The sequence below is a fragment of the Pseudoalteromonas sp. SCSIO_11900 genome (assembly GCF_000576475.1).
GTDB classification, from domain to species: Bacteria; Pseudomonadota; Gammaproteobacteria; order Enterobacterales; family Alteromonadaceae; genus Pseudoalteromonas; species Pseudoalteromonas tetraodonis.
In genome coordinates, this window is the sequence record NZ_KK070023.1 from 2,346,813 (window position 1) to 2,404,483 (window position 57,671).

52 protein-coding genes (2 of these 52 cut by a window edge) are annotated in these 57,671 nt (G+C 40.2%); 37 read left to right on the forward strand and 15 right to left on the reverse strand.

The features are described 5' to 3' along the window. The 4 genes in view from rlmKL to BG00_RS10935 are tightly spaced (at most 15 nt apart) and all read left to right on the forward strand, a layout consistent with a single transcriptional unit that may run on beyond the window. On the forward strand, positions 1-1,989 hold the 3' portion of the coding sequence (rlmKL, locus tag BG00_RS10920) for a bifunctional 23S rRNA (guanine(2069)-N(7))-methyltransferase RlmK/23S rRNA (guanine(2445)-N(2))-methyltransferase RlmL (RefSeq protein WP_036982576.1). Its footprint begins 129 nt before the window's first position; only the last 1,989 of its 2,118 coding nucleotides appear in the window; its start codon lies off the left edge, out of view; its stop codon occupies positions 1,987-1,989. After that, positions 1,982-2,221: a glutaredoxin family protein gene (locus tag BG00_RS10925; protein ID WP_016900376.1), complete on the forward strand. Its 240-nt coding sequence runs from the start codon at positions 1,982-1,984 to the stop codon at positions 2,219-2,221. The genes rlmKL and BG00_RS10925 overlap by 8 nt, the downstream gene beginning before the upstream one ends. Before the next feature lie 15 nt (positions 2,222-2,236). Beyond that, on the forward strand, positions 2,237-4,150 hold the full coding sequence (gene uup / locus BG00_RS10930) for an ATP-binding cassette ATPase Uup (protein WP_036982578.1): 1,914 nt from the start codon (positions 2,237-2,239) through the stop codon (positions 4,148-4,150). A gap of 11 nt (positions 4,151-4,161) precedes the next feature. Then, on the forward strand, positions 4,162-5,901 hold the full coding sequence (locus BG00_RS10935) for a DUF3466 family protein (RefSeq protein WP_036982579.1): 1,740 nt from the start codon (positions 4,162-4,164) through the stop codon (positions 5,899-5,901). Positions 5,902-5,998: 97 nt separating this feature from the next. On the opposite strand, the gene BG00_RS10940 is transcribed toward BG00_RS10935, so the two are convergent. Continuing rightward, the gene (locus tag BG00_RS10940) at positions 5,999-6,505 is read right to left on the reverse strand and encodes a DUF2062 domain-containing protein (protein WP_013465022.1); all 507 of its coding nucleotides are present in this window, start codon (positions 6,503-6,505) and stop codon (positions 5,999-6,001) included. Between BG00_RS10940 and BG00_RS10945 the strand changes: the two genes are divergently transcribed. The 7 genes from BG00_RS10945 to tcdA are packed head-to-tail and all read left to right on the forward strand — an operon-like array spanning position 6,485 to position 13,945. After that, positions 6,485-8,752 (forward strand): DNA internalization-related competence protein ComEC/Rec2, encoded by a 2,268-nt coding sequence (locus BG00_RS10945; protein WP_036982580.1) that lies wholly within the window; start codon positions 6,485-6,487, stop codon positions 8,750-8,752. The two genes, BG00_RS10940 and BG00_RS10945, sit on opposite strands and share 21 nt — an antisense overlap. A gap of 60 nt (positions 8,753-8,812) precedes the next feature. Further along, positions 8,813-10,558, forward strand: coding sequence for a lipid A export permease/ATP-binding protein MsbA (msbA, locus tag BG00_RS10950; protein ID WP_036982581.1), 1,746 nt, complete (start codon positions 8,813-8,815; stop codon positions 10,556-10,558). After that, the gene (gene lpxK / locus BG00_RS10955; protein ID WP_036982582.1) at positions 10,555-11,535 is read left to right on the forward strand and encodes a tetraacyldisaccharide 4'-kinase; all 981 of its coding nucleotides are present in this window, start codon (positions 10,555-10,557) and stop codon (positions 11,533-11,535) included. Before msbA ends, lpxK begins: the two co-directional genes overlap by 4 nt. Continuing rightward, positions 11,525-11,722, forward strand: a complete 198-nt coding sequence (locus tag BG00_RS10960; protein ID WP_008112074.1) for a Trm112 family protein — start codon at positions 11,525-11,527, stop codon at positions 11,720-11,722. Before lpxK ends, BG00_RS10960 begins: the two co-directional genes overlap by 11 nt. After that, a complete protein-coding gene (kdsB, locus tag BG00_RS10965; protein WP_036982583.1) occupies positions 11,710-12,474 on the forward strand; it encodes a 3-deoxy-manno-octulosonate cytidylyltransferase in 765 nt (254 codons plus the stop codon). The genes BG00_RS10960 and kdsB overlap by 13 nt, the downstream gene beginning before the upstream one ends. Continuing rightward, positions 12,467-13,147 carry a TIGR01621 family pseudouridine synthase gene (locus BG00_RS10970; protein WP_036982585.1) on the forward strand — a complete coding sequence of 227 codons (681 nt, stop codon included), beginning with the start codon at positions 12,467-12,469 and terminating at the stop codon, positions 13,145-13,147. Before kdsB ends, BG00_RS10970 begins: the two co-directional genes overlap by 8 nt. Beyond that, positions 13,148-13,945: a tRNA cyclic N6-threonylcarbamoyladenosine(37) synthase TcdA gene (gene tcdA / locus BG00_RS10975; RefSeq protein ID WP_036982587.1), complete on the forward strand. Its 798-nt coding sequence runs from the start codon at positions 13,148-13,150 to the stop codon at positions 13,943-13,945. A gap of 36 nt (positions 13,946-13,981) precedes the next feature. Here tcdA and BG00_RS10980 read toward each other — a convergent pair whose 3' ends face one another. The 3 genes from BG00_RS10980 to BG00_RS10990 form a co-directional block, all read right to left on the reverse strand. Beyond that, positions 13,982-14,398 (reverse strand): SufE family protein, encoded by a 417-nt coding sequence (locus BG00_RS10980; protein ID WP_036982589.1) that lies wholly within the window; start codon positions 14,396-14,398, stop codon positions 13,982-13,984. Between the two features lie 12 nt (positions 14,399-14,410). Then, entirely contained in the window at positions 14,411-15,637 is a 1,227-nt protein-coding gene (locus BG00_RS10985; protein WP_036982591.1) for an aminotransferase class V-fold PLP-dependent enzyme, read from the reverse strand. 111 nt (positions 15,638-15,748) lie between these two features. Next, positions 15,749-17,035: a citrate synthase gene (locus tag BG00_RS10990; protein ID WP_036982594.1), complete on the reverse strand. Its 1,287-nt coding sequence runs from the start codon at positions 17,033-17,035 to the stop codon at positions 15,749-15,751. A gap of 406 nt (positions 17,036-17,441) precedes the next feature. On the opposite strand from BG00_RS10990, the gene sdhC reads away from it, so the two are divergent. From sdhC to sucD, 8 genes are all read left to right on the forward strand, one after another. Next, a complete protein-coding gene (gene sdhC / locus BG00_RS10995) occupies positions 17,442-17,819 on the forward strand; it encodes a succinate dehydrogenase, cytochrome b556 subunit (protein ID WP_076916082.1) in 378 nt (125 codons plus the stop codon). Then, positions 17,810-18,157 carry a succinate dehydrogenase, hydrophobic membrane anchor protein gene (gene sdhD / locus BG00_RS11000; protein WP_013465012.1) on the forward strand — a complete coding sequence of 116 codons (348 nt, stop codon included), beginning with the start codon at positions 17,810-17,812 and terminating at the stop codon, positions 18,155-18,157. Before sdhC ends, sdhD begins: the two co-directional genes overlap by 10 nt. Then, positions 18,158-19,930, forward strand: coding sequence for a succinate dehydrogenase flavoprotein subunit (gene sdhA, locus BG00_RS11005; protein WP_036982597.1), 1,773 nt, complete (start codon positions 18,158-18,160; stop codon positions 19,928-19,930). A gap of 10 nt (positions 19,931-19,940) precedes the next feature. After that, entirely contained in the window at positions 19,941-20,657 is a 717-nt protein-coding gene (locus tag BG00_RS11010) for a succinate dehydrogenase iron-sulfur subunit (protein WP_008112091.1), read from the forward strand. 87 nt (positions 20,658-20,744) lie between these two features. Beyond that, positions 20,745-23,564 (forward strand): 2-oxoglutarate dehydrogenase E1 component, encoded by a 2,820-nt coding sequence (sucA, locus tag BG00_RS11015; RefSeq protein ID WP_036982600.1) that lies wholly within the window; start codon positions 20,745-20,747, stop codon positions 23,562-23,564. A gap of 3 nt (positions 23,565-23,567) precedes the next feature. Beyond that, entirely contained in the window at positions 23,568-25,085 is a 1,518-nt protein-coding gene (gene odhB / locus BG00_RS11020) for a 2-oxoglutarate dehydrogenase complex dihydrolipoyllysine-residue succinyltransferase (RefSeq protein WP_036982603.1), read from the forward strand. Between the two features lie 176 nt (positions 25,086-25,261). Beyond that, a complete protein-coding gene (gene sucC, locus BG00_RS11025; RefSeq protein WP_008464053.1) occupies positions 25,262-26,428 on the forward strand; it encodes an ADP-forming succinate--CoA ligase subunit beta in 1,167 nt (388 codons plus the stop codon). Then, a complete protein-coding gene (gene sucD / locus BG00_RS11030) occupies positions 26,428-27,300 on the forward strand; it encodes a succinate--CoA ligase subunit alpha (protein ID WP_024603036.1) in 873 nt (290 codons plus the stop codon). Before sucC ends, sucD begins: the two co-directional genes overlap by 1 nt. Before the next feature lie 78 nt (positions 27,301-27,378). Here sucD and BG00_RS11035 read toward each other — a convergent pair whose 3' ends face one another. After that, positions 27,379-28,449 (reverse strand): DUF3083 family protein, encoded by a 1,071-nt coding sequence (locus BG00_RS11035; protein ID WP_036982605.1) that lies wholly within the window; start codon positions 28,447-28,449, stop codon positions 27,379-27,381. 214 nt (positions 28,450-28,663) lie between these two features. Here BG00_RS11035 and glnS point away from each other — a divergent pair, with 214 nt between their 5' ends. Next, on the forward strand, positions 28,664-30,328 hold the full coding sequence (gene glnS / locus BG00_RS11040; protein WP_036982606.1) for a glutamine--tRNA ligase: 1,665 nt from the start codon (positions 28,664-28,666) through the stop codon (positions 30,326-30,328). Positions 30,329-30,399: 71 nt separating this feature from the next. On the opposite strand, the gene fur is transcribed toward glnS, so the two are convergent. The 5 genes from fur to BG00_RS11065 all read right to left on the reverse strand — a co-directional run bounded on the left by fur (position 30,400) and on the right by BG00_RS11065 (position 32,932). Next, positions 30,400-30,843 carry a ferric iron uptake transcriptional regulator gene (fur, locus tag BG00_RS11045; protein WP_036982608.1) on the reverse strand — a complete coding sequence of 148 codons (444 nt, stop codon included), beginning with the start codon at positions 30,841-30,843 and terminating at the stop codon, positions 30,400-30,402. 182 nt (positions 30,844-31,025) lie between these two features. Beyond that, the gene (gene fldA, locus BG00_RS11050) at positions 31,026-31,553 is read right to left on the reverse strand and encodes a flavodoxin FldA (protein WP_036982610.1); all 528 of its coding nucleotides are present in this window, start codon (positions 31,551-31,553) and stop codon (positions 31,026-31,028) included. Positions 31,554-31,566: 13 nt separating this feature from the next. Beyond that, entirely contained in the window at positions 31,567-31,845 is a 279-nt protein-coding gene (ybfE, locus tag BG00_RS11055) for a LexA regulated protein (protein WP_008113775.1), read from the reverse strand. Positions 31,846-31,847: 2 nt separating this feature from the next. Further along, positions 31,848-32,069: a DUF2788 domain-containing protein gene (locus tag BG00_RS11060; RefSeq protein ID WP_008113777.1), complete on the reverse strand. Its 222-nt coding sequence runs from the start codon at positions 32,067-32,069 to the stop codon at positions 31,848-31,850. A gap of 95 nt (positions 32,070-32,164) precedes the next feature. Continuing rightward, positions 32,165-32,932, reverse strand: a complete 768-nt coding sequence (locus BG00_RS11065) for an alpha/beta fold hydrolase (RefSeq protein ID WP_036982613.1) — start codon at positions 32,930-32,932, stop codon at positions 32,165-32,167. Positions 32,933-33,246: 314 nt separating this feature from the next. On the opposite strand from BG00_RS11065, the gene seqA reads away from it, so the two are divergent. The 6 genes from seqA to BG00_RS11095 all read left to right on the forward strand — a co-directional run bounded on the left by seqA (position 33,247) and on the right by BG00_RS11095 (position 40,646). Continuing rightward, a complete protein-coding gene (seqA, locus tag BG00_RS11070; protein ID WP_036982615.1) occupies positions 33,247-33,831 on the forward strand; it encodes a replication initiation negative regulator SeqA in 585 nt (194 codons plus the stop codon). Between the two features lie 9 nt (positions 33,832-33,840). Further along, on the forward strand, positions 33,841-35,478 hold the full coding sequence (gene pgm, locus BG00_RS11075) for a phosphoglucomutase (alpha-D-glucose-1,6-bisphosphate-dependent) (protein WP_036982616.1): 1,638 nt from the start codon (positions 33,841-33,843) through the stop codon (positions 35,476-35,478). An 81-nt stretch (positions 35,479-35,559) separates the two neighbouring features. Then, positions 35,560-36,612 (forward strand): succinylglutamate desuccinylase, encoded by a 1,053-nt coding sequence (gene astE / locus BG00_RS11080; protein ID WP_036982618.1) that lies wholly within the window; start codon positions 35,560-35,562, stop codon positions 36,610-36,612. A 265-nt stretch (positions 36,613-36,877) separates the two neighbouring features. Continuing rightward, positions 36,878-38,092, forward strand: coding sequence for a thiamine pyrophosphate-dependent dehydrogenase E1 component subunit alpha (locus tag BG00_RS11085; RefSeq protein WP_013465000.1), 1,215 nt, complete (start codon positions 36,878-36,880; stop codon positions 38,090-38,092). After that, on the forward strand, positions 38,092-39,069 hold the full coding sequence (locus BG00_RS11090) for an alpha-ketoacid dehydrogenase subunit beta (RefSeq protein WP_013464999.1): 978 nt from the start codon (positions 38,092-38,094) through the stop codon (positions 39,067-39,069). The genes BG00_RS11085 and BG00_RS11090 overlap by 1 nt, the downstream gene beginning before the upstream one ends. An 8-nt stretch (positions 39,070-39,077) precedes the next feature. Then, positions 39,078-40,646 carry a dihydrolipoyllysine-residue acetyltransferase gene (locus tag BG00_RS11095; RefSeq protein ID WP_036982620.1) on the forward strand — a complete coding sequence of 523 codons (1,569 nt, stop codon included), beginning with the start codon at positions 39,078-39,080 and terminating at the stop codon, positions 40,644-40,646. Between the two features lie 80 nt (positions 40,647-40,726). Here the strand turns inward: BG00_RS11095 and BG00_RS11100 are convergent, their stop codons facing one another. Together BG00_RS11100 and BG00_RS11105 are read right to left on the reverse strand one after the other, a co-directional pair. Continuing rightward, positions 40,727-41,896, reverse strand: a complete 1,170-nt coding sequence (locus BG00_RS11100; protein WP_036982623.1) for a putative manganese transporter — start codon at positions 41,894-41,896, stop codon at positions 40,727-40,729. An 85-nt stretch (positions 41,897-41,981) separates the two neighbouring features. Further along, on the reverse strand, positions 41,982-43,610 hold the full coding sequence (locus BG00_RS11105; protein WP_036982626.1) for a M28 family metallopeptidase: 1,629 nt from the start codon (positions 43,608-43,610) through the stop codon (positions 41,982-41,984). A gap of 107 nt (positions 43,611-43,717) precedes the next feature. Between BG00_RS11105 and BG00_RS11110 the strand changes: the two genes are divergently transcribed. The 5 genes from BG00_RS11110 to BG00_RS11135 all read left to right on the forward strand — a co-directional run bounded on the left by BG00_RS11110 (position 43,718) and on the right by BG00_RS11135 (position 47,830). Then, positions 43,718-44,530, forward strand: coding sequence for a DUF3025 domain-containing protein (locus BG00_RS11110; RefSeq protein WP_036982628.1), 813 nt, complete (start codon positions 43,718-43,720; stop codon positions 44,528-44,530). Next, entirely contained in the window at positions 44,527-45,315 is a 789-nt protein-coding gene (locus BG00_RS11115) for an ABC transporter ATP-binding protein (protein WP_036982630.1), read from the forward strand. The genes BG00_RS11110 and BG00_RS11115 overlap by 4 nt, the downstream gene beginning before the upstream one ends. After that, the gene (locus BG00_RS11120) at positions 45,308-46,516 is read left to right on the forward strand and encodes an ABC transporter permease (RefSeq protein WP_036982632.1); all 1,209 of its coding nucleotides are present in this window, start codon (positions 45,308-45,310) and stop codon (positions 46,514-46,516) included. Before BG00_RS11115 ends, BG00_RS11120 begins: the two co-directional genes overlap by 8 nt. Positions 46,517-46,689: 173 nt before the next feature. Next, the gene (locus BG00_RS11125; protein ID WP_036982635.1) at positions 46,690-46,905 is read left to right on the forward strand and encodes a hypothetical protein; all 216 of its coding nucleotides are present in this window, start codon (positions 46,690-46,692) and stop codon (positions 46,903-46,905) included. A 712-nt stretch (positions 46,906-47,617) separates the two neighbouring features. Next, positions 47,618-47,830, forward strand: coding sequence for a DUF3955 domain-containing protein (locus BG00_RS11135; protein WP_036982639.1), 213 nt, complete (start codon positions 47,618-47,620; stop codon positions 47,828-47,830). 9 nt (positions 47,831-47,839) lie between these two features. Here BG00_RS11135 and BG00_RS11140 read toward each other — a convergent pair whose 3' ends face one another. Continuing rightward, on the reverse strand, positions 47,840-48,472 hold the full coding sequence (locus BG00_RS11140) for a trimeric intracellular cation channel family protein (protein WP_036982642.1): 633 nt from the start codon (positions 48,470-48,472) through the stop codon (positions 47,840-47,842). 278 nt (positions 48,473-48,750) lie between these two features. Then, entirely contained in the window at positions 48,751-49,767 is a 1,017-nt protein-coding gene (locus BG00_RS11145) for a LacI family DNA-binding transcriptional regulator (RefSeq protein WP_036982644.1), read from the reverse strand. A gap of 290 nt (positions 49,768-50,057) precedes the next feature. On the opposite strand from BG00_RS11145, the gene glk reads away from it, so the two are divergent. The 6 genes from glk (at position 50,058) to BG00_RS11175 (ending at position 57,213) form a co-directional block, all read left to right on the forward strand. Further along, positions 50,058-51,056 carry a glucokinase gene (glk, locus tag BG00_RS11150; RefSeq protein ID WP_036982646.1) on the forward strand — a complete coding sequence of 333 codons (999 nt, stop codon included), beginning with the start codon at positions 50,058-50,060 and terminating at the stop codon, positions 51,054-51,056. Between the two features lie 29 nt (positions 51,057-51,085). After that, positions 51,086-52,099 carry a LacI family DNA-binding transcriptional regulator gene (locus BG00_RS11155; protein ID WP_036982647.1) on the forward strand — a complete coding sequence of 338 codons (1,014 nt, stop codon included), beginning with the start codon at positions 51,086-51,088 and terminating at the stop codon, positions 52,097-52,099. Between the two features lie 336 nt (positions 52,100-52,435). Next, positions 52,436-54,286, forward strand: coding sequence for a phosphogluconate dehydratase (gene edd / locus BG00_RS11160; protein WP_036983445.1), 1,851 nt, complete (start codon positions 52,436-52,438; stop codon positions 54,284-54,286). 33 nt (positions 54,287-54,319) lie between these two features. Continuing rightward, positions 54,320-54,952 (forward strand): bifunctional 4-hydroxy-2-oxoglutarate aldolase/2-dehydro-3-deoxy-phosphogluconate aldolase, encoded by a 633-nt coding sequence (gene eda, locus BG00_RS11165; protein ID WP_036982648.1) that lies wholly within the window; start codon positions 54,320-54,322, stop codon positions 54,950-54,952. Continuing rightward, positions 54,949-55,953, forward strand: a complete 1,005-nt coding sequence (gene gap / locus BG00_RS11170; protein WP_036982650.1) for a type I glyceraldehyde-3-phosphate dehydrogenase — start codon at positions 54,949-54,951, stop codon at positions 55,951-55,953. The genes eda and gap overlap by 4 nt, the downstream gene beginning before the upstream one ends. Before the next feature lie 135 nt (positions 55,954-56,088). Further along, complete coding sequence (locus tag BG00_RS11175) at positions 56,089-57,213, forward strand: sterol desaturase family protein (RefSeq protein WP_036982652.1); 1,125 nt, start codon at positions 56,089-56,091, stop codon at positions 57,211-57,213. A 46-nt stretch (positions 57,214-57,259) separates the two neighbouring features. Here BG00_RS11175 and BG00_RS11180 read toward each other — a convergent pair whose 3' ends face one another. Then, positions 57,260-57,671, reverse strand: the 3' end of a protein-coding gene (locus BG00_RS11180) for a protein kinase (protein WP_036982654.1). Its footprint extends 866 nt past the window's final position; the window shows 412 of its 1,278 coding nt (coding positions 867-1,278); its start codon lies off the right edge, out of view; it ends in the stop codon at positions 57,260-57,262.

Here is a 57,671-nt window from a genome sequence, read left to right on the forward strand (position 1 = left end):
CAAAAGGTGTGTTTATCAACACGCTTTGCTACGCGTGTACTTATGCTTATTGAAGAAAAAGAAGGCGTAAATGACAAAGACAGCTTGTATAAATTTGCACGCTTACAACCTTGGCAAGAGTGGTTTGGGCCTACGCAAACCTTTGCAGTTGACTTTAATGGCACAAACGATTCGCTTAAAAATACACAGTTTTCAGGCTTAGTGATTAAAGATGCGATTGTTGATTATTTTAATGATCTGTATGAACAGCGCCCAAATGTTGATAAGCAAGATGCGAATGTACGAGTGGTTGCACGTTTAAATCGCCATGGTGTTTCACTTTATATTGATTACTCTGGCCCGCGTTTATCAGAGCGTGGTTACCGTCAAGGTCAAGGTAAAGCACCAATTAAAGAACATTTAGCTGCAGCAATTATTAAGCGTAGTGGCTGGCTTGAAAATGTTAATCAGCCTTTATTTGATCCCTGTTGTGGTGCGGGTACTATATTAATTGAAGCCGCTGGAATGGCGCGTAATGAAGCGCCAGGTCTATTTCGTGAAGGATTTGCGTTTGAGCGTTTACCTAGCTTTAGAGTGGCAAAATTCAAAGAACTTAAAGAGCAGCTTTTAGCAAATATTACCGACCCTAAATTGTGGTTGATTGGCCATGATTACGATGCAAATGTCCTTGATAAAGCCATTGCAAATGCGCAGCGCGCAGAACTTGATACGGTAATTAAGTTTAAACAAAGCGATGCAACTAAATTGACTGCGGTTGCTAAATTGCCGGGTGTTGTTATTTCTAATTTACCTTACGGTGAGCGAATTGGCTCTATGGCTGAGCTGGTTAACTTACATCGCAGTTTAGGTGTTGGCTTTAAAAAACACTTCAACCACTGGAAACTAGCTTTATTAGGCATGGATGAAAGCTTGTTTAAACTGCTTAAATTGGTGAAGCAAAAACGTTATAAATTTAAAAATGGCCCACTTGATGTTGAATTAAACTTGTATCAACTTGATGACAAGCAAGTGAGTCTTACCACGGATGACAAACCGGCTTTAAACTTTGAAGGTTCAATGGCCTTTGCTAATCGCTTGAAAAAGAATAAGCAAGGCTTAAAAAATTGGCTTAAGCAAAATCAAGTACATGCCTATCGCGTGTATGATGCAGATATTCCTGAATATAACGTTGCGGTTGATATTTATGGAGATTCAGCGGTTATTTTTGAATACGCAGCACCAAAAGAAATTGATGAAAAGACCTCAGAGAAACGCTTGCAAGATGTTATTAGCTTAACAGCGCAACAATTGGATATTTCACCTGAAAACATTGCGGTAAAAGTACGTAAAAAGCAAAAAGGTGAAGAACAATATACCCCCATGGCTAAGCAAAACAGAACCATGGTGGTAGAGGAGTTTGGTGCTAAGTTTAAAGTTAACTTATTTGATTACCTAGACACCGGACTATTTTTAGATCACCGTCTTGCACGTCGTTACATTCAAGAAAATGCAAAAGATAAGCGCTTTTTAAATCTGTTTGCCTACACGGGAACAGCGTCGGTTCATGCTGCATTAGGCGGTGCAAAAGCGATTACTACCGTTGATTTATCTAAAACCTACCTAAAATGGGGGCAAGATAACTTTGCACTTAACGATATTAGCAATACGCGTTATCGGTTTGAGCAAGCCGACTGTTTAAAATGGCTAGAGCATGCACAAGGCCAATACGACTTGATCTTTTTAGACCCTCCAACATTCTCTAACTCTAAGCGAATGAAAGATGCGTTTGATGTACAAAATGATCACATTAAGCTGTTAACTTGGGTTAAAAAAATATTGAGCCCATCAGGTACGCTTATATTTTCTAACAATAAACGCGGCTTTGTGATGGACGAAGTAGGGTTAATGGGCTTAGGCTTAAAAGCGGAAAATATTTCAGAAAAAACCTTATCTCCCGATTTTAAACGTAATAAAAAAATTCATAATAGCTGGTTAATTAAACATGGCTAAGTGGGTTTTATATCACACAGACGGTTGCCACTTGTGTGAGCAAGCAGAGCAACTGTTAAAACCGTTACTTTCATCAGCTGATGAATTACAACTTATTGATATTATGAGCGATGACTCCTTAATTTTAGAGTATCAAATCAGTATTCCGGTTTTAAAAAATCAACAAGGCCAGCAATTGTTTTGGCCGTTTACTGCACCACAGGCGCAGCAGTTTTTAGCGCAAGCAGAATAAGAGTAAAGATTAATTATGGATTTAATTAGAATTTCAAAAGCACAATTAGCCTACGGTACGCACCCACTATTAGATAATGCCGATGCGGTTATAGAAAGCGGTGAACGTGTGTGTATTGTAGGGCGTAACGGTGCAGGAAAATCAACGCTTCTAAAAGTCTTAGATGGCCAAGTAATACTCGATGACGGCGAAATAAACCAAGTCGGTAGTTTAAAAATATCGCGTTTAGAACAAGATCCGCCTAAAGGCGCAAGCGGCACTGTATTTGATTATGTTGCCCAAGGTATGCCGGAAATTGCTAACTTACTGATTGATTTTCATCATGTAAGTACACAATTGCAATCAGATTGTACTGATCAGTTACTCAATAAATTAGAGCGCTTATCAAATAAGTTAGAAGCAGCTGATGGCTGGCGTTTTGATAGTCGTATTCAACTGGTTTTAACCCAACTAGAATTAACCCCCGATGCAAAACTAGAATCACTTTCTGGTGGTTGGTTACGTAAAGTTGCACTTGCGCGTGCGCTAGTGAGCGAGCCTGATTTATTATTACTCGATGAGCCTACCAACCACTTAGATATGACAAGTGTAATGTGGTTAGAGCAATTTTTAAAAGAGTTTAAAGGCGGGATTGTATTTATATCGCATGACCGTGCTTTTATTCGCGCCGTTGCAACACGTATTTTAGATTTAGATCGCGGTAAACTAATTTCTTATCCAGGTGATTATGCCACTTACTTAGAACAAAAAGCGCATGATTTAAAAGTGGAAGAAACGCAAAATGCATTGTTCGATAAGCGTTTAGCAGAAGAAGAAGCGTGGATCCGCCAAGGTGTTAAAGCGCGCCGTACGCGTAACGAAGGGCGAGTTCGTGAGCTTAAACAATTACGTAATGAGCGTAAAAAACGCGTTGATCAAGTAGGCAAAACCGATTTCAATATTGAAACGGCTGATCGTTCAGGTAAATTAGTGTTTGAAGCAAAACACTTAAACCATGCATTTAAAGATAAAATCATTGCTGATGACTTCTCTACTTTGGTTATGCGTGGTGATCGTATTGGATTAGTCGGCCCTAACGGCATTGGTAAAACAACACTATTAAAATTATTATTTGGTGATTTAAAAGCAGACAGTGGCGAAATAAAGCAAGGTGTTAACTTAGAGTTTGCTTATTTTGATCAGTATCGTGAAAAGCTTGATGAAGAAGCGACTGTTCAGGACAACGTAGCTGAGGGTAAGCAAGAAGTGATGATGGGTGGACGTTCTCGTCATGTATTAGGTTATTTACAAGACTTTTTGTTTCCGCCAGCACGTGCTCGTACCCCCGTAAAAGCGCTCTCAGGTGGTGAAAAAAATAGATTACTTCTGGCTAAGTTATTCTTAAAGCCATCAAATATATTGGTTCTTGATGAGCCTACCAATGACTTAGATATAGAAACGTTAGAGTTACTAGAAGACATCATCAATCAATACCAAGGTACTGTGCTGATAGTTAGCCATGACCGTGAGTTTATTGATAATACTTGCTCAAGTGTATGGGCCTTTGAAGGTAATGGTAAGGTAACAGATATCGTTGGCGGTTACAGCGATTATGAAGCCTATACCAACTATTTAGCACAGCAGCAAAAGCAGCAGCAACAGCAGCCAGTTAAAAAGGTTGAAAAACCAGAGCCTGCACCCGTTAAAAACAATAACAAAGCAAATAAACTCTCTTACAAATTAAAACTTGAACTAGAGCAACTACCTAATAAAATGGAACAACTTGAAGCTGAGCTTGAAAAACAACAAGAACGAGTAAGTCACGAAGACTTTTTCAAGCAAGACAGTGATGTAACAGCTAAGGAATTGAACCATTTAGCCCAACTCGAGTCTGACCTTGAAGCCGCTTTTGAGCGTTGGGAAGAACTTGAAGAATTAAAGAATCAGTAGTAAGGAATAAAATGAAATATAAATTACTCGCGGCCAGTGTTTTAGCAACACTGAGTACATCGGCATTAAGTGCTACCTATGCGTTAACGGAGTTAGGTAACTTTGAAAACGCAAAACATACTTATGTTACCGATGTGAGTGAAAACGGCCATATTATAGGTCAAGCTAACGGATTGTTTAACCTACCTATTGATATTAGTTATATCGACTTTACAGATAATATAATAAAGAGCGCATACGACACCGAAGTTAAAAGGTTTGAAAACATTGATAAAGAAATAACCTTTACCCTCGATGATATAGAAAATAATGATGCTGTTTACACTAATGCTGACGCACATACTTTTATGGTTGGCTTTCTATCTTCTCGGTCTGAAGATTTTGAATATCAAAAAATCAGTTCGCTTATTGCTACAAGCTATAATAACGGTTTAATAACTGAGCAGTCTCTTTTCGATGAATCTTCACTTGATTATGATGGGCTAACTCGATCAGTAAGTAACTTTTATACAGGTGTAGCGCAAGACGGTACTACGGTTGGTTGGGGAAGTGCAGCATTTGATAAAGTGAGCTTTACACCAGATGGCGAAACTGATGAAGAAACGTGGTTTACTCGTGAGTTTATAGAGCGCGGAATTTTAATCTCTGCTGGTGGTGTTGAAGTGCCGCTTTTACCAGAATTTACTGAACACGGTGGGACTAGTAAAGCATCTGATATTGTTGCCACTGACACTGGTTACATTGTTGTTGGTAATGTATCGGTCAGTATTCCTGCTGAGAGACAAACCACAATTACAGACAATTGTGATGGTCTTGATGAGCCAGTTATGGCTTGTATCGAGTTAATTAATTCTCGAAATACGCGAGGTGTGTTTAATAAAACAGCGGTTAAATGGACTCTAGACAGCACTTATATTGTGACTTCAACAGAGTTGCTAGGTTTAGCGCTTACTCCGGAAGAAGATGAAGACAGAACTCCATTTAATAGTATTGCATTAGCTGTGAATAGTAATGGTATTGCTGTAGGGTCTTCAGATACCCGAGATATTGACAACGATAATAGAATCTACAGTATGCCAACTTATTTTAAAGACGGTGAGGTAGTTGACTTTATAAACCAGCAAGATGATTGGGAAGGAGGTAAAGCATTTGCAATCAATGATAATGACATTATTGCAGGTTATGCTACTAAACGCATTGAAGGCTCTTTAAGAAACAAACTCTTTTACCACGATATAAATACAAACACGACCGTGTTTCCTGAAGATTATTTTATTAGCTCAAGCTCATATGCTAATGACATTAATAATCAAGGTTACATTGTTGGTGAGGGTGAAATTGGCGAATCAGATAATTCACGTCGTTCAGAAGCCTTTATTTATAAAATTGGCGATGACAAGATCACTAATCTAAATAAACTGCTGCCTTGTTATGACAGTGATGGTGAAACCAGCTTTAGCTATAAAATGGTAGAAGCTAAATCGATTAATGAAAACAACGAAGTATTTGGTGTTGCGACTAAAACAGTTGAAAAACGAAATTCATTGGGCGGAGTTGTTACCGATGTAAATGGTAATATTGAATATGAAAGTGTAGCCGTTGCGGTAAAACTTTCGCCTATCCCTAATGGTGAAGTTGAGAATTGTAAAGCCCCAGATGCTGAATTTTACGAACGCAGTTCAGCGAGTTTTTCTTGGTTTGGTTTATTATTACTACCACTTGTTGGTTTAAGACGTGTATTTAGATTTTAAATGAGCTTAAATCGTTAAAAAGAAGGACTAAAAAACCCAACTTGTTAAGTTGGGTTTTTTTTGTCTATAGTAATGTAAGCATTTAAGGGAAGAGAGGCTAATTATTTCTCATTCCCCATGCCCGCCTTACAGAGCGGCGCCAAATTAGATCTATTCCAAAGTAGCCAATAACACTGGCGATAGAGGCGCATACCAAAGAACCGACTAAGAATGCAGGGCCAATTGTCGTTAAGCTTTCTATAAACCATGCCCAACTGGCTTCGAACGCAAAGTGTTGTTCAGGTTGATTAAGTACTAATGTACCAACAAGGTAGGAGCCGTAAAAAATTGGCGGCATAGTCAGTGGATTAGTGATCCATACTAGCGCAACAGAAATGGGTAAATTAACTCTCAAAATTATCGCTGCGGCAGCCGCGAGCACCATTTGAAAAGGAACAGGGATGAAAGCAAAAAAGAGCCCAACAGCAAAAGCACCTCGTGCCGAACGTCTATTTAAATGCCAAAGGTTAGCATCATGTAAAAGACGGCCAAATATTCTTAGCGATTTGTGATGTCTAATTTTATTTGGATCGGGTAAAAACCGTTGGATCGTTTTTTTAGCCATTTAAAGCAACCATTTACTTCTGTGTGGATGAGTCTTGGGTTTGTTATCGGAGTTGTTGTTACCGTATTTTATTACCAAACCCTTGAATTTACAGTTATCACAATTTCAATCCTCATTGTGAGCACGTATTTTAAGCCGTTTTTAACTGTATTGTTAGGCTTTATTTGCGGTATTTGCTGTGTAGCAGCACATTTTATCTTGTTTTATTCATTTGAATTACCTGATCAGCACGAAAAATATGCTTATTCAGTCAATGCTGTTGTCGAAGAGGTTATTTCTTCAACACCTCCACAATACGTAAAAGTAAAAATAACCCGTTTGGAAGATAGCGAATATAGTCAGTTTAGAGCACCTAAAGCCTTATTAAGTATTAATTCAACACAACCTATTCAGCCAGGTGATGCTTTTACTGCTCAAGTTAGGTTAAAAAATTTTAGGGGGATTAAAAATTTTACTGTGTTCGACAGTCAACTCTATGCCTTTACACAAAAAATAGCGTTTAAAGGCACAGTATTAAATAAGCAGTTAGCGATTTACAACCGCCAACAAAATAATCATATCGCGGCTTATCGGACTTATGTCAAAAAGCTCGTAAGTAGTGCTGAACTTAATTGGTTATATTACGTGCTCTTAACCGGAGACAAGTCGTTAATGACCTTTGAGCATAAACAATTAATGCAAAGTCTTGGGTTAAGTCATTTACTGGCTATTTCTGGATTGCATATCTCTTTGGTTTTCGGCTTTTGTTATTTTGCAGTGCGCTGTTTTCTTAAGTTGATTAAGCCTGAACTAAATCAATCATTAAATATTGCTATGTTTTATAGCGCTGCTGGCTTTGTTGCCGCTTTTATTTATGTTTACTTGAGTGATTTTATTATTTCGGCAACCCGCGCCTTAATTATGTTGGGTTGTTATTTGTTGCTTTATTATTTAGCGAAGCAATCGCTTAGATGGCGAAGTATTTTATATGCGTTGGTTATTATTCTAGCAGTTAATCCATTTAGTTTGCTTAATCCTGGCCTGTATTTTTCTTTTTTAGCGGTATGTATTATTTTTATGGTTTTAAAACAGTTTCCGCTGCTAGGTCATTCATTGTTAGCCAATATTCGCACTCTTTTTGTTATTCAACTGGGATTATTTATTGGCTTATTACCGCTGTCATTATATTTTTTTAATGGCGTGAGTTTAGCAGGTTTAGTTTTAAATCTTGTCGCTATTCCCATTTTATCTTTTGTATTAATGCCTGCTTTATTTTTAAGTGTGTTGCTAGGGTTATTAACCGACTGGCATGCGTTTATTGTGTTATATGATTTTCCACTGACCTATATTTATCAAATGTTGCTGGCAATACCGCAGCACATACGTTGGCTTAATGTTGGTCAGGTAAGTATAACCACTGTGGTGCTGCTTTATAGTGTCGTTCCTTTACTTTATTTTATTAAGCTTCGCGTACTGGCGTGTATTCCGCTTTTGACTTTACTGTCTAATTATTATTTTACGCAATCTAGCCTTTGGCAGTTGAACGTATTTGATGTAGGCCATGGCCTAATGGTGTTGATAAAAAAAGACAAACATGCGTTTATTTATGATTTTGGCCCGAGTTACTTTAATCGCTTTAGTCGTGTGCCTAGTGTATTGCTACCCTATATTGACGCCCATAATTTAACGGTAAGTACCGCGATTGTTAGTCATCAAGATAACGATCATGCCGGAGGTGTTGCGCATTTTAAAGCGGCCGGTTATGCATGGAGTTTTGATTATTTTCATCCAAATGGTGTATATAACGACTGTGTAGCAACAACACTCGATTTTAATGGGTTGAGTATTCAAACCTTTGCTAAAGAGGAATTTAATAATAGTAATGATAATTCCTGTATCGTTAAAATCTCAGCGGCAAACTATAGTGTGCTACTTAGCGGTGACATATCAAAAACGCGAGAGTCGCAATTAATTAAAAAGAAAGATGATTTACAAAGTACCGTTTTGATAAGCCCACACCACGGCAGTGACAGCTCCTCGAGTGACGAGTTTATTAAGGCAGTAAACCCAACGATTGTGATTCATTCAAGTGCCTATCAAGGTCAGTGGCAATTTCCAAGTAAAGCGGTAGTTGAGCGTTACAATAAAATAAACGCCAAACAATATAGCACCGGTGATGTAGGACAAGTTAGGGTTGATTTTTATGCTAAGCACCTTGAGCTTACTACAGCGAGGGCGCAGGAAAGTTATTGGTTTATCAAAGATTGACGTTTTGTTTTGCTGTTGCTAAGGATACAATAGAGGCTGTCAGTGGTTTTAGAGAGTGTTATGGATCAAAGTACTACACAAATTTATAAACGGCTTGTTTCTTACGTTGGTGCTTATAAGTCGGTTGCCATCGTCGCAATTATTGGAATGATAGGTTATTCAGGTATGGATGCATTATTCATCCAACTGATGAAGCCGTTTATTGATGAAGGTTTAAATGAGCGTAATAGTCAGGTACTTACTTATGCGCCATTTGTGGTTATTGCGTTGGTGATTGGGCGTGGCGTATTTAATTTTATGTCATCGTACTGTTTAAGCTATGTTGGTTCGCAGGTAGTGCGTGCGCTTCGCCAAGAACTATTTGAGCATATATTACATTTGCCGGTATCGTTTCATGATAAAAACTCAAGTGGCGACCTTATTTCAAAAATTACCTTTGATACAGAGCAAGTACAACAAGCGATTACCAAAGCACTGCTTATTGTAGTTCGTGAAGGCGCTTTTGTGGTGTTTTTACTTGCAGTTATGTTTTATACCAGCTGGCAATTATCGTTAATCTTTTTAGTTATTATTCCATTAGTGGCTATTATAGTGGCGGTGGTATCTAAACGTTTTCGTCATATATCTAAAAATATTCAGTCTGCGATGGGGCAAGTTACCCGCAGCTCAGAGCAAATGCTCAGTGGTCACAAAGTGATCCATGGCTTTGGTGGTCAAACTCAAGAAATCGATCAATTTTCTAAAATTAATAATCATAATCGCCAGCAACGTATCAAAATGGATGCGACTAAGGCGTTAAGTGTCTCTATCATTCAAATTTTAGCCGCCAGTGCAATGGCCGTTATTTTATGGGTGGTGTCTATGCCCTCAATGATAGACAGTATTAGCTCTGGGGATTTTGTAGTGCTCATTTCTTCGATGATGATGTTACTACGCCCGTTAAAACAGCTTGCCAATGTGAACAGCGATTTACAACGCGGTATTTCAGCTGCGCAGAGTGTATTTTTAGTGCTAGATGAAGAAATAGAAAAAGACACGGGCACCTTATCGGTTGATAAAGTTAAAGGTCATATTGAGGTAAAAAATGTCACCTTTAAATACCCAACCAAAGACGAGCCGGTATTAAATAATTTGTCTATGACCATTAAAGCGGGCGAGAGCATTGCGCTTGTTGGCCGCTCAGGCTCGGGTAAATCCACCATATCAAACTTATTACCTCGCTATTATGATTTAGAAACGCCCAGTGAAATATTACTGGATGGTATTGCTTTAAATGAATATAAGCTCACCGATTTACGTCGTCAATTTGCTTTAGTATCGCAGCAAGTAGTGCTTTTTAATGACACGATTGCAAATAATATTTGTTATGGCCTCCAACGCGATGTATCGATGGAAGAGCTTCATACTGTGGCTAAACAAGCTCATGTGTGGGAGTTTGTTAAAGATTTACCGGAGCAACTTAACACTATGGTTGGTGAAAATGGGGTGATGCTTTCAGGTGGTCAACGTCAACGTATCGCGATTGCTCGCGCAATATTAAAAGATGCACCAATTTTAATTTTAGATGAAGCGACCTCGGCGCTCGATACTGAATCAGAAAAACTTATTCAACATGCCCTCGATACATTAATGAAAGACAAAACGTCTATTGTAATTGCGCATAGGTTATCGACTATAGAAAATAGTGACCGCATTTATGTAATAGACAGCGGTCAAGTTATTGAAAGTGGTACCCATACAGACTTACTTGCTAACGATGGCACTTATTCTGCGTTATGCAAAATGCAGTTTGGTGAGCAAGGGTGAGTAAAATAGAGCAAAGCTGGTATAAACCTTTTAGCTTAATTACGTTATTGCTATTACCACTGTCCGCTATTTTTGGCTGTATTTCTTTGCTGCGTAGATATTGCTATAAGTTCGGCATTTTTAAATCGTTTATCAGCAAAACACCGGTTATTGTGGTTGGTAATATAAGCGTTGGCGGTAATGGTAAAACCCCATTTGTATTATGGCTGCATGATCACTTAATCGCCCAAGGTTTATCCGTTGGTTTAATTAGTCGCGGCTATGGTGGGAAAGCAGCTCATTACCCATTATTAGTGACTGCTAATACGACTACTTTAGAGGCTGGTGATGAGCCGGTGCTTTTATTTAACCGTTTACAGTGCCCATTAGTGGTTGGCCCTAATAGGCAACACAATATAGAAAAGCTCAACGCAAACTTTAAGCTTGATGTGATCATTTCTGATGATGGCATGCAGCATTACAAAATGGCACGCAGCATAGAATGTTGTATTGTTGATAGCGAAAGAAAATTTGGTAATGGTTTGCTAATGCCCGCAGGGCCACTGCGCGAAACCGTCTCTCGATTAAAGAGCGTAGACCTAGTAATTGAAAATGGCTCTGAGGATGAGTTTAGTTATCGCTTGCAGCCATCGGTTATTAAACGCGTTGCCGATAACACGGATATAGCGACGCCTTTAAAGGCTGCGCATGCGGTGAGTGCTATTGGTAACCCAGGTCGTTTTGAGGCTTCACTGCAAGCACAAGGTATTAAATTACTGTCTACACATCATTTTCGCGATCATTATGCTTATAGCGCTGATGATTTCGCTCAATTTGGCGATGACTGTGTATTAATGACAGAAAAAGATGCGGTTAAATGCCGTGATTTTGCAAAGCCTAATTGGTATTACCTGCCTGTTGATGCTCAACCAACAGCGGCGGTAATAAACACATTAAATTTACTATTAAAAGAAAAAGGGATCCATCATGGCCTTTGATACGAAGTTACTCGAAATTATTGCTTGCCCCGTGTGTAAAGGTAAGTTGCGCTTTGATAAAGAAAACCAAGAGCTGATCAGTACAGCTGCAAAGCTTGCTTACCCGGTACGCGATGATATTCCGGTATTACTTGAAAATGAAGCCCGAGAATTGTCTCTTGAAGAGGTAGAAAAGTGGAATTCGTAGTTGTTATTCCTGCGCGTTACGCTTCTACTCGTTTGCCAGGTAAACCACTTGCTGATATTTGTGGCAAGCCAATGATCCAACATGTCTATGAAAAAGCGTGTTTGTCGGGAGCGAGTAAAGTGGTTATAGCCACCGATCATCAAAAAGTATTTGATGCGGCTAAACACTTTACCAATGATGTATTGATGACTCGAGAAGATCATCAATCAGGGACTGAACGGTTAGCAGAAGTCGTTGATTTACTTGATTTATCAGATGATACTATCGTGGTTAATGTGCAGGGCGATGAACCGTTATTATCCCCTGATAACGTGTCACAAGTGGCTATATTATTAGCGCAATCAACCGCGCCAATGGCAACCCTCAGTGTTGCCATTGAAGAGCGTGATGAGGTGTTTAACCCTAATGCGGTTAAAGTGGTCAGCGATATCAATAAAAATGCCTTATATTTTTCAAGAGCCAGCATTCCATTTGATAGAAGCGCCATGATGGCAGAGCAGCAACCACTTAACTTAGCGCCTTTTCAACGCCATGTGGGTATTTACGCGTATCGCGCTGGCTTTATAAAGCAATATATTCAATTATCGGTATCACCATTAGAAGTCTTAGAATCACTAGAGCAGCTAAGGGTGCTTTACCATGGCTATGCGATTAAAATAGAGCAAGCGGTGGTGACCCCTCATGCTGGGGTTGATACACCAGAGGATTTAGCTAAAGTCGTTGCGCATATTCAAAGTAAAGCGCGTGAATAAAGCAGATACGCCTGTGTTAGAGGTGCAATACACACACGATGATTTTTATATTATAACTAAACCTGCAGGGCTTAATTTTCATTCAGAAGAAAGCCCTGGTTTTGTGTTTCTTGCTGAGCAACAACTAAACGAAAAATTGTTTGCGGTTCACCGTCTAGACAAAGTGACTTCAGGGCTGATCATATTAGCGCGGCATAAAGACGCTGCGGCAAAGTTTACCCAGATGTTTACTGAGCATACTATTAATAAATTTTATTTAGCTGTAAGTGATTCTAAGCCTAAAAAAAAGCAAGGTTGGGTTAAAGGAGACATGGCGAAGTCACGTCGGGGTACTTTTAAACTATTAAACTCGCAAATAAATCCCGCAATTACGCGGTTTTATTCATTTAGTTTTAAAAGTGGTTTTAGAGCTTACCTATTAAAACCCTATTCGGGTAAAACCCATCAGCTCAGAGTTGCTTTAAAGAGTTTGGGAGCCCCCATAATGGGTGATGCGAGTTATGCAGGCAGCCCTGCAGAGCGTACCTATTTACATGCATTTGCGCTGGATTTTTTATGGAAAGGGCAAAAAATACAACATACCCTGTTGCCAGAATCTGGTGAAGAGTATGCGCAATTGATAAAACATCAAGATTTTAATTCTTGGCAAACGCCGTGGAAACTGGATTGGTAAATGAGTGAACAAGTAACTGATATCCGCTTTGGTGGTATTAAACGACTGTATGGTCAACAGCAATTTGAGTGGTTACAGCAAGCACATTTTTGTGTTGTGGGTATTGGTGGTGTAGGCAGTTGGACTGCTGAAGCACTAGCGCGTACCGGCGTAGGTAAAATCACCTTAATTGATTTAGATGATATTTGTGCAACTAATGTAAATCGTCAAATTCATGCCTTAACAGGCACAATAGGGGAAGCTAAAGTTGATGCGATGAAAACTCGCTGCAAGCTTATAAACCCAGAGTGTGTGGTGAATGTGATTGATGACTTTATTAGCCTTGATAATATTCAAGAACATATTCAAGGTTTTGATTATGTAATAGATTGTATTGATGCGGTTAAAGAAAAAGCGGCGTTAATAGCTCACTGTAAACGTAATAAAATGCCTATAATTACAACTGGCGGTGCAGGTGGTCAAACCGATCCGAGTCAAATTACCTTTGGCGATGTGGCAAAAACCACTCAAGATCCATTACTTGCAAAAGTGCGTTACATTTTGCGTAAACAATATAATTTTAGTTCAAACCCAAAACGTAAATTTAATATTGACTGTGTATATTCCACTGAACAGCTTGTTTACCCAGGTAGTGACGGCAATGTGTGTCATGCGAAGCAAAATGCTGATGGCAGTATGAACATGGATTGTAATAATGGTTTTGGCTCAGTGACGATGATCACCGGTAGTTTTGGTTTTTTTGTTGCCGCTAAAGCGGTTCAAAAATACTTAGACAAGCGTGCGCGTCTAAATACTTAGATAAAGTGTTTTGGTTTAATAGTATTTAAAAAGCGCTTAAAGCGCTTTTTGTTTGGCCATGGTTTGTATTGTTTCAACCATGGCTTTTACTCCATTGCCCCTTGACGCACTCAAATGACTGATTAAGCCAAGTTTTTCAAATTCATCATAAGCATTTACTGCTAACACTTCTTCGGGTGTTAAACCGTTATACAGGGCTAAAATTAACGCCAATAAGCCTTTTACTATGCGAGTATCAGAGTCTCCAATTACAACCAGTGCATTCTCGGTTAGGTCAAACTCGACAAACATCCATACTTTACTCTCACAGCCTGGCACTAACGCATCATCTGTTTTTAATATATCGGCTAAAGGTGGCAGCGTTTTACCGAGTAACATAATTTCACGGTACTTTTGTTGCCAGTTACTACTGCTTTGAATACTTTTAGTTACGAGTTGATATGTGTGTGTCATTATTTATCCAAATTAGTCTAATAAAGCAATGCATTCTTTGAGTGCGGCAATAAATTGGTCTACATCTTTAGTCGTATTATAAAAAGCAAAACTCGCTCTCAATGAGCCATTTAGGTTTAAATGACTCATTAAAGGTTGGGTACAATGATGACCATTTCGTACAGCAACACCATAGCCGTCAAGTAAAGTTGACAGATCATAAGGATGTTCATTTTTATAATTAAAGCAAAGTGTACCAATATTCGATTTGAGGTCGCTGTAGATAATAATACCGTCTATTTTGCTCAATGCGTTCGCTGCATAAATAAACAACTGCTGTTCATAGTGCTGTAATGTTTGCAGATCAAGCGCCATTAAATACTCAAGTGCAGCGCCAAAACCTAAAACACCGGCTATATTTGGCGTTCCTGCTTCAAATTTAGCCGGTGCATTACGATAAGTACTGTGCGTTAAGGTTACTTTTTCAATCATTTCACCGCCTGTTTGATAAGGCGATAGTGCATTAAGGGCTGTATAACGGCCATATAAACCGCCTAGCCCTGTTGGCCCCACCATTTTATGAGCAGAAAACACGTAAAAATCACAATCGAGCTTTTTTAAATTCGGTCTTAAATGCAGCGCCCCTTGTGCGCCATCGACTAAGGTTAGCGCGCCTACCGCCTTCGCTGAGGCTATTAAGGGGACTAAATCAGTAATATTGCCTAGCGCATTAGAAGCGTGAGTAATAGCCAGTAGTGCAGGGTCGGTGCGCTTAATCACTTCACAACACTGTGCTATATCAAACGTAGCATCTGCGTTAAGTGGTAAAGTTTTTAATGTTGCCCCGGTTTGCGCTGCCAGTTCTTGCCACGGCACGATATTAGCGTGGTGTTCGATTGGGCTAATTAAAATAGTGTCAGCAGCTGTTAATGTATTTCTTAAGCCATGAGCAACTAAGTTAATCGCTTCAGTGGCACCTTTGGTCCAGACAATTTCGCTACTGGTTACCTGAAAATAATCGGCAACGCGTTGACGTACTTGCTCATAAGCCGCTGTAGCTTGCTCACTCAGCGTATGACGTCCACGGTGAACATTTGCATTCTGTGAGGTGTAAAACTGTGACGTAGCGTCAATCACGCATTGTGGTTTTTGTGTTGTTGCAGCTGAGTCTAAATAAACAAGAGGGTAGCCATTAATTGTCTGATTTAGGGTAGGGAAATCATTACGGATTGTTTTAGGATCAAACGAGGACACAGACATAGGCTCATAAAGTTAATCAAGTGGGCAGGAATTGTAATCTGTTTAAGATAATTCTCAAGTAGCAGTTAATAAAAAAGGCCGCAGAGGCGGCCTTTTAAACTAACTTAATGCTTAGCGCTTGTCAGTTGCTTTATAATCACGGTGTGTTTTACCTGTGTAAAGCTGACGTGGACGGCTGATCTTGTGGCCAGGTTGAGAAAGCATCTCGTCCCAGTGTGAGATCCAACCTACAGTACGTGCCATTGCAAAGATTACAGTGAACATGCTGGTAGGGATGCCGATTGCTTTTAAGATAATACCTGAGTAGAAATCTACGTTAGGGTAAAGTTTCTTCTCAACAAAGTACGGGTCTTCAAGTGCAATTTGCTCTAGTTTCATTGCGATATCAAGCAATGGATCTTGAATGTTTAGCTCTGCTAACACTTCATGACATGTTTGACGCATTACTGTTGCACGAGGATCGAAGTTTTTGTAAACACGGTGTCCAAAGCCCATAAGACGGAACGGGTCCGCTTTATCTTTAGCTTTTGCTACGTATTCGTCAATGCGATCAACTGAGCCAATTTCTTCTAACATGTTTAAACATGCTTCGTTAGCACCGCCGTGAGCAGGGCCCCAAAGTGATGCAATACCCGCAGCAATACATGCATAAGGGTTAGCACCAGAAGAACCTGCTAAACGTACTGTAGAGGTTGATGCGTTTTGCTCATGGTCCGCATGAAGCATGAAGATTTTATCCATTGCTTTAGCTGTGACAGGGTTTACTTTGTATTCTTCAGCAGGCACAGAGAACATCATGTGTAAGAAGTTTTCTGCATAGCTTAAGTCATTGCGTGGGTATACAAATGGTTGACCGATGTTTGTTTTGTACGCCATTGCTGCAATTGTTGGTAACTTAGCAACTAATTTAATAGCGCTTGTTTTACGTTGAACTGCATCAGTGATATCCAGATCTTCATGGTAGAAAGAAGATAAAGCACCAACCACACCACATAGCATCGCCATAGGGTGAGCGTCAAAACGGAAACCTTGGAAGAAGTTTGCGATTTTTTCATCTAGCATAGTGCTACGAGTGATTTTTGTAGCGAAATCATCGTATTGCTCTTTAGTTGGTAACTCACCATTTAATAGCAAGTAGCATAACTCAACGTAGTTAGAGCTTTCTGCTAACTGTTCGATTGGGTAACCACGGTGTAATAAAACACCCTTGCCACCATCGATGTAAGTGATGGTAGATTCACAAGAACCAGTCGACATGAAACCTGGGTCATAAGTAAAGTGACCATGTGAGCCGAGTGTACGTACGTCAATTACATCTTGGCCAGCAGTACCTTGATAAATTGGAAGTTCGATTGGATCTAGCCCATCAATATGGACCGTGGCTTTCTTATCTGCCATCTATGTATCTCCTATTAAGATAACTATTCTGATTTTTATATTCTAAAATCTATTCTAAGCACATCCCTACATTTTAACGTGAAAGAGGGGTATAAAGTCAATTTTTATAAGTATTATGCACATATGTATAATAAATATTCGGTATAGATTGAATATTATACCATTGGCTAATTCGCAAACGATTCAAAGTAAACAAGAATTGTAAAAGAGTCTCCGGCTATATATACTAATGGAGGTTTTTAACCAATTTGTATTTGGGTAAACTTTTTTTTACATAATAATTTTCATAAAAAGTGAACTTTATTAGTATCAATACGTTTATTTTGATAGTTCCACCAGAAACATTTGGTGGGTTTTAGAAAAACAAGTAGATGAGCCCCACTGTGGGCAAGATGGGCAAGTAACTGTGAAAAAGCAAAGACCTGTAAATCTAGATCTAACAACTATATCTATGCCGGCAACGGCTAAAGCTTCAATTTTTCACCGCGTCACCGGTGTTGCATTATTTTTTGCTTTAACGTTTGTCATTTGGGCTTGGTCAGAGTCTCTTTCTTCAGCTGAAGGTTTTGAATTCGTCAAGAGTCTGTTTAACGGATTCATTGCCAAATTTATAGCTTGGGGCACCCTTTCTGTATTGGGTTATCATCTTATCGGTGGTATCCGTCACATTATTATGGATATGGGGCATTGGGAAGAACTTGAATCAGGCAATACTAGCGCTAAAATTGCGATGGCACTTGGCGTTGTGTTTGCTGTATTGGCAGGGGTGTGGATATGGTCTTAAATCAAGCAACTCTTAAACGTGATGGCGTACAAGATTTTGTATCTCTACGCACAACGGCATTAATAATCAGCGCGTATGCAATCTTTATTATTGGCTATTTTTTAGCAATGCCAGAAGTCACATATGAAGCCTGGACAGGCCTATTCTCAAACCTAGCAATGAAAGGGGCAACGTTAATCACCCTAGTTTGCATTATGGTTCATACCCGTATCGGCCTTTGGCAGGTTCTTACCGACTATGTAAAGAACGCTAAATTGCGTGCTTTTTTAGGCTTTGTACTAAACCTAATGGCTGTTGCTTACGTAGCTGTGGGTTTAATCGTTTTATGGGGTGTTTAAGTGAAATATTCTGTTCGTGAATTTGACGCCGTAGTAATTGGTGCCGGTGGTGCAGGTATGCGCGCTGCTCTTGCTATTACTGAATCTGGCAAAACATGTGCGCTAATCTCTAAAGTTTTCCCGACACGCTCACACACTGTATCTGCTCAAGGCGGTATTACAGTCGCGTTAGGTAACTCGCATGAAGATAACTGGGAATGGCATATGTATGATACCGTTAAAGGTTCCGATTTTATCGGTGACCAAGACGCTATCGAATACATGTGTCAAACTGGCCCAGAAGCTATTACTGAATTAGAAAACATGGGCTTACCATTTTCGCGTTTTGAAAATGGCCGTGTTTACCAACGTCCTTTCGGTGGTCAATCGAAAAACTTTGGTGGTGAACAGGCTGCGCGTACTGCAGCAGCAGCTGACCGTACGGGTCATGCATTATTACACCTTCTTTATCAACAAAACGTTAAAAACAAAACCAATGTATTCTCAGAATGGTATGCACTTGATTTAGTTAAAAACGATAATGGCGATGTAGTAGGCTGTACAGCGATTGAAATTGAAACAGGTGAAATCACCTTCTTCAAATCAAAAGCAGTTGTGTTAGCGACAGGTGGTGCAGGTCGTATTTTCGCATCAACAACCAATGCTCACATTAATACCGGCGACGGTGTTGGTATGGCTGCACGTGCTGGTATTTCTATGCAAGACATGGAAATGTGGCAGTTCCACCCGACAGGTATAGCTGGCGCTGGTACGCTAGTAACTGAAGGTTGTCGTGGTGAAGGTGGTTATCTTTTAAATAAAGATGGCGAACGCTTCATGGAACGTTACGCACCAAATGCTAAAGATTTAGCGTCTCGTGACGTTGTTGCTCGTTCAATGATGACAGAAATTCGTGAAGGTCGTGGTTGTGATGGTCCTTGGGGTCCTCACCTCAAGTTGAAACTTGACCACTTAGGTGAAGAAACGCTTAACTTACGTCTTCCAGGTGTATGTGATCTTGCTAAAACATTTGCTCACGTTGACCCTGCAAAAGAACCGATTCCAGTTATCCCAACATGTCACTACATGATGGGTGGTGTGCCAACAAACGTAAATGGTCAAGTACTTAACATCGATGCTGCTGGCAACGAAAAAGTAGTACAAGGTTTATTTGCTGTTGGTGAGATCGCCTGTGTATCTGTACATGGTGCTAACCGCTTAGGTGGTAACTCATTACTTGATTTAGTTGTATTTGGCCGTGCAGCAGGTAACTTCTTAGGTGAATACCTAAATGACGTTGAAATTTCTAAAGCGGCTTCAGAGTCTGACCTAGAAGCGTCTCTTGCGCGCTTTAACCGTTGGGAAAACTCAACAACTGGTCAAGGCGAAGACCCAGTTCAAATCAAGAAAGACCTACAACAATGTATGCAGCTTAACTTCTCGGTATTCCGTGAAGGTGATTCAATGGCTACAGGTCTTACTGAACTTAAAGAAATCCGTGAACGTTTACAGCACGCGCGTCTTGATGACAAATCATCAGATTTTAACACCATGCGTATTGAATGTTTAGAACTAGACAACTTAATGGAAACAGCTTACTCAACTGCAGTAGCTGCAAACTTCCGTACTGAAAGCCGTGGCGCACACTCTCGCTTTGACTTCCCAGATCGTGATGACGAAAACTGGTTATGTCACTCAATATTTAATCCGGTAACGGATGAAATGAGCAAGCGTAAAGTAAACTACGAGCCTAAAACACGTGAAGCTTTCCCACCTAAAGCACGTACCTACTAGGAGCGAGACGATGGCACAAGTACAATTTTCAGTTTATCGTTACAATCCGGATGTTGATAATGCACCTCGTATGCAAGATTATACTTTGCAAACTGAGGAAGGCCAAGACATGATGGTATTGGATGCACTTTTACTATTAAAAGAGCAAGATCCTACACTATCGTTTCGTCGTTCATGCCGTGAAGGCGTGTGTGGTTCAGACGGCGTAAACATGAATGGTAAGAACGGTTTAGCATGTATTACTCCTTTATCTACGCTGCAAAAAAATGGCAAAGGTAAAATCGTAGTGCGTCCATTACCTGGACTTCCTGTTGTTCGTGACCTTGTTATTGACATGAGTCAGTTCTACACTCAATACGAAAAAGTAAAACCGTATCTAATTAATGATGAGCCTGCTGCAGGTGAACGTCTTCAATCTATCGAAGAACGTGATAAATTAGATGGGCTTTACGAGTGTATTTTATGTGCATGTTGTTCTACATCGTGTCCTTCTTTCTGGTGGAATCCAGATAAGTTTATAGGTCCAGCAGGCCTTCTTCATGCTTACCGTTTCTTAGCTGATAGCCGAGACACAGCAACAGAAGAGCGTTTAGCTGACTTAGACGATGCATTCAGTGTGTTCCGTTGCCACAGTATCATGAACTGTGTTAGCGTTTGTCCTAAGGGTCTTAATCCGACCAAAGCAATTGGACAAATAAAATCTATGTTATTAAACCGCTCGGTTTAATTTCTAGTAGACGAAAGATGGCTAATAATTTATTAGCCATCTTGTTATATAACTATTAATTTCTGCGCTAAAAAAAAGGGCTTATAAATGCACGAAGGTGTGATGAAGGCATGGCTAGAATCTTCACATTTAAACGGCGGTAACGTTGCTTATGTTGAAGAGCTTTATGAAGCGTATTTAGACGATGCGACTTCTGTGCCAGAAGAATGGCGAGAAGTGTTCGAACAGTTACCAAAAGTAGATGGTGTGGATGTTGAAGTAAAACATTCAGAAGTTCGTTCACAATTTGCGGCGCTTGCTAAAAACAAGCATAGAGAAGTAGTGGTAGCAGAGGGCAGTGGTGGCGACCTTAAACAGGTTAAAGTACTGCAACTTATTAATGCTTTCCGTTTTCGGGGACACCAAAATGCAAACCTAGATCCACTAGGTATTTGGCAACGAGAACGTGTACGAGATTTAGAGCTAGAGTACCACGACTTATCGGATGCTGACTTTGACCGCGAATTTAACGTAGGATCGTTTGCCGTTGGCCGCGATACTATGCCTTTAGGTGAGTTATACCAAGCACTAAAAACCACTTATTGTGGTTCTATTGGCGCCGAGTATATGCACATCACATCAACAGAAGAAAAGCGTTGGTTACAACAGCGTTTAGAGTCTGTTCAGTCTAGGCCAAAATTTGATAAAAATGAAAAGCTACGAATCCTCAAGGGATTAACAGCGGCTGATGGTCTTGAAAAATATTTAGGGGCTAAGTTCCCGGGTGCTAAGCGTTTCTCACTTGAAGGTGGCGATGCGTTAGTGCCTATGTTAAAAGAGCTTATTCACCGTGCCGGTGAAAGTGGCCAAAAAGAAGCCGTTATTGGTATGGCTCACCGCGGTCGCTTAAATGTTCTTGTTAATGTGCTAGGCAAAAATCCATCAGAACTTTTTGATGAGTTTGCTGGCAAGCACAAAGAAACGTTAGGCTCAGGTGATGTTAAATACCACATGGGTTATTCATCAGATTTTGCGACTAAAGGTGGCAACGTGCACATGGCACTTGCGTTTAACCCGTCGCATTTAGAAATCGTAAACCCGGTGGTTATGGGCTCTGTGCGTGCACGTCTTGATCGTCTTAATGACAAAACAGGTAGCAAAGCACTTCCAATCACTATCCACGGCGACTCAGCAATTGCAGGTCAAGGTGTTGTTCAAGAAACGTTTAACTTATCGCAAACTAATGCATTTAGTTGTGGCGGTAGTATCCGTATTGTTGTTAATAACCAAGTTGGTTTTACAACAAGCAAAAAAGACGACGTACGCTCAACTGATTACTGTACTGATATCGCGAAAATGGTTCAATCACCAATTTTCCACGTAAACTCTGACGATCCTGAAGCGGTTGCTTTTGTAACGCAACTAGCGCTTGATTTTAGAAATCAGTTTAAACGTGACGTTGTGATTGACCTTGTTTGTTACCGTCGCCATGGTCATAACGAAGCTGATGAGCCTAACGCTACACAGCCAATTATGTACCAAAAAATTAAAAAACACCCAGTACCTCGCTTAATCTACGCGGATCAGCTGATTTCTGAAGGTTCTTTCACAGAAGATGAAGTGAAAGCGCTTGCAGATGATTACCGTAATGGTTTAGACGATGGCAACTGTGTTGTTGAAGAAATACAGCCAGAAACATCACACTCTTCAGATTGGGCTAAGTATGTAGGCCATGAATGGAGTGTTGATTACGATGCTAGCGTGCCAGTTGAAAAACTGAAAGAGCTTGGTAACATAGTTGCAAGTTACCCAGAAGAGTACAAAGCACAATCTCGTGTTAAAAAAATATACGATGATCGTAAAGCAATGGCTGCTGGCGAAAAACCACTTGATTGGGGTATGGCAGAAACTTTAGCGTATGCAACTATTGCAGCTGAAGGCACTGATATTCGTCTAACTGGACAAGATTCAGGCCGTGGTACCTTCTTCCACCGTCATGCGGTTGTTCATAGTCAAAAAGATGGTGCAACGTATTTACCATTACAGAACCTTAATGAAGACCAAGGTACGTTTGAAGTTTTTGATTCGGTACTGTCTGAAGAAGCGGTATTAGCATTTGAATATGGTTATGCAACTGCAGAGCCGACTTCATTAGTATTGTGGGAAGCACAATTTGGTGATTTCGCTAATGGTGCACAGGTGGTATTTGACCAGTTCTTAAGTTCAGGTGAGCAAAAGTGGGGTCGCTTATGTGGCTTAACCTGTTTGTTACCTCATGGCTATGAAGGTCAGGGTCCAGAGCACAGCTCGGCTCGTCTAGAACGCTTTTTACAGCTTTGTGCTGATCACAACATGCAAGTATGTGTGCCATCAACACCGGCGCAAGTGTACGCAATGTTACGTCGTCAATCAGTTAGACCACTGCGTCGTCCACTGATTGTAATGACACCGAAATCGTTATTACGTCATCCATTAGCAACATCGACACTTGAAGAGTTATCTCAAGGTGTGTTCCACAATATCATTGATGAAATTGATGAGATTGATGCTAAGAAAGTAGAACGTGTTGTATTTTGTAGCGGCAAAGTTTATTACGAACTATTACAAGAGCGTCGTAAACTTGAGCAAGACAATATTGCAATTGTTCGTGTTGAACAGCTTTATCCGTTCCCACATGACGAAATGAAAGCAATTATTGAACGTTACCAGCACGTTACTGATTTTGTGTGGTGTCAGGAAGAGCCGCAAAACCAAGGCGCTTGGTACTGCTCACAACATCACTTTGTTGATGCAATTCCTCAAGGTGCAAAATTGAAATATGCAGGTCGTAAGGCGTCAGCATCTCCTGCATGTGGATATATGTCAGTACATACTAAAGAACAACAAGCGCTCGTTGCCGACGCGCTTACTATAGAAAAGAAAGGATAAGCAATGAGCACAGAAATTAAAGTTCCTGTTCTTCCTGAGTCGGTTGCAGATGCTTCCGTTGCTACATGGCATGTAAGTGTTGGCGACAAAGTAAGCCGTGACCAAAACTTAGTAGATATTGAAACAGACAAAGTGGTTTTAGAAGTGGTTGCACAAAATGACGGTGTGATCACTGAAATTTCACAAGAAGAAGGTGCTACGGTACTTGGTGACCAAGTGATCGGTTTAATTGGTGATGCGCAAGAAGCATCACCTAATAAAGAGCCAAAAGAAGATAGCTCAGCATCAGAAAAATCAGAAGACGCGCCGGCGGCGCAATCAGCACCAGCATCAGAAGGTAAAGAAGTGGATATTAAAGTACCTGTACTTCCAGAATCAGTTGCAGACGCAACAATTGCTACTTGGCATGTTCAACCAGGTGACGCGGTAACACGCGATCAAAACTTGGTAGATATCGAAACAGACAAAGTTGTACTTGAAGTGGTTGCCCAAGAAGACGGTGTTATGGGTGAAATCATTCATGACGAAGGCGACACTGTTCTTGGTGAGCAAGTAATTGGTAAAGTAAAAGCTGGCGCTGCACCCGCTAAATCTGACGTTAAAGCAGATGCTAAAGCTGCCAAAGAAGAAAGCTCAAGCGACAGTTCAGATGTGTTAACGCCATCTGTTCGTCGTTTAATTGCTGAGAAAGGCCTTGATGCATCAAAAATCAAAGGTTCAGGCAAAAATGGTCGTGTGACTAAAGAAGATGTTGATCAATTCTTAAAATCACCTGCGCCAGCAGCAAAAGCTGAAGCCGCGCCAGCAGCACCTATGGGTGACCGTACGCAAAAACGTGTGCCTATGACACGTTTACGTAAAACCATTGCGAATCGCCTTCTTGAAGCGAAAAACTCTACTGCAATGTTAACTACATTTAACGAAGTTAACATGAAGCCAATCATGGATCTTCGTAAGCAGTACCAAGAAGTATTTGAAAAGCGCCACGGTATCCGTTTAGGTTTCATGTCTTTCTACGTGAAAGCAGTGACTGAAGCGTTAAAGCGTTTCCCAGATGTAAATGCATCAATTGATGGCGATGATATTGTTTACCACAACTATTTTGACATCAGCATTGCTGTTTCTACACCTCGTGGCTTAGTAACACCTGTACTTAAAGACTGTGACAAGCTATCTGTTGCAGAAATCGAAAAGGGGATTCGTGAGCTAGCGCTTAAAGGCCGTGATGGTAAGCTAACGCTTGACGATATGACCGGCGGTAACTTCACTATTACTAACGGTGGTGTATTCGGTTCGTTACTATCTACTCCAATTATTAACTTACCGCAGTCTTCAATTTTGGGTATGCACAAAATCCAAGATCGTCCAATGGCTGTAAACGGTAAAGTTGAAATCTTACCTATGATGTACTTAGCGTTATCGTACGATCACCGCCAAATCGATGGTAAAGAATCAGTTGGTTTCTTAGTAACCATTAAAGAGTTACTTGAAGATCCAACACGTTTACTGCTGGATGTTTAATTAAGTAGTATGAAATATAAGCTGTGAGTTAAAATCACAGCTTTTTTTTTGTGCCTATGGTCATACTGGGGTTTTCATGTAGCGCCATGAGATCTATACTAGGCATGCAATTTGGGATAGTTGTTTATTTGCATAAATATTCAACTCTTTTAATATAAAAAATTGGATAAAGCATCATGAATTTGCATGAGTATCAGGCAAAACAACTTTTTGCCGAATATGGTTTACCAGTTTCTCAAGGTTTCGCTTGCGATACACCTGAAGAAGCTGCAGCAGCTGCTGAAAAGATTGGCGGCGATATGTGGGTTGTTAAAACTCAGGTTCACGCAGGTGGACGTGGTAAAGCTGGCGGTGTAAAGCTAGTTAAAACTATCGACGAAGTTAAAGCGTTTGCAGCTAACTGGTTAGGTAAAAACCTAGTTACTTACCAAACAGATGAGAAAGGCCAGCCAGTTGCTAAAATTTTAGTAGAAAGCTGTACTGACATCGCTAACGAACTGTACCTAGGTGCTGTTGTTGACCGTGCTTCTCGTAAAGTTGTGTTCATGGCGTCTACTGAAGGCGGCGTTGAAATTGAAACTGTTGCTGAAGAAACACCAGAACTTATCCACAAAGCTGAGATCGATCCATTAGTAGGTCCTCAAGCTTACCAAGCACGTGAGCTTGGTTTTAAATTGGGTCTTAACCCAACGCAAATGAAACAGTTTGTTAAGATCTTCATGGGTCTTGGTAATATGTTCAACGATTTCGATTTCGCATTACTTGAAATCAACCCGCTAGTAATCACAGATGAAGGTAACCTTCACTGTCTAGATGGTAAAATCGGTATAGATGGTAATGCACTTTACCGTCAACCTAAAATCCGTGAAATGCACGATCCATCTCAAGAAGATGCGCGTGAAGCTCACGCAGCAAGCTTCGAGCTTAACTACGTAGCCCTTGATGGTAACGTAGGTTGTATGGTTAACGGTGCAGGCCTAGCAATGGGTACTATGGACATCGTAAACCTACACGGTGGCAAGCCAGCTAACTTCCTAGATGTTGGTGGCGGCGCAACGAAAGAACGTGTATCTGAAGCATTCAAAATTATCCTTTCAGATGACAACGTTAAAGCTGTTTTAGTTAACATCTTCGGCGGTATCGTTCGTTGTGACATGATTGCAGAAGGCATCATTGGCGCAGTTAAAGAAGTAGGTGTAACAGTACCAGTAGTTGTACGTTTAGAAGGTACTAATGCTGAACTAGGTCGTGAAGTACTTGCTAAGTCTGATCTAAACATCATCGCTGCTGAATCATTAACAGACGCGGCTGAAAAAGTTGTTGCTGCTGCGGAGGGCAAATAATGTCTGTATTAATCAATAAAGATACAAAAGTTATCTGTCAAGGTTTCACTGGTGGTCAAGGTACTTTCCACTCAGAGCAAGCGCTTGAGTACGGTACACAAATGGTTGGTGGTGTAAGCCCAGGTAAAGGCGGTCAAACGCACCTTGGTCTTCCAGTATTTAACACAGTACGTGACGCTGTAGAAGCAACTGGCGCAACTGCATCAGTTATCTACGTACCAGCACCTTTTTGTAAAGATGCAATCTTAGAAGCAATCGATGCGGGCATCGAGCTAATTGTTTGTATCACTGAAGGTATTCCTACACTTGATATGGTTGACGTTAAAGTTAAACTAGATCAAACAGGTACACGTATGATCGGTCCTAACTGTCCAGGTGTTATCACCCCTGGTGAGACTAAGATTGGTATCATGCCTGGTCACATCCACAAGCCTGGTAAAGTAGGTATTGTTTCTCGCTCTGGTACTTTAACGTACGAAGCGGTTAAGCAAACTACAGATGCTGGTTTTGGTCAGTCTACGTGTGTTGGTATTGGTGGCGACCCAATCCCAGGTACTAACTTTATCGACGTTTTAGAAATGTTCGAAAAAGACGACCAAACTGAAGCAATCGTAATGATTGGTGAAATTGGTGGTACTGCAGAAGAAGAAGCTGCAGAGTACATCAAAGCTAACGTAACTAAACCTGTTGTTTCTTACATTGCTGGTGTTACTGCACCAGAAGGTAAGCGTATGGGTCACGCTGGCGCAATCATCGCAGGCGGCAAAGGTACTGCTGATGAGAAATTTGCTGCATTAGAAGCTGCGGGCGTAAAAACTGTACGTTCACTTGCTGATATCGGTAAAGCACTTAAAGAAAAAACAGGCTGGTAATCAGCGGTTATTCTTTAAAAAAGGCTCGCAATTGCGAGCCTTTTTGTTATTTATAGCAAGAGCATAAAGCCCTTAATTTTAAAAGGGGTAACTGATATGCTGAAAAAAGCGTACAGCTAAATCTTGGCGTTGTTTATTAATTGCTAACTCATCACATAAGCCATGAATAGTTTTTTCTACTTGGTTCATAAAGCGACCATAGCCAATTTCATGTTTATTATGCTCAGCTGCCACAATGACAAAATGCAGCGTCTCTACTAGTTTATTTTCATCAAAAAATACTTTCATTTGTGGCGCTGAATCTTCTATATCAAAACTAATTTTTTGTAGTTCTTCATTTCCCTCATTTCGATCTACTTGGCTGTTGCGAATTATTGGCATTGCGCCATTAGCAACCATCGCAGCGTGCGTGAGTTTATTATCTTCACATAACTGGGTAAATAGTTTTGAAAAGTGAGAGTAGAATGGCTGGTAAGTCTGGCTGTTAATTTCACTCTGAAACTGCGTTTTAATATTACGTGACACTGGAATAGAGAAGGTGACATAAGTCATTTCAGCATGGCTACTAGGTATCGCGCATTGTCTGGATTGATAACGAGGGTATAAACTTCTTAGTTTATATCCATAGCTTTCTTTATTACCTTTTTCTTTAGCGAATAAATCATAGGTCAAATGTTGATGATCGCGCAGCTTAAAGCTTGGCTGGTCTAAAAATAACTGATCTTGTAAATGACTCAATACTTTTTGTACATTGGTATGAAATTGCGCAGAGTGGGCACGTATATCTTCACCAGTAGCTAAAAACAATAGGCGTATTTTTTTACTTTGCTGATTTTGTGTGTGATGTAGTTTATGCGCTTCATGGTAACGAGGGTTATAAAAAAACAACATTTGCTTATCGGTTTCAAGTTGGTAAGACTCATCATGAAATCTCACCACGGGGAGTTTGTCATTTGCGAGTAAATGGACATTATGCAGTTCATATTCATCACATAATGCAAATAACTGGCGCGCAATTCGTTCATAGCAAGTATTTATATTAGTGAAGTTTTTATAAAAATCGTCATTAGGTGTAATTTCAGCTAATAAGTAATGATTTGCACGTGCATTACTTGGAATATATATGCGGTGTTGATTTAATGAGGCCATCTTCGTTCCTTTAAGTTGGGGTTATTCATTTACTATAAATCGCTTTAATGACTTTAATATTGCGCTAAAACAAATTTTGCTCATAAACTATCCCTTATCTAACAAACTTTGGTAATAACTGCATAAACCCGCATCTATTACTGTATGTTAAGGTTGGTTTTTGTAATAATGCAGTAGTTTTGTTATCACGCAATATACAGAGGTTTATAATCCTATGGCGGAAATCGAGAATCGCCCAAATAACTTTATTAGAACCCGAATTGATGAAGATTTAGCAAGTGGAAAACATGCCACAACGCATACCCGTTTTCCACCTGAACCTAATGGCTTTTTACATATTGGCCATGCAAAATCAATTTGCCTAAATTTTGGTATCGCCAAAGACTATAACGGTTTATGTAACCTTCGTTTTGACGATACAAACCCAGAAAAAGAAGATATTAACTACGTTAATTCAATTAAAGAAGACGTACAGTGGTTAGGGTTTAATTGGGATGGTGAGATTAAGTATTCGTCAAACTATTTTGATCTGCTTTATGGTTATGCGGTAGAGCTTATTAATAAAGGCTTAGCGTATGTTTGTTTCTTAACTGCTGATCAAGCTCGCGAATACCGTGGTACATTAAAAGAGCCTGGTAAAAACAGCCCATACCGCGAAACATCACCTGAAGAAAACCTCGCATTATTTGAAAAAATGCGTAACGGTGAATTTAAGGAAGGTGAATGTGTCCTTCGCGCTAAAATAGATATGGCCAGCTCATTTATGGTGCTGCGCGATCCAATTATATACCGTATACGTTTTGCTAATCATCATCAAACAGCGGATAAGTGGTGCATTTACCCAATGTACGACTTCACGCATTGTATTTCTGATGCACTTGAAGGCATTACTCATTCATTATGTACGCTAGAGTTCCAAGATAACCGTCGTTTATATGACTGGGTATTGGATAACATCAGCCTTGAATGTCACCCGCAACAAATTGAGTTTTCACGTTTAAACCTTGAATACACAATTATGTCAAAGCGTAAGCTTAATGACTTAGTGGTTAATAAGCACGTAGAAGGGTGGGATGATCCGCGTATGCCAACCATTGCGGGTCTGCGTCGTCGTGGTTATACACCGGCATCTGTGCGTGAATTCTGTCAGCGTATCGGTATTACTAAGCAGGAAAATATGGTTGAAATGGGCATGCTTGAAGCGTGTATCCGTGATGACTTAAACGAAAATGCTCCGCGTGCAATGGCTGTACTTGATCCAGTGAAAATTGTGATTGAGAATTATGAAGCCGATAAAGTAGAAACACTTTCTGTGGCTAATCACCCAAATAAAGAAGAAATGGGTCGCCGTGAAGTGCCTTTCACGCGTGAAATTTTTATCGAACGCGAAGATTTCCGTGAAGAAGCGAACAATAAATTTAAACGTTTAGTGCTTGATAAAGAAGTACGCTTACGTGGTGCTTATGTGATTAAGGCAGAGCGTGTTGAAAAAGACGACAATGGTGAAATTACCACTATTTACTGTACTTACGATCCTGAAACATTGGGTAAAAATCCAAGCGATGGTCGTAAAGTAAAAGGGGTTATTCATTGGGTATCTGCGTCTGAGTCAGTGACAGCTGAAGTACGTTTATATGACCGTTTATTCAGTGTGCCTAACCCTGCAGCCGCAGAGGATTTTGAAAGCACGTTAAACCCAGACTCATTAGTGGTTATTTCTAATGCTAAACTTGAACCTTCATTGGCTAATTCTGTACCTGCACAAGGTTTTCAGTTTGAGCGTACCGGTTATTTCTCACGTGATACTAAATCAGAAAACCTGGTATTTAACCAAACGGTAGGCTTACGTGATTCGTGGGCTAAAATAGAGCACAAATAATATTGCTCTATTTTATAGTTATAAAAAAACCTGCTTAATCGCAGGTTTTTTCTATTAAACTAAATAGGCTTTTAACTATTGCTTTGCGCAAACGCTTTACACACGTCTTTATCTTCACATTCGCCATATAGGTAAAGAGAGTGATTGGTCAGCTTAATACCGTTTTCTTCAGCTATTTCAAGTTGACGACGTTCAATTAAATCATCTTCAAACTCAACAACCTTGCCACATTTTAAACACACTAAGTGGTCATGGTGAGTGCTGCCAGAAAGTTCAAATACTGACTTACCGCCTTCAAAGTGATGACGGCTCACAATTCCTGCATCATCAAATTGATTTAAAACACGGTAAACAGTCGCAAGACCAATTTCTTCGCCTAGATCTAATAAAACCTTGTAAACATCTTCAGCGCTTATGTGTTGGTTATCTGGAGATTGAAGAATCTCTAAAATTTTAATACGCGGTAAAGTTACCTTTAGCCCGGCTTTTTTAAGTTCCAAGTTATGATCAGTCATTAAATCTGTCTCAATTTTATTTAGTTATACTAGACATCTTGCAAGATGTACTCGTCACAATAACAGTTAGGATAACGTGCCTTAGCAGGAAGTGCAAAGAACAAGTGATCTATATCAATATTAACGCGGAAAATGCTAACTGTTTGATAATATTTTAAACAGTTAGCATTAAAAAGGGGGGATTAATCTGCTAACTCACTTAAGCACATTTCATCATATACCTGAGCACACCATTGCTTAACGCGCTGCTCAGTCAATTCTGGCTGACGGTCTTCATCAATACCTAAACCAACAAAATGCTTGTCATCAGCCATGGCTTTTGATGCTTCAAAATCATAACTGTCTGTAGGCCAATGGCCTACAACAATAGCGCCACGTTCTGTTACGATATCGTTAATCATGCCCATAGCATCTAAGAAGTATTCTGCGTAGTCTTCTTGGTCGCCACAGCCAAAAATAGCCACTAATTTACCTTCAAAGCTTATTTCTTCAAGTTCAGGAAAAAAATCATCCCAATCACATTGCGCTTCACCATAATACCAAGTTGGAATACCGAATAAGATCAGATCAAACTCAGCAATCTCTTCTTTAGAGCTTTTTGCAATGTCATGCACAGCAACGAGCTTTTTACCCAATTCTTTTTGGATCATTTTTGCTACGTGTTCTGTGTTACCTGTGTCACTTCCGAAAAAAATGCCTACACTTGCCATGGATTTAAACCTTTTATCTATCAATAGCCAATCTTTCTTGTAAAATTGTTTCGATCAACGCACTGCGGCTAATATTTTGTGCATCTGCCATATCACTCAGTGCCTGATACAGCTGTGACGAAACTTTAAATTCAACACGCTTTAAACCACGTGCCTTATCTCTTTTTATTTGATTACGTTTATTAACCTTTAACTGCATATCCCGAGGAAGGGGATTCGTTTTAGGCCTACCTGGACGTTTCTCGTATTCAAATAAATCAAGCGTTGTTCTATCTGTTTCTGACTTGGCCATGCTTAACCTACACCCGCACCTTGCCAAAATACCTGAATAAGTCCTTTGGCAATAAAGCCAGAGCAACCTAAAAAGAGTACCAGCCACACAATATAACGACCAAATTTAGGCACATTGCCGCTTTTCAGTACGTCTTTAATTGCCAAGCCGATAAAAATAAAAATACCTGCTAAGCCAAAATACAACCCTAAGGTATCAAATTCGTTAATAAACTGACTGACCATCGACGTATAACCTTTAAATTAGACGGCGCGTACTATAGCACATAAATCTTTAATTATTTAGTGTGATAAATCAAAAACACGCCATAAAAATAACATTAAACTGCAGTTAAAAAATCATTGATTGCTTTGTTTACAGCCTGTGGTTTTTGGGCATGTAACCAATGACCCGCACCATGAATAATTTTTGCACTGACGTTTTTAAATAGCGCATTAATCGCTTCGCGATGCTCGGTTAAAATGTAGTCAGAGTCATTACCTTTAATAAACAGAGTTTCGCACAAACAAGAATTATTTGCATTAATGTTTGCGACAATAGTTGAATATTTATCATCGAGCACAGGTAGATTAAACCGCCAAACAAAGTGCCCATCATCATTTTTATATAAGCTTTTTAATAAAAACTGACGTACACCTAACTCCTCTATATACGGTTGCATTACTAAATCAGCTTGCTTTCTATCACTAATATCTGCATTTTTTACTGCATTTAAAGCCTCAAGTATTTGAGTATGGCGCGCAGGGTAGCTCACAGGCGCAATATCAAGAACCACTAGTTTATCGACTAAATCAGTATGGCTCAGCGCTATTTGCATCGCCACTTTGCCGCCCATAGAGTGCCCAACCAGATGCGCTTTTTGTATATTTAATGCCGTCATTAAATCAACAACATCATTAGCCATTGCAGTATAATCCATTTCATCGCTGTGGGGGGAAAGGCCATGATTACGTAAATCAACGTTGGTTACACAAAAATGCTCGCTTAATGGTTTTGCAATCACATTAAGGTTTTCTAAAGAGCCAAACAGTCCATGGATCAAAATAACATTTGGACCTTGACCAATTTGTTTGTAATTTAATTGCATAGACGTCTCCTTCAATTTTGCGCATAGTTTGCCGAGCATTACCCTAAAAAGCAAAAAATACAGATATTATTTAAACGTTATGTACAAATATACCTAGCTCCCTGATTATTTGGTCGATATTAATTATTTATATGTTAAGGCAGTGAGGGTTTAAAAGTGATTTATACTCGTCATAGGTTTTAAAACTGGAGCAACTATTATTTGTAATAATGTCTTGCCTAAATCGCTTTTAATTCCAACGACGCTCGCATCTTGAGGTGATTTGGGTATAATCATATCGAAAGAAAAATGTGACCCGTAATGACAGGAAGAACATGAAACAAATCGACATAGACGACGAGTTATATCAGTACATTGCAAGCAACACACAGAGTATTGGTGAGAGTGCATCCACTATTTTACGTCGTTTATTAAATCTTAACGGCGAAAAAATTAACACCACTAAACAAGACACTGATCATAAAAATGAAACCGTTAGTGTGTCTAATTCACCATTAGAACAACCAATAGCAGACGTTGAACAGCCAACCCAAGTGGCAAAACCGCCGGTAAATAAAAAAAATGCAAACGTGTTTAATATTTTAAATAAAGAAGAATTGGCGATGCAAAAAGGCGTTGTAGGTCGTTTCTTATTTATTTTAAGTGCATTTTATCGAACCCATAAAACAGATTTCTCTGCGGTGCTAGATATTAAAGGTCGAGATCGTGTTTATTTTGCGACCAGTAAAGAAGACTTAGTGAATAGCGGTAGTAGTATGAACCCAAAAAATATCACTGACAGTGAATATTGGGTGATGACCAATTCTAATACCACGCGTAAAAAAATGATGCTGCATGAAGTTGCACTTAGTTTAGGCTATAGCAACGAGCAAGCTGAAAAAATTCGTGATTATCTTTAAGGAAAGACCATGGCAATTCATTCCGGCGCAGGTAAAACTGCACCACAATCGGCTTTAGTGAATGTACCAAAGTTAGTGTCTGCGTATTATTTAAATGAGCCTGACTTAGAGCAAAACCCCGAGCATTGTGTTGCATTTGGCACCTCAGGGCATCGAGGCTGTGCCTACGATGTAAAATTTAACGAATCACACATATTATCAATTACCCAAGCTATTTGTGATTACAGAAAACAGAACGATATATTTGGTCCGTTATTTTTAGGTAAAGATACCCACGCACTGAGCGAGGCGGCCTTTAACTCAGCAATTGAAGTGTTGGTTGCTAATGAAGTCCAAGTGATCACCCAAGAAAATGGTGACTTTACTCCAACGCCAGTTATTAGCCATGCTATTGTTAGCTATAATAAAAATCATCTAAATGAGCTTGCCGATGGCATTGTAGTGACTCCATCTCATAATCCACCAGAAGATGGCGGTTTTAAATATAACCCGCCCAATGGCGGTCCTGCAGATACAGACGTTACAAAATGGATTGAAGACAGAGCCAATCAATTATTATTAGAAGACTTAGTTGAAGTAGAACTGTTTCCTTTTGCTAAAGCTTCACGTTCTGGTTTTATTCGCTACGAAGACTTAATGACGCCTTATATTGATGATTTAAAAAACATTATTAATTTAAAAGCGATTAGCGATGCAGGCATCAAGATTGGTGTTGATCCATTAGGTGGCTCAGGCATTAACTTTTGGCCAGTGATTGCGCAAAAATATAATTTAGATTTAACGGTCGTTAATGACAGTGTTGATCCGCGTTTTGCATTTATGCCGCTTGATAAAGATGGCAAAATTCGTATGGATTGCTCATCACCTTATTCAATGGCTAATTTAATTGCCCTTAAAGATGATTTTGATTTATCGATTGGTAATGACCCTGATTATGACCGTCACGGCATAGTAACACCAGATGGGTTAATGAATCCTAATCACTTTTTAGCCGTAGCGATTGACTATTTACTAACGCATCGTGATTGGGATACCAGTGTTGAAATCGGTAAAACCCTTGTTTCTAGCTCAATGATTGACAAAGTAACTGAGCGCAACAAGCGTAAAGTAAAAGAAGTACCCGTTGGCTTTAAATGGTTTGTTGAGGGTTTAAACAAAGGCAAATTGGCCTTTGGTGGTGAAGAAAGCGCTGGTGCGGCTTTTTTACGTTTTGATGGCACCGTTTGGTGTACAGATAAAGATGGCTTTATTATGGGGTTACTCGCCGCTGAAATTCTTGCAGTTACGGGTAAAACCCCGTCTGCGCTGTATAAAGAACTAGAGCAAGAGTTTGGTGCGCCACTTTATAAACGCCTAGATGCGCCAGCAACGCCTGAGCAAAAGTCGCGATTAAAAGCACTCAGTGCTGATGACGTAAAAGCAGATACCTTAGCGGGTGAGCCTATTTTACAAAAGCTAACTCATGCGCCAGGTAATAATGCAGCTATTGGTGGGCTAAAAGTGGTAACTGAAAGCGGCTGGTTTGCGGCGCGTCCGTCAGGTACAGAAGATATTTATAAAATTTACTTAGAATCATTTAAAGGCGAAGAGCACTTAACCTTATTAGAAAAAGAAGCTAAAAAACTGGTTGATTCAGTGATTAGCTAATATGCAATTACAACTAAAAACGGCTGATTTTATCAGCCGTTTTTGTATCTATAATTTACAAAAAAAAGGGCTTTTATCGTTATGTCAGCCACTGCAGAATATATTAATCAATTAAAACAAGATGGTGATTTTTTAACGCTTTCGCGAAACCATGAATGGCATTTAGAGGCAGGTCAGTTTACGCTTAACAACCAGACTAAAGTAACCATTCACGATACCGGAGTGATTGAGTTTGAACCAGATTGTATAACGTCAAAAAATGTGGTGCTATCCAGTGCCATTCATGGCAATGAGACAGCCCCCATTGAAATTTGCGATGAACTCATTAAACACATTATTAGTGGGCAACTTGAATTACGACAGCGTGTTTTATTTATTTTTGGTAATCCTAAGTCAATTAATATTGGTAAACGATTTGTAGAAGAGAACTTAAACCGCTTGTTTAACGGCCACCACACTGTTGATGGTATAGCGATGAACGACGAACGCGTTCGCGCTGATAAACTTGAGCAATATGTTAGCGATTTTTATGCGCGTTCAGAGCAGGGTACGTATCGCTGTCATTATGATTTACATACCGCTATACGCGGTTCTAAAAACGAAAAATTTGCTGTTTATCCATTCTTACATGGCAAACCTTGGAAAAAGTCGCAACTGCAGTTCTTATTAAGCTGTGGTGTAAATACAGTATTGATGATGAAGTCGCCTGCTACCACGTTTAGCTACTATTCGTCGTTTGTGCATGGGGCTGACTCATTTACTGTAGAGCTTGGGCAAGTGAAACCCTTTGGTGAAAACGACATGTCACGCTTTGCAAAAACAAAACAAACTTTAACTGCATTAATTAGCCAAAAAGAAGTAAAATACCCAGAATTTAATGCAAGCGACTTTGAGTTGTTTTCTGTTCATCGTACTATTAACCGCACAGAGCAAAACTTTAGTTTTCCGTTTTCTGACGATGCCGAGAATTTTACAGGGTTTGCAAAGGGTGAGCTTTTAGCCACCGATGGCGATAATGCCATATATGCCGACGTAGAAGGGGAAGCAATTATTTTTCCTAACGCACAGGTTGCCATTGGGCAACGTGCATTACTCACGGTAGTCCCTATGCAAGTGGATAGCCGCTTTAGCTAAATCAACACATCAGACCACTTGTTATGAAAGTTTAACCAGCTGATTAATAAGTGGTTAATTATATGTATAGTTAACTTGCCAGTTTTTTGCTCATTATTTACTTTTGTTTGGTCACAGTTTTGTTGAATAACACTTTACGTTAACGTAAAGTGTTGGCAGCTTTAATTAAATACAGTGCAGATGTTGCAAAGTTTATTCAGCAACTATCACCCATAATAATAATCCAAAGGGGCGCTGTGATACCGACAACAAAAGAAGGTAGGTTATGAGTAATCCCAATAACGTATCGCTGAATATTAATCATGAGCTTGAGTTTATTGATGGCCACGCACTTAATATTCCAACCCTGAGTATTTTAACTGAGGACGGCGACATTCATCCTAGTGCTCCTGCACCTGATATTTCTAAACACACCGCTATTAAATTATACGAAACCATGCGTTTTATTCGTTTGCTTGATGAACGTATGCAGGGTGCTCAACGCCAAGGCCGCGTCAGCTTTTACATGCAATGTTTAGGGGAAGAAGCAGCGGTAACAGCCTCTGCTGCAGCCCTTGAACAAGATGACATGATCATGGCGCAATATCGTGAACAAGCAGCCTTGCACTACCGTGGATTTACCCTTGATCAATTTATGAACCAAATGTTTTCTAATGAATTAGATTTAGGTAAAGGCCGTCAAATGCCGATTCATTATGGTTCTAAAGCACTTAACTACATGACCATTTCATCACCTTTGGGAACACAAATTCCCCAGGCTACGGGTTACGCATATGGTCAAAAAGTAAAACACATTGATGCTAAAACAGGTGAACTAGCAAGTACTATTGATAACGTTACTATTTGTTATTTTGGTGAAGGGGCTGCTTCAGAAGGTGACTTTCATGCAGGCTTAAATATGGCTGCAGTACATAAAGCACCGGTTATCTTTTTTGCACGTAATAATGGTTATGCTATTTCAACCCCAGCCGATGAGCAATTTAAAGGCGATGGGATTGCATCGCGTGGTGTGGGTTATGGTATTAAAACCATTCGTGTTGATGGCAGTGATGCGCTCGCCGTTTACGCGGCAACTAAAAAAGCTCGCAAAATTGCTGCGACACAAGGTGAACCGGTATTAATTGAATCGATAGCGTATCGTTTAGGTGCGCATTCAACATCAGATGATCCAAGCGGTTACCGTTCAAAAGATGAAGAAGCAAACTATAAAACATGCCCAATTGAGCGATTTAGAAAATGGTTAGTAAAACAAAATTGGTTAGATGACGCAGAAGATATCAAAGCGAAAGAAACAATTCGTGATGATATTTTAGCGGCACTCAAACGTGCTGAAGTAATTGATAAGCCGGCGTTAGAAGAGCTAATTTCAGATGTTTACGATACGCCAATTCCATCTCTACAACGTCAATATGATGAACTTAAAACGCACATAAAAGCACATCCAGACGCCTACCCAACAACAGCAGGGAGAATTAAGTAATGGCTAAAATGAACATGCTACATGCAATTAATTCTGCTTTAGATATCACCATGAATGAACATCCTCAAGCGTGTATTTTTGGTGAAGACGTGGGTTATTTTGGCGGTGTTTTTAGAGCAACATCAGGGTTACAAGAAAAGTACGGTAAGCATCGCGTATTCAATACCCCGCTCACAGAGCAAGGTATTTTAGGCTTTGCTAATGGTTTGGCAGCCTTTGGTGCACCTGCATTGGCAGAGATTCAATTTGCTGATTACATCTTTCCTGCGTTTGACCAAATAGTGAATGAATCGGCTAAGTTTCGTTATCGCAGTGGTAATGAGTTTAATGTGGGTAATCTAACGATTCGTACACCTTACGGTGGCGGTATTGCTGGTGGTTTGTATCACTCGCAATCGCCAGAAGCGTACTTTGCTCACACGCCAGGGTTAAAAATTGTCGTGCCGCGTAACCCGTACCAAGCTAAAGGCTTACTGCGTGCGTGTATTAAAGACGACAACCCAGTGCTATTTTTTGAGCCCAAACGTTTATACCGCGCTTCAACTGGTGAAGTGCCTGAAGAAGATTACAGCATTGAACTTGGTAAAGCTGAAGTAGTTCAAGAGGGTACTGACGTTACTTTATTAGCGTGGGGTGCACAAATGGAAATTATAGAAGCAGCGGCAAAACAAGCCAGTGAACAGGGCATTAGCTGTGAAGTAATTGACCTTCGCAGTATTTTACCGTGGGATGTTGAAACGATTGCTAAATCAGTGACTAAAACAGGCCGACTTATTGTTAGTCATGAAGCACCTATTACCAACGGCTTTGGCGCAGAAATAGCCGCAACCATCGCTCAAGAGTGTTTTCTGCATTTAGAGTCGCCTATTTTACGTGTTTGTGGTCTAGATACGCCATACCCGCTGGCGCTCGAAAAAGAATATGTTCCAGATGCATTAAAAGTAATGGCCGCAATTAAACAATCAGTGAACTTTTAGGGGTTTCCATGGCTAAAGATTTTATATTACCCGACATTGGTGAAGGCATAGTTGAATGCGAAGTAGTCGAATGGCTGGTACAAGAGGGCGACACTGTAAAAGAAGATCAGCCTATTTGTGATGTGATGACAGATAAAGCCTTAGTGCAAATTCCAGCGGTACACGATGGGGTGATCACTAAGCTGCATTGTAAAAAAGGCGATATTGCTAAAGTACATGCGCCGTTATTTGCAATGGATGTTGCCGGTGAAGCGCCTAGTGAAGAGACTCAAACAGCTTCTTCACCAACAAGTGCTCGTGAACACTTAGAAGACTTTATTTTACCCGACATTGGTGAGGGTATTGTTGAGTGTGAAATTGTTGAATGGTTAGTGGCAGAGGGTGATGAAATAGAAGAAGATCAAGCCGTTTGTGATGTAATGACCGATAAAGCATTAGTACAAATACCGGCTAAATACACCGGTACAGTGCAAAAGCTGTATTATCAAAAAGGTGAAATTGCAAAGGTGCATAGCCCATTATTTCAAATGACGGTTGCAGGGCAAGTCGCAAAAGAAGACGTTGATGTTAACCAAGCAGTTGTAAAAGCACAAAGTAACGCAACGTCAGACACACCTGCTAAGCAAACGCAAACTGCAATAGTTAACGAAAAAGCGGTTGCATCACCGGCGGTTAGGCGTAAAGCGCGTGAGCTTGACGTTGATTTAACCTGCGTACCAGGTAGTGGTAAAAATGGCCGTATTTATAAACAAGATATTGAAGCGTTTATAAAAAATGAAGTGCCATCTGGCATGGATACCTCTGATCTTAACAAGCCACAAACGACTCAGAGTAAAAACACTCGTAGTACTGAGAACTCAACTAGTTCGGGTGGAACGCGAACAGAAGCAATTAAAGGCATTAAAGCGGCCATGGCAAAACAAATGGTGGCGTCGGTTTCTACTATTCCACATTTTACCTACAGTGATGAAATTGACTTAACTGATTTAATTGCACTTCGAACTGATCTTAAAGAGCAATATAAAGCACAGGGCGTTAAACTTACGATGATGCCGTTTTTTATTAAGGCGTTATCCTTGGCAATGACTGAATTCCCGGTACTCAACTCAAAAGTAAACGATGATTGCAGTGAAATTACCTACTACGATGATCACAATATTGGGGTTGCAGTGGACTCTAAAGTGGGCTTATTAGTACCAAATATTAAAGCCTGCCAAACTAAGAGTATTGTAGAGGTGGCTAATAATTTAACGCAATTAACTGACTCAGCTCGAGAAGGCCGTGTAGCGCCAGATGATTTGAAAGGCGGCACTATTAGCATTTCGAACATTGGTGCAATTGGTGGCACTATAGCTACGCCAATTATTAATAAGCCAGAAGTGGCGATTGTTGCCTTAGGTAAATTACAGCACCTTCCGCGCTTTGACGAGCAAGGGCAAGTGGTATCGCGTGCAATTATGCAAGTAAGTTGGTCAGGGGATCACCGTGTAATTGATGGCGGCACTATCGCGCGCTTTAATAATTTATGGAAAGAATACCTAGAACAGCCAGCTAAAATGATGATGGCTATGCGCTAACTCTTTATATTCATTTATAAATTAAAAAACCAGCAACTAGCTGGTTTTTTTATAACTTAATAAATAAAAGCTAGACTGATTTAGCTCAGAAAATACAGTCCATAACCAACTAATAACGCGGGAATAGCGGTATATAGCGTGGCAATAATAGCCGCTTTGGGTGTCATGGCAATGGCTGGGAAAAGCGCATCGCCATCGTTGGAAATGGCATTGGCCGCTAATGCGCTAAACGGAATAACCCCTTGAATATATAAAGTGGTAACAATTATTTGCGGGCCACAACCAGGTAAAAAACCAATTAAAACCGCTATGAGCGGGGCCATATAAGCATAATTTAAAAACCATGTTTTTAAGTCAAGGCCAAACACGGTAACCAGTAGTTCAAATAATATAAAGGAGGCAACCACCCACGCGGTTACAAAATGAGTATCTTGCAGTACTTTTGTGAGTTTTGAAGGTGGACTGCATATATCATCTTCTGAGGTTACTTCTTTATAGCTTTCACCTTTTGAAGATAACGCCCACATAAATACGACAAACAACGCCATTAATGCGCCAAAATGAGTAACAGTGAATGTGGTGTACTGCCCAAATTGGCTCAAATCAATATTAAAAGCGAGTAAAAAGGCAATGAGTAACCCCGGAATAATAGCGATGTACCAAATAGGCTTACTGAGCGTAATTATTTTCGTCGGTAAAAGGGTAACCTGTGGTGTGTGCTTTTGATCAGTTGGGCATAAGTAGCCTGTTTTATGAAGTGTGTTGACGATTAAACCCGTTACTGAGCCAACCACAAACCCTATTGCCATGATGGTTAAACCCTCGGTAGGGCGAGTCGCTAATAATAAAAACGCGGCATCACCCATAGTGGCCGTTAATACGGCAACAATTGCGCCAAAGCTTGCTTGGCCTTTTGTAAATTGAGTCACCACAATAATCGCGCCACCACAGCCCGGTAACATACCTAAAAAAGCAGCAAAGCTGACCTCTAATGCCGGTGACTTAGCATTAAGGTAACGAAGCTCTAGTTGGGGTAAATGATCAATCGCGTAGTAGTAAATAAATAAGGTCGCAGCAACAAACACACTGACTTGAAAAAAAGCATCACTGAGCGCAGTAATTGTTATGGCGCGTAAGCTGGGCAGGGCTAAACAGGCTAAAATTAACAGCGGTAAAATTAGGCGTTTATTTTGATGAAAAACACGTTTTGCAGTTGGCGAAATAACTCCTAAATGGGATGTTAAAAACATACAGTACGACCTAATTAAAGAATGAGATCGCACTGTACTATTTTATTAAATGATAATCAATATCATTTGCATGTTGGCGCAGTAGTTACTTTTTACGTTGAAACTCTGAGTTTTCATTCCACGTAGGCCACTGAGTTTGTTGTGAAATATCAAAACCTACTTTATAAAATAATTGTAAATCTTGAACCGCACCTGATAAATCCCACTCATCGCGGTATCTATCACAAGGTTGATGGTAACAACCACGCAGTACTAAGCTCATACGCTTACGGTAGTTTGCAGTTTCTTCATCAAACGCTTGCGTACCGCCACCGGCATACATGGCAGGAACACCCATATTAGCAAAGGCAAAGTGATCTGAGCGGTAGTAACCACCTGAAGATGGTTTAGGGTCGCCCGATACTGTTCTGCCTTGCTCTTTGGCCGCAGTTGCTAATAGCTCATCCATTTGTGATTTACCAATACCCACCACACTAATATCTTTTACTTTACCTAATAGGTTTAAGCTATCCATATTAATATTGGCAACGGTTTTATTAGCTGGAATAACCGGATTCGCAGCATAATATTTCGAGCCTAATAAGCCTTGCTCTTCAGCGGTTACCGCTAAAAAAGTCATTGAACGGTCAGGGCGCTTACCTAGCTTAGTAAAGGCTTCGGCAACTTCTATCATACCGGCTGTACCTGTTGCGTTATCGTGTGCGCCGTTATAAATTTGATCGCCTTTACGGTTTTTATCCGTTCCTAAATGATCCCAATGCGCAGAGTAAATAATATGCTCATCGGGTGTTTTACTACCAGGAAGAGTGGCAATAAAGTTATAAGATACCGATTTTTTGATGGTGTTTTTTACATTCACAGTGGCTGTTAAATCGCCCATATCAACATGGTAAGCACCTTTGGCAGCGTTTGCTTTGGCGGTTTCAAAATCAAGGCCTGCTTTAGAAAAAAGCTCTTTTGCTACATCAACAGTAACCCAACCTTCAACAGCAACACGGTCCATATTATTGTTTTCTTTTACGAAACCAAATTGCTCGCCACTCCATGAGTTCTCAACCACAGACCAAGGGTAAGACGCTGGAGCAGTTTCATGAATAATAATAGCGCCTGCAGCACCTTGACGGCTTGCTTCTTCGTATTTGTAAGTCCAACGCCCGTAATAGGTCATTGCATCGCCGGTGAATAAAGCAGGATCTTTAGTTGCAAAACCCGGATCGTTTACCAGCATAACAACGGTTTTACCTTTAACATCTAGGCCTTCGTAATCATTCCAGTTATATTCAGGTGCGTTAACACCGTAGCCCACAAATACAAGCTCCGAGTTTTCAATTCCTTCTTGCGCACTAATACGGCTACTACCCATAACCATGTCTTTTTTGTATTGGTAGTCTTTACCGCCAATATTAAGCACCATATCAGAGTCTGCTTCTAACGATACAAGCGGCACTTCTTGGAAAAAGCTGTCGCCATTACCCGGCTCAAAGCCTAAAGCAGTAAATTCTTTTGTTAAGTAATCAAGCGTAAGCTTTTCACCTTCAGATGAAGGAGCACGTCCACCAAATTCATCAGAAGCTAACACTTTTACATGCTTAGCAATTTCATCCGCTTGAATGCTGTTGTAGCCTTTAGCGACATCATCAGATGTAATACTTGTTGTTGCACAGCCGGCTAAAATTGCCGTTGTGATTAGGGTCAAAGAAAAATAACGTTTCATATTGGCTCTTTTTTTGTTCTAAGTGGCGTTAGTATATGAACTTCTGTTAATTAGAACCAGTTTTTGCGGTAAACTGTTGCTGATAAAAATGTACAGTAAAGGTAACAATGAAGCGTTTTACTCCCCCAGAACAATTTCAAGTAACGAGTCTAAATGGAGGTGCATTTGAGCACCTTCGGCAGCTGTTTAAAATAGATCAGCAAATAGACTGGCCTGAGCCTGCGTACTTTACCCCGTATTTAAACGCCATCAATGCTAATAATCTCCCCATTCGTTTGGTCGATGATGCCAAGGTTGATTTTGCTGAGCGCTATTATGAACAAGTCATTTTTGAAACAGGGGACGTGCCCACCCGACAACAAAACTGGCATGATCTGTTTGGTGGTTTTATTTGGTGTTTATTTCCAAAAACAAAAGCCTTAATAAATCAGCGCCATGTAGACGAAATAGCCGAGCATGGATTAAAACAGCGTAGCAAACATCGTAACGCTTTAACCCTGTTTGACGAATGCGGTGTGGTTTTAGCTATTAGCGAATCACAGTGGAAGGAGTGGTTAAGAGATCATCAATGGAAAACAGCCTTCATCGAACATAGAGAGCTGTGGGGTAAAACCATAGCGCCTTTCATGTTTGGCCATGCTAACTACGAAATGTTGACTAAACCTTATATTGGACTGACTGGCAAAGCCTTATTTGTAAATGTACCGGATGAAATATTTTGTAAAGATTTAGTAACTAAATACCAGTACCTAGATCAGCGCCTTTATGAGATGATTAAAACTGATGATTGTTTAGCCGATAACAAACAGCTTTCACCTTTACCTTTATTAGGTGTTCCTGGTTGGTGTGATGAGAATAACAATCCATCATTTTACGATAACACGGACTATTTTAGACCGAAACGAAGGACACGAAAATGATAGAAGTTACCGCGCTTAAAAAGAAATTTAAGCTCACTAAAGATCATAAAAAAAATAAAATAGATGATATAGACCCCCGTGAAGATAAAGATTATTTTCACTCGGTTAAAAATGTCAGCTTTAGCTGTGCAAAAGGCGAAGTCTTAGGGCTGTTAGGGCCTAATGGTGCGGGCAAAACCACGACATTAAGAATGATCTCTACCGCTTTAAAACCTGATGATGGCAGTATTACTATTGCAGGAAACGACATAATTAAAAAGCCACTCATTGGGCGCAAGTGTATTGGTTTTTTATCCGGCTCTACTGGTTTATATGGTCGTTTAACGGTAAAAGAAAACATAGAGTATTTTGCAAAACTGCACGGCATGAGCAAGCAGGCTATTAAGGCACGCTGTGAAGAGTTATTTACCTTACTCGATATGCATAAATTTATTGATAAGCGCGCTGAGAACCTATCAACCGGCATGAAGCAAAAAGCCAACATTGCGCGTGCTGTGGTACATCACCCAGACGTTGTTATTCTCGATGAGCCAACTACCGGTCTCGATATTATGACCACCCAAACGGTGATCAACTTTATTAAAGGCTTAAAAGCACAAGGTACTCCTGTTATTTTTTCTACGCATCATTTAGATGAAGTTGCGCTTTTATGTGACCGCGTTGCGGTAATTAATGAAGGCGTTAGTTGTTTTGATGGCACGCTTGCTGAATTTAAACAGGAAGGCAACAGTGAAGAATTAAATCAAGCGTTTATGAACATATTAACGGAGAAACATGATGTTTGAAGTATTTAAAAAGGAATTAACAGAGCTACTACGCGATAAAAAAACCTTATTGTTCGTGGTGATATTTCCTATTGTGGTTTTTCCGTTGTTATTTGCTGTGGTTGCGTTTATATCCTCGCAAGCTGCGCTTGATGCTGAACAAAAAGTAAATACCTATGTGATTATCAATGGCGACTATGCACCAGAATTTTCTGATAAAGTGTTTTATCACAAAAGCTTTGAGTTATATAAAGGTGATAAAACTTTCAACAGTGTTGAGGAGCTAAAAACAGGTGTTAATGCCGGCGATATCGACATGGGTATATACCTGCCAAGCGATGCAGTGCAAACATTAAATGAGCAACAGCAAAGCGAATGGCAAGTTGTATTTAATGACTCAAAATCAATTAACTTCTTATTTGAGCGTGTAAAAGAGCTTGCTAAAGAGTACAGCGATACTTTACAAGAAAGTAAACTACTGAGCTTTGGTATAGATAAAAGCGCACAAGAAGCTATTTTAAAGCCAGTTAATGTGGTTAAAGTAGATACTGCCGATAAACGCGAAAACCTAGGTGAAAAAGTGGGTGGGTTTTTACCTTATTTACTTATCCCGTTAGTACTGGTAGGCGCAACGTATCCGGCTATTGATTTAGGGGCCGGTGAAAAAGAACGAGGTACCTTAGAAACGTTATTACTTACGCCTATTACTCGTACTGAGCTAGTATTGGGTAAATTTATTACTCTATTAACCACGTCAATTGCATCAACCACTATAACCGTAATTAGTATGGGGTGTTGGATAGCCTTAGCGCTGGCATTTGCTGATCTTGAATTTATTAAAGCCGCTTTTAGTACATTGGCTATCACAGACTTACTGATGATTTTTGTATTATTATTGCCTATAGCAGCAACCTTTTCTGCATTAGCTCTGGCAATATCAATCTATGCACGCTCGTTTAAAGAAGCGCAAAATTACATGACGCCATTAAGCATGGTCGTGTTTTTCCCGATTATTATTTCAATTATGCCTAATATGGAACTGAGCTCAAAAACAGCGTTTATTCCGGTAACTAACGTCGCTTTAGCGATTAAAGAAATTGTTAAAGGCACCGTCGATTACACGCTGGTGGGATTGATATTCCTAGCAACAGCATTCATCGCTGGGGCACTACTGGCATTTTGTGTGAAATGGTTTAACCGTGAAGATGTACTATTTAGGTAAAATAACATAGACCATAAAAAAGCATCACGTGAGTGATGCTTTTTTCGAAGCTATGCATTTAAGGTAGTTTGAATTATGTAATTAAATAGTTAAACTTTATTATTATAACTATGGACTAACCAAACAAGGATGGATTCTTGTAAATACCCCTTTTTTATCTCTCACTATTGAGTATGAGCTGCACTTTTTGCTCGCTAACATACACAACACCATTACGCGCAAAAACTATTCAGCCAACTACCCAGGTAGGCACGTGGCAAAATAAAGACGAATACGGCGATGGCGTGCCTAATGAACAGGATGTTTATCCGTTTGATGCAAATTTATCGGCAGCGACTTATTTTCAAGAATCAGAATTAAACGATAATCTAGGCAAAGCTGAAGCTTAAACTCAAAAATACCGTATTTTGTTTCAGGTGTAGTACAGCAAACACAAGATTTAGATTTGTTTAAGTTCTCAATAAATAAGGCAGAGCGGGTATCAGTTGTACCTAATACAACGCACTCAAATTTTAGACCCACTTCACTGAGCGAAATTCGAAAGTAAATAAAAGATATATTAAAGTAGCTGTTGTTGGGTGTTTTTAATTTAGGTAGTAAGGTTGATATGCAAGATTTAGTATACAAGTATGGACAAAGAGTTATTTCTTTTCTGATCGTTATTACATTGCTCGTTAATTGGGAAATGTATTCAATTATAGGGGCGGTTAGATTGACGCTTGCAAATAACTTGCTAATAATTATATGGATTATTCTTTTATTTACCTTTGCCGTGCAGCAGCAATTAATGAGTGTTCTCGTTTAGCCGTGTTCCGAGGTGCTATACAACTTAGGCTACGCGTTTTAAAATAAGCCCAGCGTACCCGCATTATGCTCGAACGGGATTTATTATAGATAAAGATGACGACCATTTTTACTATATGTCTAAACGTATCGCTTAAAAGCTAATTGCCCCAATTTTAGGCGTTTGTAATGGTAACTTAATTCTTTGTTCAGTCACTCTAAATGACTGTGTGATGATACAAAGATAAAACACCATTTTATAAGAGTCACCACGGGTCATACTATGCACTTACTTACTTACTTACTAATAAAACATTGATGCTTGGTTTTTGCTTGTTACTAACAGGCGCTATTTTTATGCTTGTAGAGAATAGTTATTATCAATACGTTGATAATAACGGTGTATTGCATGAAAGCTTATTTTTGCCTTTGAGTATGCTGTGTTTTGCTTTGGGGTTATTTTTTGTGGCCAGTTTATTAGCCCGCAAAGTAATAGGGCTCTTTAAAAGCGCTAGTGGAGGTGGGCATTAACCGCTGTTGTTATTGCTCATTATTTAAGTTAGAGGGTTCTAACAAACTAAATGTAGGTAAGCGCCATTTAAAGCGTACCGATGCCATTCGAATTAAATAACCTACCACTAAACTTGCAACCACGCTGATATTGTCATCAATATTGTAGTGGTGCAGTGCTAAGTATAAACAAGCAACAATAAGCGCTACGCTTGCGTAAAGTTCATGATGAAGTACTAATGGCGCTTGTCGACAAATTAAATCACGTAACAATCCACCAAACACACCGGTTACTATGGCTGCAACTACACAAATTCCATAGTGCAAACCCATATTTAGTCCAACTTGGCAGCCAATTATACTAAATGCGGCAAGCCCTAGGGCATCTAGGCGCATAAATATGCCTTTAAATTTAACCACCCATTTTGCCAACCAAGTAGTCACAATACCGGCTAGGCAAGTGATCATTAAATATTCTGGGTGTTTTACCCAAGTCAGTGGGTAATTACCTAATAAAATATCTCGCACGCTGCCACCACCAATTGCTGTAGCACTGGCCACTAACATAACACCAAACCAATCCATGTTTCTGCGTCCAGCGCTAAGAGCACCAGTCATGGCTTCTGCTGTAATACCCATAATATAAACGATGGTTAAAAGCATGAGATGATCACTTGAAAATTTAACATGAAAATAAAAGTGCGATTGTATTGATAAAACTGTGCATTGACGAGTGAAAAATTACATTAAAAACAGCCACTTTCAGATTAAAAAAACTAATGTTATAGCAAGGTGTGAATAGCCTGTTAATGCAAAGAAACCACTTGCTTTAGTGTTAAAAACAAAAAGGACAAATGACCGTAAAAACGCAATAAAGCCTGAATAAATTTAAGGGTGACAGGGTGTTATTGCCTTTTTTTTGCTAGTTTTTAAAAGCAGTGTTAGCTAGAGCCACGTGCAATTAAACGCGGGGGCAGTAGGGTGCTTTGTACTTGTTCACCACGAATCAGTTTTAATAAGTTCTCAACTAACATTTGCCCAGCAATAGTGGTATTTTGCTCTATGGTTGTCAGCGGCGGATTAATGTAACTTGCAATAGATATATTATCAAAGCCGATTACGGCCACATCTTTTGGTACGTTTATATTGGCTTCTTTTAAAGCCCGTATTGCGCCTATTGCAATAAGGTCGCTGGCAGCAAAAAGTGCATTAAAGGTAATGTTATTAGCAATTAATGAACGCGTGGCATGATAGCCAGACTCTTCAGTAGAAATAGCGTTAGCAATTTTACGATCATTAAGTGTAATACCATTTTGTTGTAACGCGTCTTTAAAACCATTGAAACGGGCAAAAAATTCAGGGCTGTGATCAGAGGCATCGCCTATAAACGCGCAGTCTTTGCGGCTATGTGCCAACAAATGCTCAGCGGCGAGTTTACCGCCGCCATAATTATCACAACTTATGGTTAAATCAGGGCGGTTATCAACACTTGCTCCCCAGCAAACAAACTTGGTGTTTTGTTCAAGCAAGGTGTTAAATTTTGGCTGAAAATCAATGTAGTCGCCATAACCCAATAAAATGATGCCATCTGCACGGTGACTGTCTTCGTAATCTGCCTGCCAATCAGCACTTGCCGATTGAAATGACACGAGTAAATCGTAACCCTCTTTAGCGCAGGCACGAGTAATACTGCCCAGCATGGCTAAAAAAAACGGATTGATTTGTGACTCATCTGAGGTAGGGTCTTCAAACAACAATAATGCTAAAGTACTGCTTTGTTGAGTGCGAAGGTTACTGGCGTTTTTGTCTACTTTGTAATTAAGTTTTTTAGCAATATCGTGAACACGTCTTCGTGTTTCGTCATTTACCAGTGGACTATTTCGTAAAGCACGAGAAACTGTAGATTGAGACACCCCAGCATAATGGGCTATATCAAACGAGGTGGCTTTACCTTTCATCACTATTACTTACTAAAGAGGACAATAAGAGACTATTCTCGTTTATTGATGGATTTTTTCAAGCTTATTTATCAATAAAGGCATTTTTTTATTGATTTTGGCATGACACCGGTGTCACAATAGGGGCGTTTTATCATTTTGTTGTCAAAACGTATTAGCTACCTTTATTATTTAAGGTAGCTTTTTTTACAGTGATAGCTGCTTTGAGGTGATAGCTCAAAGTAAATAAGTATCAATGATACCCCATTAAAATAATAAGTACTCATTACTTAAACAAAAGAGATAACACTATGGGTTTACACTCTAGCACACACTTTGATCCTATTCTGGTTGCCGATATTGGCGGCACAAATGCTCGTTTTGCGTTGATCACTGGGTTCGACGAATCAAGTAATCAATTTACCATTGAGCATAATCTTACGTTTCCCAGTGCTAACTATGGATCGCTCGAAAGTGCTACCGAGTACTACTTATCAACAGTGTCTCATATAAATCCTAAACGTGCGTGCTTAGCAGTAGCAGGCCCTATAAATGCAGGGCAAGTTCACTTAACTAATTTAGGTTGGCACTTTAGCGTCAATGATTTTAAACACCACTTTGACCTTACTCAATTAAGCGTTATAAATGACTTTGCTGCTTTTGCCTACGCAGCACCGTATTTAGACCATTCACAAAATGTCACTGTTAAACCTGGTCAAGCGGATGAGTCTGCCAATATAGGTGTAATGGGTCCAGGCACTGGTTTTGGTGCAGCGTGCTTAGTTAGAACCGCACATTCATGCGCGGTGATGAGTTCAGAAGGCGGGCATATTTCCTTAGCAGCCGTTAATCAACTCGACGCTCAACTTATTCAAGAACTCAAAAAAGACCACCCACATGTATCGGTAGAAACGGTATTTTCGGGCCCTGGCATTGCTCATTTGTACAAAGCGATGGCTGCAGTTAAAGGGGTCGCCGCAAAGAATTTAGACGCTGCACAAATTAGTAGCTTAGCCAACAGCGGTGAATGTGAAGTGTGTGAAGCAACCCTTAATCAATTTTGTGATTGGATTGGCAGTGTTGCAGGCGATTTAGCGTTGGCCTACGGCGCCTTAGGCGGCCTTTATATTGGCGGTGGCATATTACCAAGAATGCAGGCTCGTTTACTGGAAAGCCGCTTTATTGAGCGCTTTTCGCAAAAGGGCATTATGTCGCAATATACAGGCCAAATCCCGGTCACATTAGTAACACAAGACAACATTCCTTTAATTGGTGCTGCCGCGTGTTTGCATACGAGTCAACAGGTTTAATTACGTTGCATACATTTGGAAATAAATAGATGAAAAAAGTCACTATAAACAGCGTTGCCAGTCATGCAGGTGTTTCTAAAAAAACCGTATCGCGAGTACTCAATAATGAGCCTAATGTCAGTGCAGCTACACGCGAAAAAGTGTTAGCGGTATTTAAAGAGCTAGATTACACCCCAAACCCGATTGCTCGAGGACTTGCACAAAACCGTAGTTTTATTATTGGTTGCTTATACGACAATCCAAGTAAAAGTTATATCACGCGTGTGCAAACAGGCGCATTGGCTGCATGCCAAGAAAACAACTATAACTTGTTAATTCACCCTTGTGAGCTCAGAGGTGAGGCACTTATTAATAACATAGAGCAGCTATTACAGTCATCACGCCTCGATGGTTTAGTACTTACGCCACCATTTTGTGATTTTTCAGAACTGGTTGATTTTTTAAAGTCGAAAAAAATTCCTTATGCTCGAGTGGCTTCAGCTATTTTAGAAGATGACTCTATTTCTGTTACCAGTAATGACGAGCAGGGCGCATTTGAGATCACCGAACATTTAATAAACCTAGGGCATACCTCTATCGCGTTTATTAAAGGTCACCCAGATCACAGTGCTACACAGCAGCGTTTTAAAGGCTACAGACGCGCACTGGCAACCCATGGTATTGAATTTAACGAACGCTTAGTTGAAGAGGGTAACTTTAGTTACCATTCAGGGGTAGACAGTGCCCGTAGTATTTTAGATTTATCTCCACGTCCTACTGCTGTATTTGCATCGAATGATTACATGGCAGCCGCTGTACTTAAATTAGCCACTCAGCGCAACTTACGCGTTCCAGACGATATTTCTATTGCAGGCTTTGATAATGCGCCCATAGCGCGCCATATATGGCCAGGCCTAACGACCATAGCTCAACCTGTAGAAGAAATGACTAAACAAGCGGTTACCCAACTAATTACCCACATTATTGAGCCGCAAGAGTCGCCTTATAAAGTGATTTTAGAAGCAAAATTAATCACGCGTGAGTCTACCGCAGCCGTAAAATAACACCGCTTTTTCACAGTAGCCCGAGTATGAGTGACGCTTACTCGGGCTTTTTTTATCTGCATTTTAATCTTCATTATTTTCCACTGATATTTCATTAAAAATTCACGTTTATTTATTGTACATGTTAAAAAAAAGAACTATTTTTATTACTAAGGGTTGACACCGGTGTCATTGTCATGCGTTAATGACTGACACCGGTGTCAGGGTTGTTGTGAGAGGCTCCCTGGTAGCGTACCTTTGAACGGGTAAGTCAAAGATGCTCAGTACAGTTATTTTCGTGGAGTCTATAGTTGTTACTGAGCCTTTATCCTCTAACGAATAGAGATGAGTAAAATTATGTTGCACCCTCGAATTCAAGAAGTCACAGTACGCGTTATTGAGCGCAGTAAACAAACCCGTAAAGCCTATTTAGAGCGTATTTCGCACGCAAAAAAACAAACAAGAGTTCGTGCTGGATTAGGCTGTGGCAATATTGCTCATGTAATGGCTGCGTGTAGCAGCGATGACAAAGCGCGTTTAAAAGCAGACGAGGTGCCAAACCTTGCAATTATCAATTCATATAACGACATGTTATCTGCGCATGTGCCTTACAAAGAATACCCCGATTTAATTAAAAGCATTGCCACTAAATTTGACGCCACCGCGCAAGTTGCTGGCGGCGTACCTGCGATGTGTGATGGTGTGACCCAAGGGCGTGACGGCATGGAGCTATCGCTTTTTTCTCGTGACGTTATTGCTATGTCTACTGCGGTTTCGTTATCGCATGACGTGTTTGATGGTGTGTTTTGTTTAGGCGTATGTGACAAAATCGTCCCAGGTCTATTAATTGGTGCTTTATCATTTGGCCACCTACCTGTGTACTTTTTACCGGCAGGGCCAATGCAGTCAGGAATTCCAAACAAAGACAAAGCACGTGTTCGTCAGAAGTTTGCGCAAGGACTGGTATCTCGTGAAGAGCTACTAGAAGCTGAAAGTGCTTCTTACCATAGCGCCGGTACCTGTACATTTTATGGCACTGCAAATTCAAACCAAATGCTAATGGAAATTATGGGCTTACACCTTCCAGGTAGCTCGTTTATAAACCCATACACAGAACTGCGTGATGGCTTAACCGGTAATGCGGTTGAAACTATGCTTAAGCAGCTTACAGAAAACAAAGATGGCCCGTGTTTAGCGGATGTGATCAGCGAAAAAACTATAATTAACGGCTTAGTTGGGTTGTTATCAACAGGTGGCTCAACCAATCATGCAATCCATATTGTGGCGATTGCTAAAGCGGCCGGTATTCAAGTTACATGGAAAGACATGTCTGATTTATCAGCGGTTGTTCCACTACTGACGCGTATTTACCCAAATGGCTCAGCAGATGTTAATCACTTTCAAGCAGCCGGCGGAATGGGCTTCTTAATGCGTGAATTAGCAGGTGCTGGTTACCTTCATACAGACGTAACCACTATTTTAGGCGAAGGCCTTGCACCTTACATGTGTGAGCCACTACTCGATAAAGACGACAACCTAATTATGAGTGATGCGAACGGCCCAAGCAAAGTTAAGTGGGTAGCGTGTCCAGAAAACTCACATGATGAAGAAGTACTTCGCCCAGTAAGTAACCCATTTAGTAAGCAAGGTGGTTTACAGCTACTAACGGGTAACTTAGGTAAAGCGGTTATTAAAGTTTCTGCGGTTGCAGAGTCTCATCAAGTGGTGTCGGCACCGGCTAAAGTATTTAGCTCACAAGGTGAGTTACAAGATGCCTACAGCCGTGGCGAACTAAACCAAGATTTTATTGCTGTTCTTAAAGAGCAAGGGCCAAAAGCCAAAGGCATGCCTGAGCTTCATAAGCTCACACCGGTAATGGCAACATTACAAGATCAGGGCTATAAAGTGGCTATTGTTACCGACGGACGTATGTCGGGCGCATCAGGCAAAGTACCAGCGGCAATCCACTTAGCTCCTGAAGCGGTAGAAGGTGGCATTATAGCTAAAATCCATGAAGGCGATATTGTTACTTTAGATGCGCCTAATGGTATTTTAGAAGTGCATGTAAGTGATGAAGAGCTTGCTAAACGAGAGCCGCAAATTAGCCAAGCAAGCCAAACGTTTGGTACAGGTCGTGAATTATTTACTGGATTTAGAAATATCGTAAGCAGTGCCGATTTAGGTGCAAGTGCTTTTGGACTTGAATAATAATTAGCCATATTGGGTAATGAGGAACAAGTAATGAGTATTGAAAAAATCTTAGCATCGGCACCGGTAGTGCCAGTGGTGGTAATCGAAAAATTAGAAGATGCCGCACCACTTGCAAGAGCGTTATATAACGGTGGCCTAAAAGCACTTGAAATTACACTGCGTACACCCATTGCAGCTGAGGCTGTAAAACTAATGAAAGCGGAAGTGCCCGAAGCTTATGTTGGTACAGGTACTGTGGTGGATAAAGCAAGCTTTAACGCATCAGTAGAGGCGGGTGCTGACTTTATGGTAAGCCCTGGTGTTAGCGATGAGTTATTAGCGCTGGCAAAAGAGTCTTCTATTCCATTTTTACCCGGTGCAGCGACCCCAAGCGAAGTGATGAACTTAGCTGCTCATGGTTTTAAGTTCTTAAAGTTTTTTCCTGCAGAAGCTGCAGGCGGTGCTGCTATGCTTAAATCTATTGGCGGCCCATTACCTGATATTACTTTTTGTCCAACCGGTGGCATTAGTTTAGCAACCGCTCCTGATTACTTAGCACTTAACAATGTTATTTGTGTAGGTGGTACCTGGATGTTAGATAAGCAACTTATTGAAAATAAAGACTGGCAAGCTATTGAAACGCTTGCTCGCCAAGCATGTGAAGTTAATAGGAGTCAAAAATGATTAATGTAGCAATTAATGGCTACGGCCGAATTGGTCGTAATGTATTGCGTGCACTGTATGAATCAGCGCAAAATAATGAAATTAAAATTGTGGCTATTAACGATTTAGCCCCAGCCAATGTAAATGCTCATCTGACTCAGTTTGACTCAGTACATGGTCGTTTTTCACAGCAAGTAACACTTAAAGATAACACTATGCTAATTGGCGATGATGTGATCACGCTAACGCAAGAACGTGACCCTGCTAATTTACCGTGGAAAGCGTTAAACGTTGATATCGTACTTGAATGTACGGGGTTATTCACGTCACGCGAAGCAGCTAATAAGCATATTGAAGCCGGTGCTAAAAAAGTAGTGGTATCGGCACCTGGTACAGATATGGATGCAACGGTAGTTCATGGTGTAAATAGCGATGTAATTAATGCCGATAGCAACATCATCTCAAACGCGTCGTGTACAACTAACTGTTTAGCGCCAGTAGCCAAAGCAATAAACGATACGGTAGGGATTGAACAAGGTAGCATGACTACTATTCACGCTTATACCAACGATCAAAATTTATCTGACGTATACCACCCAGATTTATACCGCGCGCGCAGTGCGACTCAATCTATGATCCCAACTAAAACGGGTGCTGCAAAAGCGGTTGGATTAGTTCTGCCTGAACTTGCCGGTAAACTAGATGGTATGGCGGTACGTGTACCTACAATTAATGTGTCATTAGTTGATTTAACATTTATTGCTAAGCGTAACACAAGTATTGAAGAAATTAACCAAGTAGTTAAAGCAGCCTCAGAAGGGCCAATGAAAGGTATTTTAGAGTACAACGAGCTGCCGCTTGTTTCTATCGACTTTAACCATAACCCAGCCTCATCTATTTTTGATGCAACGCAAACACGTGCTGATGGTAAATTGGTTAAAGTAATGGCGTGGTACGACAACGAATGGGGTTTCTCAAACCGCATGTTAGATCAAGTTAAAGCGCTGGGTGCTTATTTATAATTTTTCCGTGTAGTTAAATTTTACTTTATCCAGCCAAGCCACGCACTGCGTGGCTTTTTTTGTGTTTTAGTTAGCCCAAAGTTTGCTAGAATATACGCACTAGAATAGGGACAGCATATTATATTAAGGGAAATAATGCTAAAACACGTCACTAAAAAAATATTTCGCACCAGTCACCTGCAAATTGGTGAGGGTAATATCAGCGGTTATATTGCTTGCTTTTTGGCAATATTAAGTTGCTTAGGAGTGCTTGCATTCCACTTTCCTGAATATTTAACGACTCCCGAATTACGCAAAAGCTATAGCGTCGAGTTTTTACGTCAGCTTATGTTTGTTGCCCTTATTATTTCAGGAAGTCTAGGCTTACTAAATTTTGTACGAAATACCAATAAGCGTTTGGGTGCGACTGCGTGGTTTTTTATCGTACTGGCAATTGGCTTTGGCGGTCCGAATGTTGAAGTGAATGACTTTGCAGATAACACCCCTTATATTGGCTTAGACTGGTTTATATTAGACTTATTAGGCTCAACCTTAATTTTTATTTTAATTGAAAAACTGCTTCCGCATCGAAAGGAGCAAAAAATACTGCGTAGTGAATGGCGCGGGGATTTAAACCATTTTTTTGTTAATCACTTAATAGTGGGTTTTGTATTACTGGTTACGAATCATTTTGTGCATTATGGTTTTGGTTGGGCGGTGTCGAGCACATTACAAGGTTACATAGCGCAAATGCCGTTTATACTGCAGCTATTTTTAATTATTTTGGTGGCTGATCTAATGCAGTATTGGACACATCGTGCGTATCACGAAGTCCCCTTTTTATGGCGATTTCATGGTGTGCACCACAGTGCCAAAGAAATGGATTGGCTCGCAGGCTCTCGTCAGCATATTTTAGAAATACTGGTTACCCGTAGTTTAGTGTTAACGCCTATATTTGTGCTGGGTTTTTCACAGCAAATTATTAGTTTGTACGTGATTATTGTAGGCTTTCAAGCGGTATTTAATCACGCCAACGTAAATGTAAAATTTGGGTGGTTAAAGTATTTTATGGTTACACCGCAGTTTCATCATTGGCATCACGCATCCGACAAAGCCGCAATTGATAGAAATTATGCAGCTCATTTTTCGTTTTTAGATTACTTGTTTGGGACTGCAGTAAAAGGGCAAGCAGAGTGGCCTAAAGAATATGGGGTTGTGGGTGATTACATGCCTGTAGGTATGCTAAAGCAACAAATTTACCCGTTTAAAAAACAAAAATAATGTTCAATTTTAGCTTGCGGCCATAATATTAATGGCCGCATAACCACTATAAAAAGTCAGCTAATGCGCTAAGTGTTGGCCGCTGTGTGATATTTTCGCTCATGCATTGCTGCGCAATATGTTTTAAGTGCATGACTTCAGCGCTTTGCTCTTGGCAGGTTGTGAGTAAATCCTCGATTAAACACCCTAAAGCACGCACTTCTATTAACTGCATTTGTTGACGTTGATAGTCACTGAGCATAGTAAGATCAGTTGCCGCGCCAAAATCTCCAAACAGCACACGCGCGTGCGGGTCAACCATGGTATTGTGCGCATATATATCACCATGGCTTATATTGTGCTGGTGCAAGTGGGCCACAGTGCTAACCATTTGCTGCGCTATGGCATAAATTACTTGGGTAGAGTAGTGGCAATCGCTTTCAAATGTATCTCGAGTACAGGTTTCAAGGCTCGGCGGT

What these genes read in the sequence shown, in the direction of transcription:
- BG00_RS10925 (WP_016900376.1), top strand. Translation starts at nt 1,982, where the DNA reads ATGGCTAAGTGGGTTTTATATCACACAGACGGTTGCCACTTGTGTGAG.
- uup (WP_036982578.1), top strand. Translation starts at nt 2,237, where the DNA reads ATGGATTTAATTAGAATTTCAAAAGCACAATTAGCCTACGGTACGCAC.
- BG00_RS10935 (WP_036982579.1), top strand. Translation starts at nt 4,162, where the DNA reads ATGAAATATAAATTACTCGCGGCCAGTGTTTTAGCAACACTGAGTACA.
- BG00_RS10940 (WP_013465022.1), bottom strand. Translation starts at nt 6,505, where the DNA reads ATGGCTAAAAAAACGATCCAACGGTTTTTACCCGATCCAAATAAAATT.
- msbA (WP_036982581.1), top strand. Translation starts at nt 8,813, where the DNA reads ATGGATCAAAGTACTACACAAATTTATAAACGGCTTGTTTCTTACGTT.
- BG00_RS10960 (WP_008112074.1), top strand. Translation starts at nt 11,525, where the DNA reads ATGGCCTTTGATACGAAGTTACTCGAAATTATTGCTTGCCCCGTGTGT.
- tcdA (WP_036982587.1), top strand. Translation starts at nt 13,148, where the DNA reads ATGAGTGAACAAGTAACTGATATCCGCTTTGGTGGTATTAAACGACTG.
- BG00_RS10980 (WP_036982589.1), bottom strand. Translation starts at nt 14,398, where the DNA reads ATGACACACACATATCAACTCGTAACTAAAAGTATTCAAAGCAGTAGT.
- BG00_RS10985 (WP_036982591.1), bottom strand. Translation starts at nt 15,637, where the DNA reads ATGTCTGTGTCCTCGTTTGATCCTAAAACAATCCGTAATGATTTCCCT.
- BG00_RS10990 (WP_036982594.1), bottom strand. Translation starts at nt 17,035, where the DNA reads ATGGCAGATAAGAAAGCCACGGTCCATATTGATGGGCTAGATCCAATC.
- sdhD (WP_013465012.1), top strand. Translation starts at nt 17,810, where the DNA reads ATGGTCTTAAATCAAGCAACTCTTAAACGTGATGGCGTACAAGATTTT.
- BG00_RS11010 (WP_008112091.1), top strand. Translation starts at nt 19,941, where the DNA reads ATGGCACAAGTACAATTTTCAGTTTATCGTTACAATCCGGATGTTGAT.
- sucA (WP_036982600.1), top strand. Translation starts at nt 20,745, where the DNA reads ATGCACGAAGGTGTGATGAAGGCATGGCTAGAATCTTCACATTTAAAC.
- odhB (WP_036982603.1), top strand. Translation starts at nt 23,568, where the DNA reads ATGAGCACAGAAATTAAAGTTCCTGTTCTTCCTGAGTCGGTTGCAGAT.
- sucC (WP_008464053.1), top strand. Translation starts at nt 25,262, where the DNA reads ATGAATTTGCATGAGTATCAGGCAAAACAACTTTTTGCCGAATATGGT.
- sucD (WP_024603036.1), top strand. Translation starts at nt 26,428, where the DNA reads ATGTCTGTATTAATCAATAAAGATACAAAAGTTATCTGTCAAGGTTTC.
- BG00_RS11035 (WP_036982605.1), bottom strand. Translation starts at nt 28,449, where the DNA reads ATGGCCTCATTAAATCAACACCGCATATATATTCCAAGTAATGCACGT.
- glnS (WP_036982606.1), top strand. Translation starts at nt 28,664, where the DNA reads ATGGCGGAAATCGAGAATCGCCCAAATAACTTTATTAGAACCCGAATT.
- fur (WP_036982608.1), bottom strand. Translation starts at nt 30,843, where the DNA reads ATGACTGATCATAACTTGGAACTTAAAAAAGCCGGGCTAAAGGTAACT.
- fldA (WP_036982610.1), bottom strand. Translation starts at nt 31,553, where the DNA reads ATGGCAAGTGTAGGCATTTTTTTCGGAAGTGACACAGGTAACACAGAA.
- ybfE (WP_008113775.1), bottom strand. Translation starts at nt 31,845, where the DNA reads ATGGCCAAGTCAGAAACAGATAGAACAACGCTTGATTTATTTGAATAC.
- BG00_RS11060 (WP_008113777.1), bottom strand. Translation starts at nt 32,069, where the DNA reads ATGGTCAGTCAGTTTATTAACGAATTTGATACCTTAGGGTTGTATTTT.
- BG00_RS11065 (WP_036982613.1), bottom strand. Translation starts at nt 32,932, where the DNA reads ATGCAATTAAATTACAAACAAATTGGTCAAGGTCCAAATGTTATTTTG.
- seqA (WP_036982615.1), top strand. Translation starts at nt 33,247, where the DNA reads ATGAAACAAATCGACATAGACGACGAGTTATATCAGTACATTGCAAGC.
- pgm (WP_036982616.1), top strand. Translation starts at nt 33,841, where the DNA reads ATGGCAATTCATTCCGGCGCAGGTAAAACTGCACCACAATCGGCTTTA.
- astE (WP_036982618.1), top strand. Translation starts at nt 35,560, where the DNA reads ATGTCAGCCACTGCAGAATATATTAATCAATTAAAACAAGATGGTGAT.
- BG00_RS11085 (WP_013465000.1), top strand. Translation starts at nt 36,878, where the DNA reads ATGAGTAATCCCAATAACGTATCGCTGAATATTAATCATGAGCTTGAG.
- BG00_RS11090 (WP_013464999.1), top strand. Translation starts at nt 38,092, where the DNA reads ATGGCTAAAATGAACATGCTACATGCAATTAATTCTGCTTTAGATATC.
- BG00_RS11095 (WP_036982620.1), top strand. Translation starts at nt 39,078, where the DNA reads ATGGCTAAAGATTTTATATTACCCGACATTGGTGAAGGCATAGTTGAA.
- BG00_RS11100 (WP_036982623.1), bottom strand. Translation starts at nt 41,896, where the DNA reads ATGTTTTTAACATCCCATTTAGGAGTTATTTCGCCAACTGCAAAACGT.
- BG00_RS11105 (WP_036982626.1), bottom strand. Translation starts at nt 43,610, where the DNA reads ATGAAACGTTATTTTTCTTTGACCCTAATCACAACGGCAATTTTAGCC.
- BG00_RS11110 (WP_036982628.1), top strand. Translation starts at nt 43,718, where the DNA reads ATGAAGCGTTTTACTCCCCCAGAACAATTTCAAGTAACGAGTCTAAAT.
- BG00_RS11115 (WP_036982630.1), top strand. Translation starts at nt 44,527, where the DNA reads ATGATAGAAGTTACCGCGCTTAAAAAGAAATTTAAGCTCACTAAAGAT.
- BG00_RS11120 (WP_036982632.1), top strand. Translation starts at nt 45,308, where the DNA reads ATGTTTGAAGTATTTAAAAAGGAATTAACAGAGCTACTACGCGATAAA.
- BG00_RS11125 (WP_036982635.1), top strand. Translation starts at nt 46,690, where the DNA reads ATGAGCTGCACTTTTTGCTCGCTAACATACACAACACCATTACGCGCA.
- BG00_RS11135 (WP_036982639.1), top strand. Translation starts at nt 47,618, where the DNA reads ATGCTTGGTTTTTGCTTGTTACTAACAGGCGCTATTTTTATGCTTGTA.
- BG00_RS11140 (WP_036982642.1), bottom strand. Translation starts at nt 48,472, where the DNA reads ATGCTTTTAACCATCGTTTATATTATGGGTATTACAGCAGAAGCCATG.
- BG00_RS11145 (WP_036982644.1), bottom strand. Translation starts at nt 49,767, where the DNA reads ATGAAAGGTAAAGCCACCTCGTTTGATATAGCCCATTATGCTGGGGTG.
- glk (WP_036982646.1), top strand. Translation starts at nt 50,058, where the DNA reads ATGGGTTTACACTCTAGCACACACTTTGATCCTATTCTGGTTGCCGAT.
- BG00_RS11155 (WP_036982647.1), top strand. Translation starts at nt 51,086, where the DNA reads ATGAAAAAAGTCACTATAAACAGCGTTGCCAGTCATGCAGGTGTTTCT.
- edd (WP_036983445.1), top strand. Translation starts at nt 52,436, where the DNA reads ATGTTGCACCCTCGAATTCAAGAAGTCACAGTACGCGTTATTGAGCGC.
- eda (WP_036982648.1), top strand. Translation starts at nt 54,320, where the DNA reads ATGAGTATTGAAAAAATCTTAGCATCGGCACCGGTAGTGCCAGTGGTG.
- gap (WP_036982650.1), top strand. Translation starts at nt 54,949, where the DNA reads ATGATTAATGTAGCAATTAATGGCTACGGCCGAATTGGTCGTAATGTA.
- BG00_RS11175 (WP_036982652.1), top strand. Translation starts at nt 56,089, where the DNA reads ATGCTAAAACACGTCACTAAAAAAATATTTCGCACCAGTCACCTGCAA.